General features: G+C 38.8%; 44 protein-coding genes and 1 pseudogene (1 of these 45 running past the window's edge). 15 read left to right on the top strand and 30 right to left on the bottom strand.

The features are described from left to right. Positions 1 to 127: 127 nt before the first annotated feature. The 9 genes and pseudogenes from ACFFIP_RS11090 to ACFFIP_RS11050 form a co-directional block, all read right to left on the bottom strand. Positions 128 to 733, bottom strand: a pseudogene (locus ACFFIP_RS11090) (SDR family oxidoreductase); the annotation flags it as partial. Positions 734 to 743: 10 nt separating this feature from the next. Then, a complete protein-coding gene (locus ACFFIP_RS11085; RefSeq protein ID WP_382387705.1) occupies positions 744 to 1,805 on the bottom strand; it encodes a S41 family peptidase in 1,062 nt (353 codons plus the stop codon). 27 nt (positions 1,806 to 1,832) lie between these two features. Further along, positions 1,833 to 2,660 (bottom strand): hypothetical protein, encoded by an 828-nt coding sequence (locus ACFFIP_RS11080; RefSeq protein ID WP_382387704.1) that lies wholly within the window; start codon positions 2,658 to 2,660, stop codon positions 1,833 to 1,835. 28 nt (positions 2,661 to 2,688) lie between these two features. Then, complete coding sequence (locus ACFFIP_RS11075; protein WP_382387703.1) at positions 2,689 to 4,107, bottom strand: S41 family peptidase; 1,419 nt, start codon at positions 4,105 to 4,107, stop codon at positions 2,689 to 2,691. 112 nt (positions 4,108 to 4,219) lie between these two features. Then, positions 4,220 to 5,005: a LytR/AlgR family response regulator transcription factor gene (locus ACFFIP_RS11070; protein WP_382387702.1), complete on the bottom strand. Its 786-nt coding sequence runs from the start codon at positions 5,003 to 5,005 to the stop codon at positions 4,220 to 4,222. Positions 5,006 to 5,015: 10 nt separating this feature from the next. Beyond that, entirely contained in the window at positions 5,016 to 6,074 is a 1,059-nt protein-coding gene (locus tag ACFFIP_RS11065; protein ID WP_382387701.1) for a sensor histidine kinase, read from the bottom strand. Between the two features lie 128 nt (positions 6,075 to 6,202). Then, positions 6,203 to 6,346, bottom strand: a complete 144-nt coding sequence (locus ACFFIP_RS11060) for a hypothetical protein (RefSeq protein ID WP_382387699.1) — start codon at positions 6,344 to 6,346, stop codon at positions 6,203 to 6,205. A gap of 8 nt (positions 6,347 to 6,354) precedes the next feature. Then, complete coding sequence (locus ACFFIP_RS11055) at positions 6,355 to 7,773, bottom strand: S41 family peptidase (RefSeq protein WP_382387698.1); 1,419 nt, start codon at positions 7,771 to 7,773, stop codon at positions 6,355 to 6,357. Beyond that, on the bottom strand, positions 7,770 to 8,093 hold the full coding sequence (locus ACFFIP_RS11050) for a hypothetical protein (protein ID WP_382387697.1): 324 nt from the start codon (positions 8,091 to 8,093) through the stop codon (positions 7,770 to 7,772). Before ACFFIP_RS11050 ends, ACFFIP_RS11055 begins: the two co-directional genes overlap by 4 nt. An 880-nt stretch (positions 8,094 to 8,973) precedes the next feature. Here ACFFIP_RS11050 and ACFFIP_RS11045 point away from each other — a divergent pair. After that, complete coding sequence (locus ACFFIP_RS11045; RefSeq protein WP_382387696.1) at positions 8,974 to 10,044, top strand: DUF4934 domain-containing protein; 1,071 nt, start codon at positions 8,974 to 8,976, stop codon at positions 10,042 to 10,044. A gap of 79 nt (positions 10,045 to 10,123) precedes the next feature. Here the strand turns inward: ACFFIP_RS11045 and ACFFIP_RS11040 are convergent, their stop codons facing one another. Both ACFFIP_RS11040 and ACFFIP_RS11035 read right to left on the bottom strand, forming a co-directional pair. Continuing rightward, complete coding sequence (locus ACFFIP_RS11040; RefSeq protein WP_382387695.1) at positions 10,124 to 10,987, bottom strand: sulfurtransferase; 864 nt, start codon at positions 10,985 to 10,987, stop codon at positions 10,124 to 10,126. Between the two features lie 239 nt (positions 10,988 to 11,226). Next, positions 11,227 to 13,194 (bottom strand): hypothetical protein, encoded by a 1,968-nt coding sequence (locus ACFFIP_RS11035; RefSeq protein ID WP_382387694.1) that lies wholly within the window; start codon positions 13,192 to 13,194, stop codon positions 11,227 to 11,229. Positions 13,195 to 13,485: 291 nt separating this feature from the next. On the opposite strand from ACFFIP_RS11035, the gene ACFFIP_RS11030 reads away from it, so the two are divergent. The 7 genes from ACFFIP_RS11030 to ACFFIP_RS11000 all read left to right on the top strand — a co-directional run bounded on the left by ACFFIP_RS11030 (position 13,486) and on the right by ACFFIP_RS11000 (position 22,029). Continuing rightward, a complete protein-coding gene (locus ACFFIP_RS11030; protein ID WP_382387693.1) occupies positions 13,486 to 16,485 on the top strand; it encodes a ligand-binding sensor domain-containing protein in 3,000 nt (999 codons plus the stop codon). A gap of 143 nt (positions 16,486 to 16,628) precedes the next feature. Further along, positions 16,629 to 17,261: a response regulator gene (locus ACFFIP_RS11025; RefSeq protein ID WP_382387692.1), complete on the top strand. Its 633-nt coding sequence runs from the start codon at positions 16,629 to 16,631 to the stop codon at positions 17,259 to 17,261. A 67-nt stretch (positions 17,262 to 17,328) separates the two neighbouring features. Beyond that, a complete protein-coding gene (locus ACFFIP_RS11020; RefSeq protein ID WP_382387691.1) occupies positions 17,329 to 17,766 on the top strand; it encodes a GNAT family N-acetyltransferase in 438 nt (145 codons plus the stop codon). Between the two features lie 581 nt (positions 17,767 to 18,347). Beyond that, on the top strand, positions 18,348 to 18,920 hold the full coding sequence (locus ACFFIP_RS11015) for an RNA polymerase sigma factor (protein WP_382387690.1): 573 nt from the start codon (positions 18,348 to 18,350) through the stop codon (positions 18,918 to 18,920). Positions 18,921 to 19,037: 117 nt separating this feature from the next. After that, positions 19,038 to 20,192, top strand: a complete 1,155-nt coding sequence (locus ACFFIP_RS11010; protein ID WP_382387689.1) for a hypothetical protein — start codon at positions 19,038 to 19,040, stop codon at positions 20,190 to 20,192. A gap of 180 nt (positions 20,193 to 20,372) precedes the next feature. After that, positions 20,373 to 21,035, top strand: coding sequence for a protein-L-isoaspartate(D-aspartate) O-methyltransferase (locus tag ACFFIP_RS11005; RefSeq protein ID WP_382387688.1), 663 nt, complete (start codon positions 20,373 to 20,375; stop codon positions 21,033 to 21,035). Between the two features lie 508 nt (positions 21,036 to 21,543). After that, positions 21,544 to 22,029 (top strand): thermonuclease family protein, encoded by a 486-nt coding sequence (locus tag ACFFIP_RS11000; RefSeq protein ID WP_382387687.1) that lies wholly within the window; start codon positions 21,544 to 21,546, stop codon positions 22,027 to 22,029. Between the two features lie 36 nt (positions 22,030 to 22,065). Here ACFFIP_RS11000 and ACFFIP_RS10995 read toward each other — a convergent pair whose 3' ends face one another. From ACFFIP_RS10995 to ACFFIP_RS10975, 5 genes are all read right to left on the bottom strand, one after another. Continuing rightward, entirely contained in the window at positions 22,066 to 23,763 is a 1,698-nt protein-coding gene (locus ACFFIP_RS10995) for a potassium channel family protein (protein ID WP_382387686.1), read from the bottom strand. Between the two features lie 210 nt (positions 23,764 to 23,973). After that, complete coding sequence (locus tag ACFFIP_RS10990; protein WP_382387685.1) at positions 23,974 to 24,687, bottom strand: SDR family oxidoreductase; 714 nt, start codon at positions 24,685 to 24,687, stop codon at positions 23,974 to 23,976. 157 nt (positions 24,688 to 24,844) lie between these two features. Continuing rightward, positions 24,845 to 26,098 (bottom strand): DUF819 family protein, encoded by a 1,254-nt coding sequence (locus ACFFIP_RS10985; RefSeq protein ID WP_382387684.1) that lies wholly within the window; start codon positions 26,096 to 26,098, stop codon positions 24,845 to 24,847. Between the two features lie 43 nt (positions 26,099 to 26,141). Beyond that, the gene (locus tag ACFFIP_RS10980; protein WP_382387683.1) at positions 26,142 to 26,783 is read right to left on the bottom strand and encodes an NUDIX hydrolase; all 642 of its coding nucleotides are present in this window, start codon (positions 26,781 to 26,783) and stop codon (positions 26,142 to 26,144) included. After that, complete coding sequence (locus ACFFIP_RS10975; RefSeq protein WP_382387682.1) at positions 26,783 to 27,451, bottom strand: bifunctional isocitrate dehydrogenase kinase/phosphatase; 669 nt, start codon at positions 27,449 to 27,451, stop codon at positions 26,783 to 26,785. Before ACFFIP_RS10975 ends, ACFFIP_RS10980 begins: the two co-directional genes overlap by 1 nt. 449 nt (positions 27,452 to 27,900) lie before the next feature. On the opposite strand from ACFFIP_RS10975, the gene aceK reads away from it, so the two are divergent. Next, complete coding sequence (aceK, locus tag ACFFIP_RS10970) at positions 27,901 to 29,628, top strand: bifunctional isocitrate dehydrogenase kinase/phosphatase (protein ID WP_382387680.1); 1,728 nt, start codon at positions 27,901 to 27,903, stop codon at positions 29,626 to 29,628. A 41-nt stretch (positions 29,629 to 29,669) separates the two neighbouring features. On the opposite strand, the gene ACFFIP_RS10965 is transcribed toward aceK, so the two are convergent. The 4 genes from ACFFIP_RS10965 to ACFFIP_RS10950 all read right to left on the bottom strand — a co-directional run bounded on the left by ACFFIP_RS10965 (position 29,670) and on the right by ACFFIP_RS10950 (position 33,034). Continuing rightward, entirely contained in the window at positions 29,670 to 31,379 is a 1,710-nt protein-coding gene (locus ACFFIP_RS10965) for a GMC oxidoreductase (protein WP_382387679.1), read from the bottom strand. 3 nt (positions 31,380 to 31,382) lie between these two features. Continuing rightward, positions 31,383 to 31,925 (bottom strand): gluconate 2-dehydrogenase subunit 3 family protein, encoded by a 543-nt coding sequence (locus ACFFIP_RS10960; protein WP_382387678.1) that lies wholly within the window; start codon positions 31,923 to 31,925, stop codon positions 31,383 to 31,385. A 142-nt stretch (positions 31,926 to 32,067) separates the two neighbouring features. Further along, positions 32,068 to 32,625 (bottom strand): fasciclin domain-containing protein, encoded by a 558-nt coding sequence (locus tag ACFFIP_RS10955; protein ID WP_382387677.1) that lies wholly within the window; start codon positions 32,623 to 32,625, stop codon positions 32,068 to 32,070. A 127-nt stretch (positions 32,626 to 32,752) separates the two neighbouring features. Next, positions 32,753 to 33,034 carry a hypothetical protein gene (locus ACFFIP_RS10950; protein ID WP_382387676.1) on the bottom strand — a complete coding sequence of 94 codons (282 nt, stop codon included), beginning with the start codon at positions 33,032 to 33,034 and terminating at the stop codon, positions 32,753 to 32,755. A gap of 231 nt (positions 33,035 to 33,265) precedes the next feature. On the opposite strand from ACFFIP_RS10950, the gene nrfH reads away from it, so the two are divergent. The 4 genes from nrfH to ACFFIP_RS10930 are packed head-to-tail and all read left to right on the top strand — an operon-like array spanning position 33,266 to position 39,956. Continuing rightward, positions 33,266 to 33,892, top strand: coding sequence for a cytochrome c nitrite reductase small subunit (gene nrfH, locus ACFFIP_RS10945; RefSeq protein ID WP_382387675.1), 627 nt, complete (start codon positions 33,266 to 33,268; stop codon positions 33,890 to 33,892). A gap of 29 nt (positions 33,893 to 33,921) precedes the next feature. Beyond that, positions 33,922 to 35,415: an ammonia-forming cytochrome c nitrite reductase gene (nrfA, locus tag ACFFIP_RS10940; RefSeq protein WP_382387674.1), complete on the top strand. Its 1,494-nt coding sequence runs from the start codon at positions 33,922 to 33,924 to the stop codon at positions 35,413 to 35,415. Between the two features lie 20 nt (positions 35,416 to 35,435). Further along, positions 35,436 to 36,776 (top strand): alginate export family protein, encoded by a 1,341-nt coding sequence (locus ACFFIP_RS10935; RefSeq protein WP_382387673.1) that lies wholly within the window; start codon positions 35,436 to 35,438, stop codon positions 36,774 to 36,776. A gap of 3 nt (positions 36,777 to 36,779) precedes the next feature. Further along, the gene (locus ACFFIP_RS10930) at positions 36,780 to 39,956 is read left to right on the top strand and encodes a cytochrome c biogenesis protein (protein WP_382387672.1); all 3,177 of its coding nucleotides are present in this window, start codon (positions 36,780 to 36,782) and stop codon (positions 39,954 to 39,956) included. Here ACFFIP_RS10930 and ACFFIP_RS10925 read toward each other — a convergent pair. Further along, entirely contained in the window at positions 39,953 to 40,390 is a 438-nt protein-coding gene (locus ACFFIP_RS10925; protein ID WP_382387670.1) for an RrF2 family transcriptional regulator, read from the bottom strand. The genes ACFFIP_RS10930 and ACFFIP_RS10925 overlap by 4 nt on opposite strands. Positions 40,391 to 40,681: 291 nt before the next feature. Between ACFFIP_RS10925 and ACFFIP_RS10920 the strand changes: the two genes are divergently transcribed. Then, a complete protein-coding gene (locus ACFFIP_RS10920) occupies positions 40,682 to 41,305 on the top strand; it encodes a class I SAM-dependent methyltransferase (protein ID WP_382387669.1) in 624 nt (207 codons plus the stop codon). A gap of 95 nt (positions 41,306 to 41,400) precedes the next feature. Here ACFFIP_RS10920 and ACFFIP_RS10915 read toward each other — a convergent pair whose 3' ends face one another. The 9 genes from ACFFIP_RS10915 to ACFFIP_RS10875 all read right to left on the bottom strand — a co-directional run bounded on the left by ACFFIP_RS10915 (position 41,401) and on the right by ACFFIP_RS10875 (position 49,519). Continuing rightward, positions 41,401 to 43,332: a TonB-dependent receptor domain-containing protein gene (locus ACFFIP_RS10915; RefSeq protein ID WP_382387667.1), complete on the bottom strand. Its 1,932-nt coding sequence runs from the start codon at positions 43,330 to 43,332 to the stop codon at positions 41,401 to 41,403. Positions 43,333 to 43,392: 60 nt separating this feature from the next. Next, positions 43,393 to 43,671 carry a hypothetical protein gene (locus ACFFIP_RS10910; RefSeq protein WP_382387666.1) on the bottom strand — a complete coding sequence of 93 codons (279 nt, stop codon included), beginning with the start codon at positions 43,669 to 43,671 and terminating at the stop codon, positions 43,393 to 43,395. A 167-nt stretch (positions 43,672 to 43,838) separates the two neighbouring features. Further along, positions 43,839 to 44,213, bottom strand: a complete 375-nt coding sequence (locus ACFFIP_RS10905) for a hypothetical protein (protein ID WP_130276696.1) — start codon at positions 44,211 to 44,213, stop codon at positions 43,839 to 43,841. A 44-nt stretch (positions 44,214 to 44,257) separates the two neighbouring features. Next, positions 44,258 to 45,400 (bottom strand): DUF8744 domain-containing protein, encoded by a 1,143-nt coding sequence (locus ACFFIP_RS10900; RefSeq protein ID WP_382387665.1) that lies wholly within the window; start codon positions 45,398 to 45,400, stop codon positions 44,258 to 44,260. 18 nt (positions 45,401 to 45,418) lie between these two features. Continuing rightward, on the bottom strand, positions 45,419 to 45,619 hold the full coding sequence (locus ACFFIP_RS10895) for a hypothetical protein (RefSeq protein ID WP_130276698.1): 201 nt from the start codon (positions 45,617 to 45,619) through the stop codon (positions 45,419 to 45,421). A gap of 125 nt (positions 45,620 to 45,744) precedes the next feature. Next, entirely contained in the window at positions 45,745 to 46,155 is a 411-nt protein-coding gene (gene queD, locus ACFFIP_RS10890) for a 6-carboxytetrahydropterin synthase QueD (protein ID WP_382387664.1), read from the bottom strand. 13 nt (positions 46,156 to 46,168) lie between these two features. Next, positions 46,169 to 47,965 (bottom strand): hypothetical protein, encoded by a 1,797-nt coding sequence (locus tag ACFFIP_RS10885; RefSeq protein WP_382387663.1) that lies wholly within the window; start codon positions 47,963 to 47,965, stop codon positions 46,169 to 46,171. A 328-nt stretch (positions 47,966 to 48,293) separates the two neighbouring features. Beyond that, positions 48,294 to 48,755, bottom strand: a complete 462-nt coding sequence (locus ACFFIP_RS10880; protein ID WP_382387662.1) for a YehS family protein — start codon at positions 48,753 to 48,755, stop codon at positions 48,294 to 48,296. Positions 48,756 to 48,925: 170 nt separating this feature from the next. Continuing rightward, positions 48,926 to 49,519: a uracil-DNA glycosylase family protein gene (locus tag ACFFIP_RS10875; protein ID WP_382387661.1), complete on the bottom strand. Its 594-nt coding sequence runs from the start codon at positions 49,517 to 49,519 to the stop codon at positions 48,926 to 48,928. 234 nt (positions 49,520 to 49,753) lie between these two features. Here ACFFIP_RS10875 and ACFFIP_RS10870 point away from each other — a divergent pair, with 234 nt between their 5' ends. After that, positions 49,754 to 51,436, top strand: partial view of a ribonucleoside triphosphate reductase gene (locus tag ACFFIP_RS10870; protein WP_382387660.1) — the 5' portion only. The gene runs 438 nt beyond the window's last position; the window shows 1,683 of its 2,121 coding nt (coding positions 1–1,683); it begins with the start codon at positions 49,754 to 49,756; its stop codon lies off the right edge, out of view.

Below are 51,436 nucleotides of genomic sequence, written 5' to 3'. Positions count from 1 at the left end.
GCCAGTCTGATTTTTAAAAACTACCTTAGACATTGTTGTATTTTGTTCAACTCTAAAATAATAATTTTAGAGAAGATCAACAATAAAAAAAGGGTGTCTCGACTTTTCGGACACCCCCTTTTTTAGGTTATTTTTTTGGGGAATCAGAAGATTGCTCAGGTTTTGCTTCAGCTCCTGCCAAAATCCCTCCGTCTACATTCAGTTCGATTCCCGTAATGTACTTTGACTCCTTTGAAGCCAAAAACAATGCTGCGAAGGCTACATCATCTGGTTCTCCAAAATGCCCCAAAGGAATACCTGATTCTACCTGCCTGATTATCTGTTGTCTCACCTCCCCTTCTCCTAACATGGCATCCCACATCGGTGTCATGATTGCTGCAGGATGGATAGCATTACAGCGGATCTTGTAACCTTTTTCAGCACAATATAAGGCAACAGATTTTGTATGATTTCTAATTCCTGCTTTACTTGCTGCATACGCAGCAGCTCCTGGAATGCCTACTATACCACTTCTCGAAGAAATGTTGATGATACTTCCTCCTGACTTTTTTTTCATCCATTCTATGGCATATTTACAGCCCAACATAGTACCATTCAAATTGACTGCCATCACTTCTGACCAAGAGTCAAAATCTACTTGTTCTACATCATGAGGGCCAGGTGTTTCCATAAAACCTGTTATTCCTGCATTATTGACCAATATATCCAGACCTCCGAATTTCTGATTAATTTTTTTGGATAAATTAAAGCAATTTTAATGCCTCTATAGCCATTTCAAGAACTTTATCCTTTCCTGATTGTATTTCCTCTGGACTGTTTTTGACTAATTCATGAGGAGGAATCCCTATCCCTTCAAAGCTTACCCCTGCAGCATCTCTAAAATCCCCAGTGCTGATCGCATAAATCCAGCCATTTGGCAATTCTCTTTTGGGATTGTCCGAAAAGGCCCCATAAGTGGAATCTCCCATTACCAGCACATGTCCCATCGTCTTCATGGCCAACACAAAGGTTTCACCAGCACTGCCTGTATGTCGGTTGGTCAAGAGCTTGATAGGCTTGGTATAAAAAATATCCAGATTGGGAGTAGTTCTCCACTCAATCGCAGGTCCAAAGTCCTGATGTGCCGGACCGTTTTTGAACCTCGAAGTCATATACAATTTTGACTCTTTTGTGAAAAATCCGGCTACTTCCTGGGAAGACCTGTCATAGCCACCTTCAATCCCTCTTGCGTCAAAGATCAATCCTTTGGTATCCTTCATGAAGGGTAAAATGTGCTCCAATGCTTCACGGTAAAAAGCAGGGGTCAATCCCAAATTTTCCAAATAGATATAACCTATCTCTCCATCAAACTTCCCATAAATGACATCAGGATCCTGACTGTCTCCTATCGAAAATTCCGCTTTCAATTTTGATCGGACCAATTCAAGATCAAAATCACCCTCAGGATAAACCGGCCCGGAGTCAAATCTGCGGAATCCGGGATCAGGCTTGATCATCCATACATGACCATCGTTCAATTCTGCCAACATTTCCGAAATCACATCAAACAGCTCATCTCCTGACATGTTATTGTTGACCTTGGGTTTGTAAATGGCATATAGCTGATCCCAGTCAATATTCTTGACCTCAAATAAGGCATACATCCGGTCAAATTCTTTCCATAAAATTTCGAAATTGTCATTAGGAGTATTATTTGGCTCTTCTCCCAACATGAGGTCATTGCATGAGCTGAACATTGAAATAAATAGCATCAGTATCACCAATCTGAGAAAGCGCAATGAATTTTTATCAGTTAAATTTTTCATTTCTTTAGATGTTAAAATGGATAAGGATTACCACTTGGAAAATTGAAATTGATAGACATAAGCCAGGCCGATTTGATGGTCACTCATACGGATAGACCGGGGCTTATCATAGCTTAGCCATTGGTATTGATAATTGAACCTGATAGAATTTCTTTTAGAGATTTGGTACTGATAATTCAGGCCTATCTCAGGGTGAACATATCTCCCTAAAAAGCCCCATTCAGCCCCTGCAAGAAAGGCCCTGCTTTGGGATTTGTCAGGTTGGGATACCACATTGCTGAATGGCATCCTGGCTATAGAAGCAATAATGGGTAAAGAAATATTGCCCTCCACTTGATGCCTTTTCCCAAAATTCCTGACATAAGCATACTTGGCTGCTACCTCCAACAGATTCATGGTCCAAATATTCATGGCCAATCCATCAGCATAAAAGAAGGAATCCTGGATTTTAAAGCCCACATAACTGGACTTTACTGCCTGATCTGATATCTTTCTGAGGAACTGGGCAAACAACTCCCCCTTATACAGTGTCGGAACCAAATAGAATGTTTCATCTCCTTCATCAATTCTGAATTGTCTTTTACCCAATTCCGGAGCAAGCATATCTCCCAAGCCCGCTTCAAATCCAAAGTACCAAAGATTCTTTTTGGTAATCCTTTTATAATCACCTGTCAAACCGTTGTAATTGGTGAAATATTGCATCGGGGAAGCTTGCCAATCGTGGAGTTTGTTGACTCCCCTTACCAGACCTAAGCTAGCCTCAGCCCCATGTCTCAGGGATTCATCACCCTGTGCAAAAGACAAGGAGATTCCTAGGCACAGCATAACTGTGCATAACAAAATCAAATTTTCCATAATATTAATGCGTTTAAAGTGCTGGCAATCAATTACTAAAAGATGATTGCCTAATCAAATTCAAAGTAAAATCCCTGACTGGATCTTTTTGACCGATGATATCTTTGACTGATAACTCAACCGGAAAATCCGGCAGTATTCCTCGGTCTTTAGCCTGAGTGGTTTTCAAATTAGCCATATGGAATCCCAACAATGGAATACCTAGATCAATATTGGAATTAGGAAGATTGACAATGCTGAAAAATCCGCTGGTATTCATGGCATATCCTCCCGCTGTCTCAGAACCAATGATCTTGCCCCTGCTATCCGATTGGAAACGGGAAGCAAATTCTGTAGTCACTGAAAAACTTTGACCACCTAATAAAAGATAGACCTTACCATGATAGGCATTTTTAAAGAGCTTCTGCTTTTTCAGGCCTTTTTGGACCGTAAACTCCCTTCCATATTTTCCATTCTTATTGAACAAACTTGCCAACTTGAACAAAAAAGAGGTTTTGGATTCAAAATCTACTTTCTGACGCTTTTTGACGGAAATGCGTTCATAGTAGCGGAAGGGTTCCTTGGCCAAATACCTATACAGTTCAATGCCCCAGTTTTCATTCCCTCCTTCATTGCCTCTCAGATCGATCACGAGTTCTTTAATACCTTCCGATTGGATCCTGTCAAAGGAGTTTTTCAAAAACTTTTTAAAATTGTCTTCATTGGGATAGGCATAAAATCTATCGATATCCAGCCAACCGATGTTTCCTTCAAGGGTTTCAAAATGGAATGGTCCTCTTTGGGAAGAGTTAGTATCAAGATAATTTTTAATTTGCTCGAAGGATACCCCTGAATAACTCAAATTTCGGACTTCACCATCCAATCTAACCTGTATATTGTAAGCAGATTGAATTCCAAATAAGGTTGAATAAAGACCAGGAAAATACTGGTTGAGCTGATAGTACTTCCCTCCTTCCGAATATCCGTCGCCGAAGGTCAAATGCTCCTTGAAATGGGAAATGATTTCCGCAACCGGTTTACCATTGACCGAGATCACTTCTGCTCCCTTTGGGGCTTCCTCTCCATTGAAATGGGAAAGTATAAAAGCTTTATCTTTATTTACATGCAGCTTTAAGGGAAACAAATCAGTAGTGAAAAAGGGATAATACAAGTCCTTACCGGCTGCAATCCATTTGGTGTGCCCACAGTGCAAGGCGCTTACCAGAGGCATCATCGCCACATAAAACTCCCTTACTGTCATCTCTTTGTGCAATCCAGATTTTACTACTTCAGTAAGATTTTCAAACGCTTCCGGGGAAGTGTACCGATACATTTCCGGATGTTTGGCTTCCAAGGCTTTCTTAAAAAGCGCTACATCAGAAATCATTTGATCGAGTGTAAGTACCTGAGCTGATAGCCCAAATACAAGCCCGAACCAACCTAACATAAAAAACAATTTCATTTTCATAATAATAGTGGTTTAGTACTCCAAAAATGATGTAAATCAAACACTTCCAAAAGAACTCAATTACCCAAGTGACATGAAAGCAAACTGAAGCGTAAATTTTCCAACCCGAGGATTATTCCCCCATCCACTTTTTATATTCAGCAGCCCTCTCCCTACTGACCAAAACCTCCTCCTCAAATACAGGTATCAAACTGATTTTCAATTTATTGTTGAAATAAAAATTGGTTTTATCAATTGACTCAATGGATGCAATCACCTGCCTGTTTAAGCGGAAAAACCTTGTACTTTCCAACATCTGCTGAATGTCATCCATGGTGTAATCCAGCACATAATCCTTTCCATCTTTGGTCCTGATGTGGGAAATTTTATTTCTTGAAAAGAAGTAGGCGATATCCTTTAAATCCACCGATACCAGCCTCTGCCCCATTTTACTGAGAAAACGATCTCTTTTAGGTTGATGGACAGCAATGCTGGATTTTAGGTCCTCCAACAATTTCTCAAAGAAAGCCCCATGGGACTGCAGCTTCCCGCCCAAAGACTTTTTCAAATTTTCAAGCTTTGCCAATGCCTTAGACAGTTCCTCTTCCTTGATAGGTTTGAGCAGGTAATCAATGCTGTTCAATTCAAAGGCTTTGAGCGCATATTCATCGTAAGCCGTGGTAAAAATAATAGGACAATCTACCCTGATTCGCTTGAAAATCTCAAAGGACTGACCATCGGAAAGTTCAATATCCAAAAAAATAAGATCCGGCTCTTGGTGGTTCTTCAGCCAATTAACCGTCTCTTCTATGGTTTCTGTCACATCCAGGACCTCAATATCCCTGCCCACAAGTTGAAGTTTCCTTTTCAATTTGCCGGCATTGTGCTTTTCGTCCTCTACAATCAATACTTTCATCATGATGGTTTTGTTAAACTAGATCCGATAACTTCAACTTGGCCATTTCCTGCGCTGATATCAGTGGCAATTGAACCTGAAATGACTCTGCTGACTGAGAGATAATCACTTCGGGCTGATTAAGCAGTTTATACTTGGAAATGATATTTCTCAAGCCCATTTGCGGGGAGGCCATCCTGCTTACTTTTTTATTCAGGTTATTCTTTACTAACAGGTTACCTGTATCATCAGTGAAAATTTTCATAACCAAAGGGGTCTTATCAGAAACAGTGTTGTGCTTAACTGCATTTTCCACCAATAATTGCAGTGTCAAAGAAGGAATATAAAAATCCTCAAACTGAGAATGAACATCCACTTCTAACCTGATCCCTTCTCCAAATCTAGTTTCCAGTAAATGAAAATATGCCTGGATAAAGCTTAATTCTTCATTCAAAGTTGACAATACCTTATCCTGCGTCTTTAATACATACCTGTATGTGTCCGACAGTTCATCTGTGAATTTTTCTGCCAATATTGGATTCTCGGGAATCAATGAAGAAAGAGTACTCAAACTATTGAATAAAAAATGAGGGTTCAATTGCGACTTCAGGGACAATAATTGACTCTGCAAATGTTCCTTTTTGAGCTTTTCCCCTTCAAAATGGGACCTGTACCAATGCCTGTAGAAATACATGGCCTCATAAATGGCAGCAATGGGAATGATGAAAAAAAACGGAACAATGATATTGATCAAATATGCTCTGGAAGGGATGGGATAACCCCAAAATTGGGTGACATCATAAAAATACGTCAGCAAATACCTTAAAGTGACGGTCAAAAGCGTAAACCAAACGACCTGGGTTACAATCCTTGAAGGTGTGGATTTGATGGAAGGAAATTTCTTTCTCGAAAAAAGGATGCCCAGTCTATTGGTCTCCCAAAGCAACAAGCTCTCCCCTACACTTAAAGTCATGGCTGTCAACCTGCTGACTTCATTGGCTTCATTTTGGGCATCAAAAAATACCAGATTGGCCAGTACTCCGGTTAAAGGAACACCCACAATTCTCAGCCATTTGTCATTTAAGCGATCCATGATTCAATTTCAGGTAAATTTCATCAAAATCAATGGATTAACCACCTGATAAGATACCGAAGAATCAAAACCTTTACCTGAAATGTCAATTTTCCTTTCTGGAACAAAAATGCCTCATATATCATTTTTTACCAATCGGTTTCCAAAAGTTCCATTGCTCTTGCCATCCAATCTTCATTTTGGCTGGCTCTGACCATTGGAGGAATACCCACAAACTCAAACTTTGCCTGTTCCTCGTAGCGGGTGGTACTCATATTCAGGTTATATCCCATAGGGGTCTTTACGGTAAAGACATTTCCATAACCCTTATATCCTCCTGAATTATCTCATAAGTGATTACTTTCTTGCTTTGAATGGCTAATAAAATAAAGTTTTCACAGGTACTCGCACATTCCCTATCCATGAGCACGACAATCTTTTCAGGCTTTGAGGGTAATGACTCTTTTTGAGAGCAATAGGTAAGTCTGTACCGACTGTTCTTACTCATGGTGCTGTTAAAAGTAAAAACCTGAGAACCAAACCCAAGGTTCATTTCATCCACTTGGCCTTCAATTGGATCAAACATATTGATAAACTCCCCTTCTCCAGCATTTTGCATTTTTTTGATCATTTTTTCAAAATGCTCTATTGTTCCCCTTCCATATCGAATAGAATCAGCCTTAATCCCTTCAAGAATATTCCTATACGTATTCAAGTTGTCCTTAGTAGCATAAATCTGAGGCAATTCTGTTTTGATAGTATCTGTGTAAAATAAGGGATAAAAGGGCGCCAACAAAGCATCACTTCCCCCTCCATTTCCTCTTACATCGATAATCAATTTGGGTATATTCAACATATCAGTTTCATGGGCCTCAAGTAAGGAATCGAATTGATTCTTAAAATATCCATCAAAAGTCCTAATGGATAAATATCCAGTTTGCGCATCGATTTTTCTAAACTCGAACAGGTTTTGGTACGGGTTGCTTGAAGGTGCTGAAACAACATTTTCCTGTGTAGTTACCCCTAATTTTTTCCAAGACCCTAAGCGGCTTCCCTCTAAACTTACCGTTTCGGAATTAAGGCTGTAAAACTTGTAATAGAAATAACCTTGAAAGCGGTTTTCATCTAGTTTTTTCAATTCAAATTTCACCTGTCCCGGCTCCCATATTTTGGTTTTGGATTTCAAAATAACCCCATAATAATCCCTAAAATCATTCTGATTCTTGACTACGGCTACCTTGTAAGCACCATCCTGACTTTCATAAATTCCTTCCAAAGCATCAGCCTTTCCGGAATTCAGGTAAGCTTCAATGTCTTCTAAATCGTCGGTTGCCCTTTCCCTTTGTTGAAATCTCGACGAAGAAAAAAATTGCCTCATGGCCTCGTCATCATTTTCATCTACCACTATCCCTCTATCATTAATCTGACTGTGATTGTCTTTGAAATAAGCCAGATAGCTTTTTAAATAGAGGATGCAATGGTCATTGACAGGATCTTTTTGAATTTCCTTGACCAATTGAGCCACAAATTCATGATATTGAGAGATGTTGGATTCATTAACATTATCTCCAAAGGCCGGGTGGTTCTTTTCCACATAGTCTTTGAGGAATTCAATTTCCTCTGAACATGAACAAGGCTCATTTTGCGAAGTCACTGGTGCAGAGAAAGTCATACTATTCAAAATGAGCATCAACTGTAAGATAATCAGATTTGTTTTCATAGTTTATTTTCCCATCCTCTAAGCTTATAATATTTTTCTTTCGGTTCGGCAGTCCATCCGTTAATTCCCTTCTTTGGTAACCAAACGGCGTGAATGTAAATAACAGGTAGCAAGAGCAAGCCCAAAAAAGAAAGTCCAGCTTCCCTACCAAAATGATAAGACAGCACACAAACCGCTACGGTAAAAAAGATAAACTTCATTATCCTTTTCCATTTGGGGGTATTTACTTCAAAATGTCCAAATAAAATATTGCCAAAAGTGAAAATAATGCCCACAAGAGCAATCTCAAACCATAAATTATTGGTGACATTCAAATCCATATATCAAGTTTAAGAAATACCAAAGTCATCTTTATTTACAAGATGACAGAAAAGTTTAAAAGGTTGCTCCACAAAAAAATATTTTAGCTATATTCACTTACCAGATGACAAGGCAATGAAAAGTTGACTACGATTCAGAAAATCATTGCCTTAAATCCTTAAGCCCAAGGATTATTCAAGCAAATCTTTTCAAATTCAGTTTTACAGTAGCGAAAACTGATCAATAGGTAGTCCTTCCACTATCTTTTGAAGGTATAATGCACTTGCACCAAACCGCTTTCAAAATTCCGGCAACTTAAAAGTTTAAGGTTTTTTTCGGGAATTCAGGCGATATACAAAATTACTTTTCTCATCTCACTATTCTTGCTGAATTTTAAAAGTAGTTAACATTTTCATGGGAAGTATTATGGCTAGGATCAGCCATTACAAAATATACCTGGATCTAGAATAGATGCTGGAAAGAAGGACATACAGCACCCCAACTGATAATTTTCAAATGAGTTTGATCTATCTGGCTGATTAACCATTTTTGATTTTTATTGGTTATATCATTTTTTTTTTCAGATTTAAAAACCTTAAATAATAGTTATATTTTCAACTTAGACAATTTTATTTATGAAAAAGTTTCAGTGCACTTTTCTCGCACTTTTTATTTTATGTGCGACATTTCTATCTGCATTACCTGCGGTTGCAGCTTGTAATCCAGGTCATGAGTCTACAGGAAATCAAAGTTTTGGAGGCCCTAACGGTCGATGGGAGCTTGTTTGTGATCGCGTTAATGAATCTATCTGCTGCATATCCCATCCTGGTCCAGTAGACAGTTAATAATTTCCGGGCTCAGAGAATTCTGAGCCTTCCTATAATTTTAAATTAGATAAATATGTTGAAAAGTGTTATAAAGTTTACTTTTTTTACTCTGTTGTTGTCCTGTCAGAATGGTGAAAGAGGACAGTCAAACTTTGAAGTCATAAATATGGAAGAAAAGATCGATTTGCAAAATAAGATTTTTTCAGATACCAGTTATATTTCTTTGGAATTTTGTGATGATTGTATAATTGGTGATATATCCAAAATCGTACACTATAATTCATCCTTTATTATCTCCGATAAATTAATAACAAAGACCATTCAAAAATTTAAAGCAAATGGTGAATTTGAATTCAAAATTGGTGAATCCGGTGATGGGCCAGGTAAATACATCCTTCCATTCGATTTTTCAATTATTCCAGAAGAAAATATTCTTTGTGTATTAGACAACAATCAATCAAAGTTACTTTATTTCGATTTAAATACCGGTCAATTTTTAAAAGAAGAAAGAATTGATTTTAAAGCGAAATCCATAAAATTTCTGGACTCTGAGAATTTAGCCGTCCATTTAGACGGGAATTTTTTTGGAAATGAAATGGACTATCATGGTTTGATCTTTCATCTACCTACAGGACAAAAATCAAAGTTTGTTTATGATTTTTCAAAAACTGATCAAATGCAGACTAGTGGCGATTTTTTCACCTCAAGTTCGGGAGTTCTGTTTTCGAAATCAATGAATGATACTGTCTATTCCATTACTTCGGAAGGTTTTAAACCCAAGTATTATATTGATTTTGGAAAAAAAGCTATTTCCAATGAGACAAAGGCTAAGCCTTTACAGGATATGTTTGATCAAATGAGAAAAGATATGCCTCACTATCATAATGGGAATTTTATAGAAAATTCTAAGTATCTTTTTTTTGTTTCTTGGGATGAAGGTGAGCTGGAAAACTCTATTATTTATGATAAAATAAGTAAAACTGTCTATAATCCAAGCGATGATAGAGTCCCTTTCAAAAGACCATTTTATGTAAATGAGAGTGAGATTTATTGTTACCTAACAAATGAAGATTATTCCTTCTACGGGATTGAACCCAATTTTGGAAAATCAGAAAATCCAGTAATTGTCAAGTTCTCATTTTAGAATTATTAGACTGAATGTAAGCTTTCATTTATTAATCTGCATAAGTATAGTAAAAGAAACAATTTGAGGAGAGGCTTCATCATGTGGTTATTTCCTTCACGATTTCCCTCCCGTTTCTGGACCATTCACTCCAGGATCCCACATACAAAGTCGGGATTTCCAGACCGGCCACAGCCATGGCCAAAATGGTATGACAGGCTGTTACTCCTGAGCCACAGTGAACAATAACTTTGGAAGGATCAAGACCTTTCAACCTATTTTGATATTTTTCACGAAGCTGTTCTGGTGAAAGATAACAGCCATTTTCCTGCAAATTGGATTTAAAAGGAATATTGATAGATGAAGGAATATGGCCTGCCACCAAATCAATGGGTTCGAATTCTCCCAAATACCTTCCTTCTTCCCTTACATCAATGATCACATAATTTTTTTCATGAATGATTTGATCCATTTGCTGCAAACTTACCGTAGGTAATAACCATTGATCTGCTTTGTAATCTCCTTTTTTCTTGGCCACTTCTTCTCCTGAGGAAGTTGGAAATCCGGCATCCAAGGCCGCTTGAATTCCCCCATCCAATACCTGAACTTTTTCATGCCCTAAGGCGCGCATCATCCACCAAAACCTGGCTGCTGCATTCCCGCCTCTCGCATCATCATAGACCACCACATGACTATCGGGTGAAATCCCCAAATCTCCCAGCAAACTTGCGAAAGTCTCAGGGCTAGGTAAAGGATGCCTTCCTCCATCAGCATAATCCTCCTTGATATTGGAAAGCTGCGCATTTAGGTCAACGAATAAAGCACTCCTCAAATGATTTTCAAGATACTTTTGTCCTGAAAGGTTACCACTGCTATTGCAAGCGTCTATTAAAACAATCTTATGTTGTTCTAATAATGCTAGACAATCTTCAACCTTGATCAATGGAAATATTTGTGAGGCCATGTATTTGTTTTCTGTTTGGATATCTTGAAGATAAAACCAAGATATCGAATTCAAAACTTTTCCATGAAAGTATCCAGTAATTATTCCTGCTTGGTAAAAATAAGAGTTTATCAAACATTCATTTCTCATTGAAAAATACCAATGAAGCTGACTTAGAAAACGGACTTGACAATCGGGATGCTGCAATTACAAATAGAAATGCAAAGGGCTGCTCAGGAGAGCTGCCCTTTGCATTTACTTTACAATTTGAAGTATGAAAAAGTTGAATTATCAGGATTGATGAATTTAAGTTCCCAATAAGCAATCCCGGATACCGGATGGATTATTTTTTGGATTTCATATCGAAGGTCAATTACTCCTGTTTCTATAGTCCCGTCATAATTGGAGTCTTGGTCGCAACTCAGATAAAATTTACTTCTCCAATATTCCTGATTGAGGTGAACAGTATTTGTATCAAATCCATAAGTTCCGGTGATGAATTCAGCTGAATAAGAAGGACAGAATGGATCATAAAGGGTCCTATCAACAATCATCCAAGAAAATTTTCCGTTTTCTGAAAAACTGATTCCAAAACCTCCGTTTGGTTTGGGGGCCCAGGGATATTCCGCCCCACCAAACCATTGACCAGTTTCTCTATTGTAGAAATTCTCATCCAGATGATACAATTTCTGGTTAAAACTCCACTGATCAACCCATATCCCTGAAAGGGATGGTGGTGAAGGATTGGCTAAAACTTCCGGAAATACAACTCCAGCAGGAGTGGAAGCAAAAATATTCGAACTGGCTATATCACTGTTTACATTTTCCACATTGGTGGCATACACCCCATACCCCCCCGAATAACTGATATTGGACATCTTGACGATGAGTCTTCCACTAACTGCAATATTTGTTTTTTGGTCAATGCCATCAAAGGTCCCACTACCTGCATAAGATATATTGACGTTATTCAACACATTTTCAATGCTTTGACTTTTAAAGTGGATACCCTTCCAATTTTGATTACCACTTTTTATCAGGGCCGTAAAATCTATTTTGCTAGCTTCTGAACCAATAGCTTTTAAATAACCTGCACCCGAAATTTCAATCATCTTATTTGCCTTAACCTCAAATCCAGCTCCGGGCATAATTACCAGACCGGATTGTACCAGAAAATCCTCAGCCACAAGATATTTCCCTTTGTCATTGAATCCCGGCCAAGTCACAGGGTTTGGTAAGTTTAAGACACCTCCTATTTCTACTCCATCATAGCCGTTGTTGTCCTTGAAACTGGAATGGAAATTCAACATATGCACCTGATGAGCAGGAACATGGGCAGCCGCTCCTTCATTGTATGAGAAGCTGTTGTTTTCAAATTGATTAAACTTTGAATTAGGTCCCAAATAAATCCCATAACTTTTACTGCTCTGCATGCTGGAATTCAATAATCTCAATCGGGTGGGCTGTGTAGAATTAGCCATTATCAGGTTAGCTTTCACTCCTGGGAATTCAGAAAATTCCGTACCACCACCAAAGGAAATCAGGACATTTTCCAAATTATTCTCATTCGAATTACTATTGATAAGAATCCCTTTCCAATATCCTCTAACAGCCTCTTTTCCTGTAAAAACTACCCTGTTCTGAGATTCTCCCTTTGCATCAATTACCCCATTTACTTTTAATCCTGCTGCTTCCTCAAAATGCACAACCACCCCGGGCCGCACAGTTAATCTTGCGTTAACGGCTATTTCTTTGGTCACCACATAATCAGGTATGGCAGGATCTTCGAATCTATCCTCCCAAGTGGTATCCTCGTTGATATCTTCCTTAATGAAGAATTCCGACCCCCCAGGACTGCTACCATCATCCAATTTAACCAAAATTGTCACCTCATCCTCTGCTTCTAATAATTCCTTGGTAACTCTTAGATTAAGCACGTAAATCCCTGGAAGATCAGGTATAAAATTAGCCGCTAAGTTGGCATAATTGAGTAGAGTGGCTTCACTTCCTTCCGGTTTTGTCTTAAAAGTCCAAAGGTAATGAAGGTTCCCACCTTTCCCTTCAGCTTCACCATTGAGCAGCACTTCTGTATGAACAATTACCTCCTGATCTTCACCAGCTTTGACAATAAGTGTTTCTGGAATACTCGGTTCAACATCTTCCTTGCAGGAAGCCAAAAAGACCAAAATAATGATCTGTAAATAGTTCAATAATTGGATTCGTTTCATTTTTGTAATAGTTGGTTATGTATAATTTCTGAAATGGCCTGATATACCCAAAATCAAAGACTTGATTGCAAAAGACCGAAGGAAGTTGCACCTCCTAACTTACCATATGGCATTCTTTTGGTTGACCATGGTCAAAGAATGCCGTTAAAAAGTGCCAAAACCTTAAATTTTCAATTCAAATAAGGATTTTGGAGGCAGATTGAGATAGAAAATCGAGTACCACATAAACATGTTAATTATGCTTGTATTTCATTAAATTACCCTAAGAGATATGTATTTTAGTCATTCAATATGAAGAGATTACTGATCATCATTTTCACCACTTACATTGGATTGGGGGCTTTGGCCAATCCGGAAAGATTTTTTAACCGTATCAGTACCAGTGACGGTCTTGCTTCTAATAATGTCTATGCGGTATGGCAGGATAAAAAGGGCTACATGTGGATTGGTACTTCAAATGGACTTCAGCGTTTTGATGGAAAGTACTTTCTGTATTTTTCTATCAACAAACCCACTCCGCTTCCTGCCCAGCCAGTCCAACAAATCCTTGAAGACCGTGAAGGAAATATGTGGATCAGGTATGGAGATGCCTATGGCATATTTAACCCTGCTGACCATATCTTCAAAGAAGTCCCTATTGAAAACCCTGAAATACGCTTCCATGGTGAAAAATTATGGATAGACAGTAAAGGCAATGTCTTTTTGATTCTGAAAAGAAATAAGATCCTTTTTTATGATAAAACTCAAGGAGTTTTCACAGAAAAAAATAATCCTTTGCGCTATCCTGAAAATTATAAACCTATCAGCATTTTCGAGGACCTAAAGACCGGCTTTTATTGGGTAGGCTCTATGCAAGGACTTTCTGTTTTTGATCCTCTGAAAAATGAAATATATCATAAATCCTACAATCCTCTCAATCTTCCCAACTTATCCAATGAAGAAATTAAAGTGGTATTTGATTACACCATTGATCAACATAGAAACCATTGGGTAGTTTTTTGGAATCCAACCCAGAGATTTCTTGCTTATTCTGAAAATCTTAAGTCCGATATCCCGAATGCAATGTCATTGGTCAACAATAGTATTGAATACAAGGAAATGAAGACTGCCCTTAATACCAAAAATGGGGAGCTATGGTATTATGGCGTAAATAGCCTTTATATATATGATCATTTGACCGGTTCTTTTTCATTTCCAAGAAATGAGTTTTTCAGGTTTTCTGAAATTTATCAGGTTTTTGAAGATAAGGAAGGTGGAATTTGGGTAGGCTCTGATGAGGGCTTATATTATTATATCAATGATTTTCCAGCAATTAAATTCAAATATTTTAGGGATGCCTCCCCAAGTCATTTATTTATCACCGCTTTAGAAGTTCAAGCGAACAAGAATAAAGAAGTTTGGATAAGCAGCTGGGGACGTGGCATTGTTCTACTTGATGAAAAAATGGAAGAAATCCCCAATCATAAACTTTATACTAAAGTTCCCGATGACAATGCTGCATATCAACCATGGGTGCTGATCCAAAACAAAAATTCAGGAAAGGTATGGATTGGAAATCAAGCAGGATGGCTTCACATTATTGATCCCCTTACTAAAGATGGTGATTTTTATAATTTCCCGGTTTTCAAGCAATCCACCATTCGAAGTATTTCCCAAGATAAAGCAGGTAATATATGGTTCACTACTCAGAGAGGTGACCTGATCAAATACCATGCAGACAAACCTTTAGTCAATGAATCCTTTGAGTTGGTCCATGCTTTCAATAGTTTTTCATTAGCACATGTGATTGATCAGAAAAACAGGCTTTGGGTTGGTACCTCCAACGATGGGGTCTACTGCCTTGATGGAGACAGCGGAGAGATCATTAAACATCTCGACAATAAAATCCTATCCACCAATAAAATTGAAAAAATTACGCAATTAAATGACAGTATTTTCTTTTTTGGCTATGACCTACTGAATGCCTACAATAACAAATCAGGAGAAAACAGGATTCTTTCCTATTCAGAAGGCATGATCAGCAATGACATCCTGCATATGTTGAGTGACCAAGATGGATTTCTTTGGATTTATACCCCCAATGGATTATGCAAATACAATTATTTTCAAAATTCATTCACACACTATGGGCCCAAAGATGGTTTTGGTCTCTTGGAACTGGATGGTAATGGGGGGATTTTGAAATCTGATGGCAAAGTAATCTTTACAGGCTATCACTCCCTTGTTGAATTTAATCCAAGAGAATTTAACCGCTCTTTGGATCCTGACAGACCAACATTAACTAGTATAAAGTTATTTGACAATTACCTCTACGTGGACTCTTTAAATACTGAAGAGAAACGGACCTTTAAACATGATCAAAATGCCTTTACTTTTTATTTCAGTACGCTGGATTTTATACATCAGGACAAACTAAAGTACTTTCATAAATTATCTGGTATAGACGAAGATTGGAGAAGCAGTGGCAGTTCAAGCATGGCCGTCTACTCTCTAATTCCTCCTGGTAATTATATATTGGAATTTAGAAGTGAGAATGAAGAGGGAATGTCCTCCCCCGTTGGCTCTTTTTATTTCAGCATCACCCCTCCTTATTATGAAACATGGTGGTTTAAATCCATCATTATTCTTTTGGTAATGACCGTGATTATAATCATCTATCGCTTGAATATTAACAGGATACTCGATGTAGTAAAAGTCAGAAACCGAGTAGCTAGAGATTTACATGATGACATGGGATCAACGCTCAGTACTATTAATATTTTGAGCACGATGGCGAAAACCAAGCTTCATACAGATCCTGTCAAAACCAGTGAGTATATCTCTAAGATTTCAGATAATTCACAAAGGATGTTGGAAGCCATGGATGACATCGTTTGGAGCATCAAGCCCCAAAACGACAGCATGGAAAAGGTAATTGCCAGAATGAGGGAATTTGCCAATAATGCGATGGAAACCAAAGAAATAGACTTCAGGTTTGAGGTAGAGGAAAATGTATATGGGCTCAAATTACCAATGGATACCAGAAGAGACCTTTTCCTGATCTTTAAAGAAGCAGTGAACAATCTTGCCAAATACTCGAAATGCAGCAGGGCTTTTATCCATTTTTCAATCAAGAAAAATCAGCTCCACATGAGGGTAAGAGATTATGGAGAGGGTTTTGACCTGCAGGAAGCGGATTCCGGAAATGGACTTAATAACATGTATAAAAGGGCAGAGAATATTGGTGCCAAACTTGTCATACATTCTGAAAAAAATGAAGGAACAGAAGTTATTCTTGATGTCAACTTATAAATCTGTTTAATAACGGTAAGTACTTAAGCTTGAAATAGCCAAATAATCAACTTAATAAGTGATATTAAACTACTCAAAGTTCACCCTATTATGTGATAGACAGAAAATCATTTAACCTGTACATTTGTTAAAAAGCTGAAAACATGATTAAAATTTTGATTTATGAAGATAACCCACAACTGAGAGAAGGTTTGACCATGCTGATAGACGGTACTGAGGGTTTTCAAGTACTAGGCGCATTTAAAAATTGCTCTAATATTGCGTTTGAAGTCAGTTCTTACAAACCGGATGTTATCCTGATGGATATCGACATGCCCGGAGTAAATGGCATCCAGGGATTAAAAATCGTAAGACAACAAAACCCCACTGTAAGTATCCTCATGTTGACTGTTTTTGATGATAACAAGAATATCTTTGAAGCACTTCAGAATGGCGCTAATGGGTATATCCTAAAAAAAACACCTCCTGTAAAGCTTCTGGAATACATACAGGAAGCAGCTACCGGAGGTGCCCCGATGACAGCTTCAGTTGCTGCACAGGTATTAAAAATGTTTTCCCAGATCAGCTTACCAGCAGACAATGATTACAACCTTTCAGAAAGGGAAAAGCAGGTACTTCAGTTATTGGTCAAAGGTTATTCTTATAAAATGATCGCGGCAGAAATGTTTATAGCCATGGACACTGTCAGAAGTCACATCAAAAAAATCTATGAAAAACTCCATGTCAATTCCAAATCTGAAGCAGTCGCAAAAGCTTTTAGGGACAGAATAGTTTGAATTGGCACATAGTTTTTTATTTTTACCATTGGCTTAACCAAATCAAGGTAAATCCCTAGATCCAATCATGATACAACATTCCAATAATCCCAATGACTATCCTACTTTATTGGCGATTTGGGAGGCTTCTGTTCGGGCCACCCATGATTTTTTGACTGAGGAAAAAATTAACGAAATCAAGCAGATTATGCAGGAAGGTAAAATTTTTTCAACTGTCGATATTTACTTTTTTCAGGTAGATGAATCTACGAAAGTGGGTTTTATCGGACTTTCAAAAGATAAGATCGAAATGCTTTTTATCCTACCAAGCTTCAGAGGAAAGGGTGTGGGTGCTGCACTAACAAAATTCGCTGTATCACAAAAAGACATTAGAAAGGTGGATGTCAATGAGCAGAACAAACAGGCAGTTGGTTTTTATAAGAAAATGGGATTTAATGTAGTCAAAAGAAATCCATTGGACAGTCAGGGTAATCCATTCCCCATATTGGAAATGGAGATCATTTAATTTTAAAATTCAAGTAGACCACCTCTTTTTTCAAAATAGTATTTACTTTTATGTCTTGTCCATTTCAAGGTCAAAGAAGCTTTTTTAGTCTCAACCAATTTGAACTAGGCCTTGACAAGTGGTATAAAAATCCAGGCACAGAATCGATTTTCCAGGTGCACTTTTTATAAAGTCAATTCTTTCCAAAGACAATTCCCCCAAATATGTGATTTCAAATCCTTACCAATGAGCCTACCTTTGTGAAGGTGATTCTTACAACTCTTTAATACTATGAAAAAGCTTTTTTCTATTGCTATGTTTTTTTGGGCCTGCACTTTTACACAGCAGGCCCAATTGAAAAATCCAAGAATGCTTTCAGATCATTCTCCGCTTGACAAAGGCAAGCAGATTAGCAATCTAACCTTAACTGATTCTCCCCGAGTCTTAGAGCTGGTAAATGGTAGAAGCACTCGTATTTAAAAATCCCATTCCATTCATTTTCACATATTTATGTGATTCTATCAGTAACATAATATCAGGAAATTTGTAAAGTCCTTTTATGAAAACGGGTCTATAATTTTTAACCAACTAGTATCACAATTATGAAAAAGCAAAGTTCACATTTAGAAAAAGATTTGCTGAAAGGGTGTTTAGAAAGAAACCCCACTATTCAGGAAGCTGTGTACAACAGGTTTTCAGGTCAAATGTATGCCTTATGCCTTCGCTATGTCAAAGAGTCTGCTGCGGCAGAAGATATCTTGATTATAGGCTTTATGAAAGTCTTTGACAGGATACACCAATTCAAAGGCTCCGGGAGTTTTGGAGGTTGGATAAGACGTATTATGATCAATGAATGCCTGATGTATTTGGATAAGGAGAAATGCCTATACAAGGAAATCGGATTAGAAGGCGCTTTACCAGACCCAGTGTATAGCCTTCCATCAGATTCCCTTGCCGTAGAGGACCTTATGAAATTGATCAATAGCCTTCCGATTGGATACCGTACCGTATTTAATCTTTACGCTATTGAAGGTTTTTCCCATCAAGAAATAGCCAAAAAGTTGAAAATCAGCGAAAATACTTCCAAATCTCAATTATCAAGGGCAAGAACCTATCTTCAAAAAATGATCAATATCCGACCTTACTCTAACAGTAAAAAATTATTGGTTGCATGAATTTGAAACTTTAGACCCAGACGGGAACCGGCTTGAAGTCACCTGTAAAATTTAAAAGTATTGTAGCGATTTGAATTAAACTAATTTATTATTAGTTTTGACTAAACAATTATTTTTATGAAAAACCTCTTATTCATTGCAGTCATTGTCTTGATAGCATCCTGCTCAAATCCCAAAAATGAAAGTAATGTTGAAGCCTCTACTTATGAACTTATCAAAGTGGATTCTTTCGCTGTAGAGAATTTTACCAAAGTACATATCACTGATTATAGTAAGGATGAAAATATATTTTTAGGCTTTTCTGAGGTTGAAAATGAGATCTTGGAAATATCTCCTAAGGGAGAAATTTTGAAAAGAGTCAGTAGAAAAGGTGATGGCCCCAATAATTACGGAACATGGAATCCCCTCGGAATGAGTTTTGGACCAGAAGGAAAAAGAGTGTTTCAATTTCCATTTCAACTCATCACCTATAGTGCTGATTATGATATTTTGGAAAATTTCAGAACTCCTTCTCCCCTGCCTATTCGTGCATATACCCCGTTAGGAAAGACTGCTTACTATATGGAAGGTGAGCATGTACGTTATTTGGTGGGACCAAGCACTTTCCTTTCGGCACACCATCTGATTTTCACAGAGGAAGGCAGAGATACCTTGCAGAATTTTATTTTATTGAAAACAGAATCCGGAGCTACCCAGTCAGTTTTGCCCTATGAACAGGATTCCTATTACAAAAAAACTGATCAGGTTTATTATAATCTAATGGCCAAAAATTATTTCATCGAGGGAAATTATCTTTATTTGGTTCATAGTTTGGATGATTTTATCCATGTCTATGATCTCAATGATGATTTTAAGCTCATAAATAAATTTCCAATTGAGCATCACACACTCGAAAAAGCAAGCCCACTCCCTATCGGAATCACACCTGATGACCCTAGGGTGAAAGACCTGATAAATTTACCTGGAAGAAACAGGCAGCTGCTGAATTTGGGGGAAAACACTTGGATATTGACCTACTATCAAGGCGTCAGCAAAGCTGTTTTTGAGGCGAGAAATACAGAAGAAAAGCCATTTTCCATTTTGGATCAACATGATAAGATGAAGATGTTGATTTTTGAAAATGGCCAAAGAATTGGTCCAGAGCTTGATCTTCCAGAAGGAAACATTCTATTTGCCCTGCCAGGCAAAAGGATACTCGTAAAGGACAAACCCAATGAAGAGGTGGAAGAGGAAGTTACTAGATACAGTATTTTTGAACTTCGAAAGAGATAAAACCTCTCTGAAATATCATGGTCTTTTGAATTGAATATTTGCTACAAATTTCCCAAAAAATCAAAAAGTGATAAGGAGTAAAATTGGCAGATTTTAAATCGAAATCTCATTTTTAAAATAGCTTAAAAAACCGTATATTTTATTGTCATTCAATGAAGTACGATGAGGATTTTCTGGCTTATGTTACTACTTGCTGTTTTTCAAACCGACCATTACAAATCCCAAAGGGAATTAATGGTGGAAAACCAAATTGCGCAAAGGGGAATCACCAATGAATTGGTCTTGAAAGCCATGAGGATAGTCCCAAGACACCTTTTAGTTCCTGAAAAAATCAGGAGTTACGCCTATGAAGACCGACCACTTCCTATTGGAGAAGGTCAAACCATCTCACAGCCCTACATAGTGGCTTACATGACGGAGTTAATAGAACCTAGTCCTGAAATGAAGGTATTGGAAATTGGTACCGGCTCAGGCTATCAGGCAGCAGTTTTGGCTGAAATCGTAAAAGAAGTTTATACCATTGAAATTATGGAAGGCTTAGGCAAAAGAGCGGAAAGAGACCTCAAATCCATGGGCTATAAGAATATATACGTCAGAATTGGAGATGGTTACAAAGGATGGCCCGAAAAAGCACCTTTTGATGCCATCATAGTTACCGCTGCGCCAGAAGAAATACCACAACCACTGATGGACCAGTTAGCAGAAGGCGGAATAATGGTCATACCAGTAGGCCAGGAAGGAAAAGTCCAAAAAATGGTCCTGGCAAGAAAAGTCAAAGGTAAAATCAAAACCAGCTACCTCAGCAATGTCATGTTTGTGCCATTTCTAAGGGATACCATATAATCAGAATTGCAGAAATCATCTTGAGAATGTTCTTCCACGAACAGGAAGTTGTTCAATAATGAAACAGCCCAAAAACAACAAGTACCCCTAAAAGAGCCTATTCCCAAATTTAATAGCTTGGCATTCGAATTGATTTCAAATAATTAAACTATTCTAACATGCTGAGCTTTCTCCTTTGGTGTCTACTCTTGGTATTATGTTGGCCAATTGCCATACTGGCTATATTTTTATACCCCCTCATATGGTTGATCCTACTACCCTTCAGGTTGTTAGGGTTCACCATTGATTTATCCTTAACATTTATCAGAAATCTCTTTCTATTACCTTTTCGATTGGTATCCAATAAATATTGATCTTCTTTAAAAGACTAAATATCAGTTTTCAATACCTGCTCCAACTGTTTATGAGAAACACTTTCAGGGAAAAATAAGTCAATTCAAGTCGAAAATAACCTGCTTACTTGTATTTGGCTTTAAGTACACGCATCTTGGAAAAATTTCCTTTCTTCATGATGCATAAAGTATTAATTTCATTTTACCTTTTATTCTTCATAACCCTTTTTTCTTCTTGGGCACAAGATCAGCAAGTTTCCTCAAAATGGCTTGAAATATCCAAATTTGTTGATGGTGATACTTTCTGGGTGATGGATCATAAAGGAAATTCTGAAAAAATCCGACTCATTGGTATTGATGCACCTGAAGCACGGCGGACTGGAAGAAAAGATATTGGTCATTACGGAAAAGAGGCTTCTGCCTATATAGAAAGATTACTCCTTGGAAAAAAAATCAGACTTGAATTTGATGTCAGCAAATATGACCGGTATAAAAGAACTCTTGCTTATGTTTACCTAGAAGATGGCACTTTTTTAAATGCTCACCTTGTAGCCCAAGGATATGCAACTGTTATGACCGTACCTCCAAATGTCAAACATGCGGAATTATTTATAAGGCTTCAAAGGGAAGCAAGAGAAAAAAAAAGAGGACTTTGGAAATGACCATACGAAGTTGAACATGATTGGATAGCCTCTTTTTCAGGCAATCCCTTCTCCATAAATTCTAAAGAATTCATTTTCGGATTCAACAGTACCAATAAGGATCATCTCAGCGCCTTCTGGGATTTCCATCTCAGGTTCAGGGTTGATCTGCGTTTTGCCATTACAGTTAATGGCAATGACGGTACAACCTGTTTGCTTTCTAATGGCAGATTCCGCTATCGTTTTCCCAATCAAATATCCAGGCACTTTTACCCTGATTAGATCCAAGCCTTCCGCTACCATCAACACATCGTTTTTCCTTAATATATTGAGCATGGCATTTGCACCCATTGATGCATAAGACATGACAAAATCTGCTCCGGCCCTATGGATTGCTGCCAGATTTCTTTCCAAAGTTGTCCTGGTGATAATCTGAATATCAGGCCTTAGTGATCGGCAATAAATGGTCAAGTAGACATTTACATCATCATCATGGGTAGTGATGATGACACAGGGTGATTCATTAATACCTGCTTCTGATAAAACATCCAGGTCTGCTGCATCTCCAAGTACGGTCCGCTCTGCATTCTTTATCCTGCTTGGGTCTTTCTCTACAATCCTATAATCAATGCCCCTTGCCTCTAAAGCCCTTCCAGTAGCCCTTCCAACTCTTCCACCTCCCAAAATGACAATGGGCGCTTTATTATCATTTTTGATTTCATACTTTTTGTTGTATGCTTCAATTTGTCTCGGAGAACCTGCCAAAACAAGCACTGAGCTTTCAGTAATCATGGTATCAGGCTGGGCTGTTTTGAACTTTCCCCGTTCCCAGACTCCCACTACACTGACTCCTATTTTCTGTCTCAGTTCTGTTTCCTTGAGGGTTTTGCCTACCAATGAACATCCTGTCACCATTGCTTCCGCAATGATCAACTCTCCAAATCTTCCGATAAGATGCGCATTGGCATCCCCCCCATTTGCCCTTCGGGATAAATAAAGTCCCATATTCTCACCCAACTGAAGCACATGATTACTTCCTGCCAACTTTAGAATATCCACTGATGCCTCTGAATTGCAAGTGGAAATAATGGGTATGTTTTTGTTGACACCCCTTACGGTAAAAGCTACGTTGGTATTTAAAACATCAGATTCAGTGGTAGCTACCAGCACTGCAGATGCTACCCTGGCATTGACATAAGTCTGTGGATCTCCCAAATCCCCTAATAAAACATTAACCCCATCTTGCTGAAGTTCAAGACCTTCGGATAAAGTTTTTACAATGACTACATAGGGATATTTATACCTTTTCAACTTTTTGATCAATGACTCAGTCACAGGTCCAAATCTGGTTAAAATCACATGTCCTGTGGTATCTGACGGCAATTCTCTTGGCACTTTGGCCTGCTCCTGCGCTTTCATCCAAGGGGAATAAAAAAAGTTGATAAAGGTGAAAGGAAAAAGAATAAGAAGAAACAACATACCAGTAACCAATACGACAACTGAAAAAAATCTTCCCAAATCACTATCAAAGGTAATATCTCCAAAGCCAAGTGTAGACATGACCGTCAAAGTCCAATAAAAACCTGTCACAGGAGAAAAATATCTACCTTCCCTTTCCATCAAAAAATGAAAGAGTAAAGAAAAAACAACAACCAATAAAAGTAGAATCAATAAAAACCTAAGTAAGGTCACGAAGTTTCTTCTGTCTGGCTTGTTTTTAAGAAATAACATTACCTGGGTAGTCAGGAGCTTCATAGGTTAAAAATACTTAAAATTCTTATTGATGATTAACTTTCAATTGTTTCAAATTACTACAAAAATTTGATATTCATATAGGTATCTGAAAAGTGAGTTGATTAAAAAATGATAGATTTACTGATGAGAGTTTTTTTCAAGAATACCACAAAAAAAACTGAACCGCCAATTCAAGAATTGACAGTTCAGTTATTCACCACATCTATCTGATTAAGCTGGCATTGTCGGTCTCACTTCAATTTTGCTTGGCAAAGTCCTCGGATGCATCTGCATGAGATCCACTACCATTTGGCCCAAGTCTTCAATCTGGATTTTCCAGCCATCCTTATCGTTTGGAACGTGGTTATTGAAATAGGTAGACACAGAACCAGGCATAATGGTGGTACACCTGATACCGTACTTTCTCAAATCCAACATCGCAGCTTGAGTGAAGCCTGTCACACCAAACTTACTTGCATTGTAAGCGGATCCATTGGCAAAAAAGTTCGTTCCTGCCAAACTGGAGATGCTGATAAAATATCCTTTTGATTCCTTAAGTGCCTCAAATCCTGCTTTGACACTATAAAATACCCCTGTAAGGTTAGTATCAATGGTTTCATGCCACTGGGCTAAACTCAACTCCTCAACTGGCGCAAAATGACCAATTCCGGCATTCGCCACTAATAAATCCAACCTTCCCCATTTCTCCATCACTTGTTTGATAGCATTTTCCTGCGATGTATAATCACGCACATCTGCTTCAATAGCTAAGGCTTTTCCTTTACCTGATTTATTGAGTTCAGCTGCTGCTTCCTGAGCTGATTCAAGAGATCTGCTGGTAATCGCTACGTTCATACCCTCTGCCATCAATGCGGCCGCAATACCAAAACCAATTCCTTTTGATCCCCCGGTAATGAGGGCAACTTTATTTTCAAGTCTTTGCATATGATTATTTAAAATTTGAATGTATGTATGATAACCTCTTCATCGAGCCTTCAGTTCAGCTTTTTATGTTGAATTATCTTAATCTCCTAATTTTCTGTAAAAAAGAAAAGGTTCCCCTACTGAAGAACCTTCAAATATTGAATATATGGCTTTTTGGTCACATCCCGTGAACCATCTGAAGGAGCAATCCGCAAATATAAGCACCATAGGTTCCAACTGCATATCCCAAAACCGCCATCAGAACCCCTACAGGTGCCAATGACGGATTAAAAGCAGAAGCCACAATAGGTGCTGAAGCTGCTCCTCCCACATTGGCCTGAGAACCCACTGCCACAAAAAAGAATGGGGCTTTGATCAAAAAAGCCACTAACAACATGATCAGCACATGGAAAATCATCCAAAAAATACCAATCAGGAAAAACACGGGATTATCAAAGACAGCCATCAAATCCATTTGCATCCCAATAGTGGCCACAAGTACATACAAGAGTACCGAACCCAAACGGGAAGCACCCGCCCCTTCAAGCTCTCTGGCTTTGGTAAAGGATAATAGCAAACCTCCTGTGGTGGCTATCACCACAATCCAGAAAAAAGTAGAATCAAGGGAATATTGGCTTAAATTTGGATAATTTTCACCAATAAAAGGTGCAATAGTATCTGCTACTAAATGGGAAAAACCAGTAAGGGCAAAACCAATTCCGAAAATCTTCATTGTATCCGACATACTGGGCACCCTCAAAATACTCTCACGGTATTTCTCAACCTTATCCTGCAGTTCAAAGATAGCAGAACTATCTGCTTTGAATAACTTGTCAATTTTCCCGGGTTTGGCAGCCCAATATAATAGCACAGCCATCCAAACATTGGCAACCAATACATCAACAGCTATCATTTGGGAAAATAAGGTAGAACTAGCTCCAAAAACTTCCAACATCGCTGTCTGATTGGCCCCTCCGCCAATCCAACTTCCGGCAATGGTAGCCAAACCTCTCCAAATTTCATCTGGCCCAACTCCGCCCAATACTTCCGGAAAAATTGCCGAAACCGTAAATAAGGCCAAAGGTCCTCCTAAAATAATCCCCACAGAACCTGCTAAAAACATGATCAATGCTTTTGGACCAAGTTTTAAGATTCCCTTAAAATCAATACTCAAGGTTAGCAATACCAATGAAGTGGGCAGTAGATATCTTGAAGCAACTTTATAAAGACTGGAAGTCTCTCCTGATATCAAACCAAATGAATTCAATACTGCAGGAATGAAGTAGCACAACAAGATTGAAGGAACTATTCTGTAAAACTTTCTCCAAAAACTGTTGGTACTTGATGAAGTGGCAAATACCAATGCAAGTACAGTCATCAGTATACCAAAAACTACTGCATCATTGGTGATCAAAGGGCTATTTTCCTGCATGAAATTGATGTTTTTCACAACAATAGCACAATTGATCCTAAAATCAAAAATCTAACTTGTCCCAGAGATAAGTGAATTCACCCAGCATCATGGCTGTGGCGCCCCATACCATTTCAGATTTTATATCAAAATAAGGGGCATCCAGACGATATCCCCCACTCCCATGAACAATGCCTTTTTTTCTGGATTGTTTGTCCAGAATCCTACTCAATTCACAATTAATGATCCTTGCAACTTCCTCAGGTTGGGCCTGAAATTGGGGTTTTTCAAGTGTGAAGCCAACATAAGGTGAAACCATAAAATTACTTGGAGGAATGTACAAATCACTCAATTTTCCAAGCAACTCAACTTTTGATGCATCAACACCTATTTCTTCTTCTGTCTCCCTAAGGGCAGTCATCGACAAATCCCTGTCTGTTTCTTCCATTTTTCCACCGGGAAATGCAATCTGTCCGCTATGTACACCGGGATAGGTGGGTCTTTTGATAAAAGGAACAAATGTCTGATTTTTTAGATCAGGATAAAAAAGCATCAAAACAGCACCTTTTCTATGGTCTGTCCTGATATTTTCAACAAAACGGGATTCATCCACGGGCACAGGTGCCATGGTAATCTGGCCTGATCTTCCGGGCAATGGTTCTTTCAATGCTTTTTCAAGCTTTCTGATTACTTTTTCAAACTCCATCAAAAATCGATATTGCTTAGCTTCTTCCTTAAATACCCGTCTTTTGCATAATTTGTTGTGTAAAGCGGGTGTTTAAATACTGAATACTGCTTCAGCTCCGTATCAATCAACCAAATTTTAGGTGTGGTGCCTCGTTCTTCTTCAAAAAACCCGGCCACCAACAAATGATCAGGGCTTACCCAAATGGCATCCTCAAATCCTCCGGAAGGCCCTATAAACAAGAGGCGTTCCCTCAATCCATTTTCTTTAAAATAGATTACTTCAGAATCCGGATTGAATCCAGGCTTGCCTTCTGCAGGAATAAAAACCTTGTAGCTATAAATATCCACAGTCCCTTCTCCTTCAGGTTGTGGTAAGAGGTAAGAAAATAAAGGGCTATTTGGTCCAATGGGATTCTCTTCAGGCCACTCCAATACTTCGAAATCTTCCACCCTTTCTAAAGTAAATAAAGAAGGATTAAATGTAGATGCGTTACTCTTCCAAAATTGAACCCAATCTGCGAGTTGCTGTACTCCCGTTTCTACTAAAACCAATTCCTCATCAGACACGCTTTCTACTGTTTCAGAAACTGATTCAGCAGACTTTTTTTCAGATGAGCAAGAGCTTGTGTTCACCGAGATGAGTGCCACAATAGGAATTGAAAACAAAAGGGAATTGAAACGCTTCATTTTGTCTGGAAAAAGAATACGAATGAAACACAAAATATGCAAAAATCAAAAAAGGCCGGAACATTGTTCCAGCCTTTTCCATCTCTCAAACCTATTAAACCTATTGTAGATATTCAATGATTGAATAACATGTGGGAAAGGTAAAAAATGTTTTGATATTGTCCAAACAATCGATTGCGAAAATTTTATTTTGTCAAAAATCCGTAAGACTAAACGAATAATTCCTACTCCAAAACCCACTAAACTATAAAATTCATAACTCTTTGATTTGCAATATCAAATTCAACTTCAGTTCATTCATGAAATCTATAAAATCCCCCCATCTTTAAAATAAAAGTTCAAAGAATAAAAAGGATAATTCCTTTTGGGCAAAAAATAACTTTTATGAATTAATGGGTTGATTTATTGATCTTATCCCATATCTTAATCGCTAGAAGAAATTCCTTTTCATGAATAAAGAGTTGATCAATAAAACAGCTGAAGAAATTCAAATAGGATATGAAAAATATATCCAGAATTTCAAAAAATTGACAAAGGTATCTCCGTTACATTTCAGAAGTAGGGATTGGAGTGGAATGCAGGAAACTCACCTCAAAAGATTACGTCTTTACAAGGATCAGGTAAATGCCACTAAAAACATGGTTCTTGCCTTGGTAAAAGATTGTTACAGCGACTACAATTTTTGGAAAACCACAAAAGAACATTATTCAAAAAATATCACAGAAAGAAAAGATAGGGAACTTGCGGAAACTTTTTTCAACTCCATCATCCGTAAATCCTATCCTGGCCTCGCTATAAATGAAGAATTGATGTTTGTTCATGAAGGTTATAATACCTGTGATATCTATTCCAATGAAGACCTCTACCATACCTATCCTTCATCTTTGGGTTTACAGAAAATCATCCAAAAAATCATAGATGATTTTGATTTCGAAACCCAATATTTAAATAAAGAAGCTGACATACAGTTTTTGGTCCATTCAGTACGTGAAGTGATTTTATCACGGTACACCATTTCAGAAGATACCATTACTCAGGTTTTAAAAAGTGTTTTTTACAGAAATAAAGCCGCCTATCTGATCGGAAGAACATTTGTTGGAGGCAAATGGATGCCATTCATCATTCCTTTTCTCAATGGCCGAAAAGGTGTATTTGTAGACACTTTGATTTTTGATCCCAAAATCATGGCCCACCTATTCAGCTTTACAAGATCTTATTTTATGGTCGAAGTGGACATCCCTTCCCAGATGATTGCCTTTTTGCATGCCGTTATCCCCCATAAGCAGATCCATGAACTTTATAATGCCATAGGATTCAACAAACATGGAAAAACTGAATTTTACAGGGATTTTCTGATGCACCTGCAGCAGAGTGAAGATAAGTTTGTCATTGCTGAAGGGGTAAAAGGAATGGTGATGACCGTATTCACACTTCCTTCTTACAATATCGTTTTCAAAATGATCAAAGATTATTTTGATCCTCCAAAAACCATGACAAGGCAGGAAGTCCGCGAAAAGTATAAAATGGTCGGTCTCCATGACCGAGTCGGCAGAATGGCTGACACCCATGAATTCGAGGAATTCCATCTCCCCTTGGATCGAATACACCCTGAACTGATCCGTGAACTCAAAAACACGGTAAATTCATATTTGGAATTCAGAAACAATGAACTGATTATCAAACATGTATATACTGAAAGGAGAATGATTCCTTTAAATATATATTTGGAAATCTGTACCCTTGAAGAAGCCAAACAGGCAGTTGAAGAATATGGACACGCCATCCTCCAGCTGGCCAAAGCCAATATCTTTCCCGGAGACATGATGACCAAAAATTTTGGAGTGACCAGACAAAAGCGTGTGGTATTTTATGACTATGATGAAATAGAATTTTTGACCGATATGAATTTCAGGTGGAAGCCAAAACCTGAGACTTTTGAGCAGATATATGCTTCAGAACCATGGTATGATATAAAAGCCAACGATATATTTCCGGAAGATTTTAAAAGATTCATGATCGGAAGACAGGATGTCCGGGAACATTTTTTCGAATACCACCAAAATCTGTTTAATCCTGATTATTGGATCAGCATCCAAGAACGTATTCTATCGGGAGAATGGATCCATGCTCTGCCCTATCCCAATGAAATCAGATTCCGACCTGAAGAGGAAGTGTAACTTTAGGCTTCATTTCCTTATTTTTCATCCAATCCGAAGCCTTATAGATTTCCTTTTTTAAGTTCTTCTATGGCATAGTTAGCAGCCCTGGCAGTAATGGCCATATAGGTCAAAGAAGGATTTTGGGTTGCTGTAGAGGTCATGCAGGCACCATCTGTTACAAATACATTTTTGCATTCATGCAACTGATTCCATTTATTGAGCAGGGAGGTTTTCGGATCGTGGCCCATTCTTACTCCTCCCATTTCGTGGATATCTGAACCTGGGGCTGCCCCTGAATCGCGGGCATTGATTTGGGTAAAACCTGCCTTTTCGAACATGTCAGACATCTGTTCCATATAATCCTTCACCATCTTATCGTCATTTTCTGTCCAATCGCAAGACAAAACCAACTGTGGTATCCCATATTTATCTTTCAATTCACCATGTAACCTGACATGGTTACTTTCAATCGGAATAACCTCACCCTGCATCCAGGCAGAGACCCACCAAGGGCCAAGGGAACGGTTGAAGAGATTGTTTTTGAGTGTTTCGCCTAACCCATCCCTACTGAATTGAACTGCCCTTGAAGAAGACCCAAAGCCAACGGCATATCCTCTGAGAAAGTCCGTTTCCTGTTGGTAAAGGTTTCTAAATCTTGGAATATAACTATGACTTGGATTTTTGCCTGTACTCATCATGTCCTGAAAGTCTTCACTCCTGGCAGAAATCTGCCCTCGGTAATTATGCCAGGATATGTATTTTCCCAATAAACCATTGTCATTCCCAAGACCATTGGGGAACCTTGAAGATGTAGAATTGAGCAGAATCAAATTGGAATTCAATGCTGAGGCATTGACAAAGATAATTTTTGCAAAATATTCATAAAGCTGCATATCATTAGCATCTATTATCCTAACACCTGTGGCTTTCCCCTTATGTTCATCATAAATAATGGAATGCACGACCGCATGAGGCCGTAAAGTCATATTGCCCGTCTTTTCAGCCCAGGGTAAAGTGGAAGCATTGGCACTAAAGTACCCACCAAGTGGACATCCTCTATTGCACAGGTTTCTATTCATACACTTTACCCTACCCTGTTCCTGATGGATAGGTTCAGGTGTGGTGATATGCGCACATCTTCCATGAATCAGATGACGGTTTTGGTAATTATCTGCAATTACTTTTTGAAAGTGCTTTTCCACGCAACTTAAATCAAAAGGCTTCAAAAATTCCCCATCCGGCAATTGGGGCAAACCGTCTCTATTCCCTGCTATACCGGAGAATTTTTCCACATGGCTGTACCATGGTGCCAGGTCTTTGTACCGGATAGGCCAGTCCACAGCATACCCATCTCTAAGTGGACCCTCAAAATCCAAATCAGACCAACGTTGCGTCTGCCTTGCCCAAAGAAGGGATTTTCCTCCAACCTGGTATCCCCTTGTCCATTGGAATGGCTTCTCTTCGACAATATCCTGCTCACCTTCCTTCATCCAAAAATGTGCTGTAGATTCATGAATTCGCGCTCCCCTTCGGACAAACTCTTCTTGTTTTTCCAGAGGTAGCTTTCCCCCAAACTCAAATTCCCAGGGATGTTTGTCAGCTGTAGGATAATCTTTGATATGCTTGACATCCCTGCCTCTTTCAAGCACGAGCGTTTTCAAGCCCTTTTCACATAGTTCTTTCGCAGCCCATCCCCCACTGATTCCCGAACCGATTACTATGGCGTCAAAAGTTCTTTGTTTTTCTGCATCAATATTAAAATTTGGCATTGTTTATATTTTAAAAGGTTCTTCCGGAACGGTTACACAGCCATCGTATCCGCCCGGAACCATATCGTAGTTGGTGAAATTCGTAAGAAAATATTCAGAGGTGGTATAGGCATTGACTACCTGTTCTTTAACAAAATCATAAAAATTCTTTTCCAGTTCATCATCTTCATTGTCCAACTCCATCAAAATACTTTCCCTCTGCATTTGATCAACATCAAAAAAGGATTCTCCAAACGCTTTCATTGCTTTATCTTCCAAAATTCCCATTCCTGACATAAATAACTCTTGAGTCTCTACCGGATAACAATTTGCTATCAATTTGTCCAAAAAATGATGAATCTGTAGGTCTGCAGCTCCAAGTGTTTCTGTCTTGGGCAAAAAAGTATCCACTAGCTTTTCCAGATTCTTTTTTTGTTGAGCAGTAAGGGGAAGGCTCCTGACAAGGCCTACTGATTGCTCCTTATTCAAATCCATATCACATCCCGGCAACAAAACCATTCCCCAAACTGTGATCGCCAACGACCTCAATACTGTTCTTCTATCCATGATTAAAATCAAAAAATAATTACTGATTAAATCCAGTGTTTTTGGATAGAAGGCTATAATAAGATATAAATGAAAAAAAGCAGAAGGCATCGCCTTTTGCTTTTTCAATTAGAAACCAACAACCATGTATATGAAATAACCTTTAATTCGGTACCAATACCTTGTCTATTACATGTATAATCCCATTGGATGCTTCCACGGTACCTAAAATTTTTCCACCATTGATTAGAATCGAGCCATCAGCATCAATAGTAACTTCAACAGAACGACCGTCTGCTGTCCCCATTTTGCGGCCATTGACAAAATCGCCAGGCTTATACACTCCTAACAGCACATGATATTCCAAGATGTCCCTCAATTGTCTTTGATTCTCCTTTTTGGTCAGGGTTTCAAGAGTTCCTGCTGGAAGGGCATCAAAAGCCTGATTAGTAGGTGCAAAAACAGTAAATGGACCCACATTGGTCAATGCATCTACATATTCAGCCGCCTTAAGTGCAGCCACTAAAGTAGTATGGTCTTTTGACCCTACTGCAACTTGTACCACATTTGGGTTTGAAACATCATCTTTAACCCCTGATTGACCCACAGAAGGTGTGGAAGATTCACTGGAGACTGCCTGACTCTGATTTTCGGATGTGCCACACCCGGTCAGATATACCATAGCAATAAGCACGGCAAATGTTTTTAAAATAGATTTCATATTGATTTGGGTTTGAATTTTGACGCAAGATAATAAAGGATATTTTTATCCTTTATGACCAAAGTCATACTTTTCAAAAAAAATGATGAAAAAAATCAGCTTAAAAAGTTTAGAAAATGAAAAATTATCAAATAAATTCTATCTGAATTTTAGCTTTTACAGAAAGTTCTTGCCCCTCTTTAGCTGCTTTCTCAAGCAATTCCTGAATTTCGATATTAGCTTCCTGAAGAGATTTAATCCTTTCCAGGGATTTGACCGATTTTACACCATAACGAACTTCAGAGTTAAAATTTTTAACTAAATGAAAATTGACTTTATGGCTGATGAGATTTTGTAAAATTTCCAATGCTTCTTTTGGTTCGAATTGACCTTCAATTAAACTGACTTCAAGTTTTTCTTTCACTTCCATGATCATATAAATAGTTAAGAATGAACGATTATGCAAAAATGGCAATCACCATTCATTAATTTTTATTTATACTTTTAATGCCTTGCATAATCTTTTATTATGAATCAGAGATTATTTGACAATTCAATGTTATTTCCAAAAATTAAATCTTAAATTGAATGGAGATGATTTATGTCATGATTTATTTCTATAAAACATCATAATTTTGATTTATCAATCTCATAAACCACTATGGGCAAACGCCAAAAAATAAAAAGAGGGTTATTCAAATATAACCTCATCCCTCCCCATAAATGGCGACCGGCAGCGACTATATTAGTAGCTGCGATTTTTGGATTGGGCCTATACCTCATTAGATTAAGTAATGCAGCTTCTTACCTTTCTGATGATCCGCAGGCATGTGTCAACTGTCATATCATGACACCACAATATATCACGTGGACCCATAGTTCTCATAGGGAAGTTGCCCATTGCAATGATTGCCATGTTCCTCACGACAACATTGCCAATAAATATTTCTTCAAGGCAAAAGACGGCCTGTACCATGCCTCTATTTTTACTTTAAGGGCAGAGCCACAAGTTATAAGAGCCCTCGAACCTTCCATCAAAGTAATCCAAAATAATTGTATCAGGTGTCATGAAAATCAGGTAACCGATGCCAAACTACTTGGTTTTGTGGAAAATCATCAGGGGCATAGAACTGACAGGATTTGTTGGGAATGTCATAGAGAGGTTCCACATGGCAAAGTCAAAAGTCTATCTGCTGTTGGGCATCAGATAGAGCCCATCAAGGCCCATGCTCCTGAGGATTTGGATATCATTCCTAAATGGCTCAAAGAATCAATGAATAACAGATAAAAAAGCATTCCCTATAAACCACCTTTACTATGAAAAATTGGATCCTTTTCACGTTGACAGCAGTCATAGTTTTTTTATTGGCCATGCTGGCATATTCTATCATGGACAGAAAAACAGAAGCCAGGTTCGCTTATCAGCCCAAGGTACAAATAGAAGGTATTGAACCAAGAGACTCTGTTTGGGGACTAAATTACCCAAGGCAGTACCAATCTTACATGAAAACCCAAGATACCACCTTCAAAAGCATGTATAATACCAGTGGATTCAAAGATGTATTGGCCGACCAGCCAGAATTGGTCATCCTATGGGCAGGCTATGCCTTTAGTAAAGACTATAACCATCCTAGGGGACATGCTTATGCCGTGACAGACGTCCAAAACACCATCAGAATAGGCAGCCCAATGGCTCCCGGAGAAGGTCCACAGCCTTCTACCTGCTGGACATGTAAAAGCCCGGACGTTCCAAGGTTGATGAGTGAGATGGGGGTGACCGAATATTACAGTCAAAAATTATCTGATTTAGGCACTGAGGTGATCAATCCAATTGGATGTGCTGATTGTCACAATCCACAAACCATGAATTTGACCATTACGAGGCCCGCTTTGGTAGAAGCGTTTGAAGCTATGGGTAAAGATGTCAGTAAAGCTTCTCATCAGGAAATGCGGTCTTTGGTCTGTGCCCAATGTCATGTGGAGTATTATTTTGATAAGAACAAACCAGGAAAAGAAAATGCTGCCTATCTGACATTTCCCTGGAAAGATGGCATGACAGTAGAAAATATGGAGGCCTATTATGACAATATCGATTTTTCAGATTGGACACACCCTATCAGCAAGGCCAGAATGCTCAAAGCCCAACATCCGGATTATGAATTGTTTGAAATGAGTGTACATGCCAAAAGGGGCGTTTCCTGTGCTGATTGCCATATGCCTTATAAAAATGAGGGGGGCCAGAAGTTTACTGACCACCATATCGGCTCGCCTTTGAGCAATGTAGAGAACTCATGTTTTGTTTGTCACCGGGAGAAACAGTCAGACCTGATCACTGATGTGTATGACCGACAGCGAAAAGTAAAAGAAGGATCTTCGAAACTTCAAAAACTCATTGCTATGGCCCATATTGAGGCGGGTAAAGCATGGGAACTTGGAGCCACAGAGGAACAGATGAAGGATATTCTGACAGGCTTACGGCATGCACAATGGAGATGGGATTATGTCGTTGCCTCCCATGGAGGTGCATTCCATGCTCCTTTAGAATCCAGTAGAATTGTTACATCTGGTACGGAAATCATACAGGACACAAGGATTAAATTAGCTAGATTATTGGCATCCATGGGGCACAACAAACCTGTTGAAATGCCGGATTTTTCAAGTAAAGCTGCACTTCAGGCTTATATTGGACTTGACATGGACAAAGAACGGGCAGACAAAGTGAATTTTCTGGACCAGGTAGTACCACAATGGCTAAAAGAAGGAAAAGCAAGGGAAGCCAAAAAAGAGGTTAAAACCCTTTCTAGCAGGTAAGGCCTTTAAATGAAAAATTGATGAAAAAGCTCCATCTCCTGGTTTTGGGAATCATTTTAGCCCAAATCCACCAGCCTCTTCTTGCCCAATTCAAAGTGGACGGTCAGATCATTCAGAGAACTGAATTCAGAAATGGATTCAGTAGGTTAATTCCCGCTGATGCCGATCCTGCAGCTTTTATTGCGCACAGGGCAAGACTTCAGGCCATGTACGAAATGGAAAATTTCACATTTTATATGAGTGTACAGGATGTAAGAGTCTGGGGAAGCACACCACAAATCAAAGCCTCTGACAATTTTCTTTCTGTACATGAAGCATGGGCACAGGCCAAACTAGGTAAAAACTGGCAAATCAAACTCGGAAGACAGGAACTCAATTATGATAATTTTAGGTTTTTGGGCAATCTTGACTGGGCCTTACAGGCCAGAGCACATGACTTTGCACTGGTCAAGCATGAAAAAGGCGATATGAAATTTCATTTTGGGGGAGCCTACAATCAGGCGGCTCAAACGCTTACCGATCAACCTTTTACCGTACCTAATCAGTATAAGATCGCCCAAATGGCCAGATATGAAAACAAATGGGACAAATTCTCCTTCTCAGCACTCTTTTGGAACGACGGAAGAGAATGGCAGACTTTTGATACCAATGGGGCTCTGACAGATAAAGGAGTCCGATACCGCTCTACTTTAGGCTTGCCTACCTTAAGGTATAATTCTGGAAATTCACAGTTCAATGCCTTTTATTACCACCAGTTTGGAAAAGATGTTCAAGGACATCGGCTAAATGCCTTTAATTTCAGCTTAGCATATAACCACAGCATCGCAATTCAGCCCGAAGAAGGTAAAATCTGGACCTTATCACTGGGAACAGAATATATCAGTGGTACCTCAATGCTCGGGGGAACCGAAAATAGATCCTACAGTCCACTTTATGGAACCAACCATTTATTCAATGGGTACATGGACTTGTTTTACGTAGGCGGCACCCATGAAAACAATGTAGGTTTGAAAGATTATTTTCTAAAATCCAGGTATGCTTTCAATAAAAAGCTGTTCTTCCAAGGGGATTTTCACTTGTTCTATGCTCAAAATGACGTTTATAGAGTGAGTGGTCCAACCGGTTCAGATTTTTTTGCTGAAAAACTCAACAGTTATTTAGGAAGTGAACTTGACCTTAGTATGGGAATTATTGTGAGTGATGCTTTCTCCATTCAAGGGGGGTACAGTCAGTTTTTTAGCACAGATACATTTCAATATCTCCAAAATGTAAACAATCCCAAAAACACCCAAAACTGGGCTTACCTGATGTTGATCTACAGGCCAACGATGAAAAATAAATTTATTGGAATTCTTTTATAAGTTATGAAGTACCTGAAGTTTTTGCTCTCCACTAAAATCACCTTGGTTTTGTTAATTGCATATGCTGCTGCAATGGCAGTCGCGACATTCATTGAGAATGATCATGGTACTGCTGTTGCCCGGGGCTTGGTTTACGATGTTTGGTGGTTTGAAATTATCATGATTTGGATGGCCATTAATTTTATAGCTCATATTGGACAGTATCGTCTATTTCATCAAAACAGATGGCCTATTGGGCTTTTCCATATCGCCTTCGTCATTATCATTCTCGGTGCAGGTATTACCCGTTATTTCAGTGAAGAAGGCATCATGCATATCCGTCAGGGACAAGAATCGAATACTTTTTATACCACAGCGAAATACCTTCAGGTGCAGCAGTTATCTGAAAATGAAAACAGAAAATTTGAAAAACCCCTATCCCTGCTCCCCAAAGATTTCAAGCCAAAAACGGTGAATGTAGAGATCGGTCAAGAACCTTTCAAAGTTATTGTGGAAGAATATATAAAAGGGGCTGTTGAGTTTTTTGAAGCGGGAACAGAAACTTTTGTAGACCTAGCTGTTGCCCAAAATGCCGGAAGGGAAGATTACCTGATTGATCAGGGCAAATATATACAAATGGGTAGCATCACTTTGAGCACCAAAAATGACCCCTCACACCCTATCCGTATATACAAAGAACAGGATTATTGGGTAATTGAATCGGATGTTCATCTTCAAATGATGGAAATGAGCAGTCAGCAAATGGGCACGATGCATGCGGGCGAAAAACAAGCCATTCAATTAAGAACACTCTATCAATGGGATGAAGGCGCCTTTTTGATTAAAGGCATTCATGAAAACTCCAAAGTGGTATATCGGGCAGAAGAAGATGAAAATATTGCCAAGAACCTGTTCGATGTGATCAGGTTCAAAGTATTAGACCAAAATGATCAGCTCATCACTGAAAGTTATGTCAAATTAGTGAGTTTTGAACCCAGTTGGAGCAATTTTTCTTACAAAGGGAAAGATTACCGAGTGACATTTGGTCCAAAGCCAATCCAAATCCCCTATTCACTCTACCTCAATGCCTTTGAACTTGAACGGTATCCCGGAAGTCAGAGCCCCTCTAGCTATGCCAGTGAAGTAATGGTCATGGATGCAGGGGAAGAATTCCCTTATCGGATATTCATGAATAATGTCTTGGACCACAAAGGCTTCAGGTTCTATCAATCTTCTTATGACACCGATGAAAGAGGAACTATTCTTTCTGTCAATCAGGATAGACCAGGCACCTACCTTACCTATTTGGGATATACCCTTCTGACTTTGGGAATGTTTTTGACCCTATTTGCCAAAGGAAGCCGTTTCAGAATTCTGAACACCAAACTAAATAAATCGAACAAGGGAAATCCTGTAAAGAATCCATCAAAGAATTATGTAAATAAAAGCATCGTAGCAGGGATCATTGCTTTAGGATTAGTCGCCATCTATGGAATGAAGAACCCTTCCAATGAAAATCAGATAAATAACAGCATTGTTCCGAAAGAACATGCGGATGCTTATGGCCGCTTAATTGTCCAGGATCTGGACGGAAGGATGAAGCCGCTCAATACTTTGGCCAATGAAATTGTCAGAAAACTGACAGGTAAAAGTTACATCAGCCTCCCTGGTCCGGAGGGAGAATTACGACTCAACCCTGAACAGTTTTTACTCGCAGTCCAAATCGACCCGGTAACCTTTAGTGAATTACCGATTATTAAAATTGATCAGAAAAAATCATTTGAAGTTTTTCAAAAGCTCAATATAGAATCTACTGATAGGGTAAGCTTTAAAAACTTTTTGGATGAAGAAGGTAATTACCTTATTCAGGCAATGGTTGAAAAGGCCAACCAATTGAAACCCTCTGAAAGAAATGAAGCCCATAATGAACTACTTAAGACAGATGAAAGGTTTAATATCTTTTATGGCTTGCTCACAGGAGATTTCCTTAGGTTATTTCCAAACAGGCTGGACGACAACAATACTTGGTACACCGGTCAACAGTTTATGCAAGGTTTTGAGGAGGAGGATGCCGTTTTTGTCAAAAACATCACACCACTTTATCTCAATGCTGTCAATAAAGGCCTAGAAGAGGGCGATTGGACCGAAGCAGATGAAACCTTATCCTATATCTCCCTCTATCAACAAAAAGCAGGGTCAGAGGTTTATCCAAAAGACATGGAGATCAAAGCTGAATTATGGTTCAATAAGCTAAATCTGGGAACGAAGCTTTTTGGTCCATTTTGGATTATTGGAGCATTGATGTTGGTCCTGGCTATTTGGATGCTTTTCCAAAGCAGCAGATTTTTAGAGAATGCCTGGTCAGCTGGTAAAATCTTGAGTTGGTTGGGTTTCTTGATTTTCACCTTCCATTTAAGTCTACGTTGGTATATTGCAAAGCACCCACCCTGGAGTGATGGTTTTGAAATGCTGATTTTTGTAGCATGGGGTGTCTTGATGTTTGGCTTAATTTTCTCCAATAAATCCAAATTTACCCTTCCTTTGGGCTTGTTGTTTTCGGGAACATTGCTTTTTGTAGGTTTCCTGGATTGGCTGAACCCTGAAATCACCAACCTTATGCCGGTCCTGCATTCTTATTGGCTTAAAATCCATGTGGCTGTTATTGTCAGCGGATATGCGCCATTAGCCTTGTCTGCCATCCTTGCCCTTCTAAGTCTTTTACTGGTCATATTTAGGCCTAAAAACAGCAAGCCAAATTGGTGGAACAGTTTAAGGGAACTTCAAATGGTCAATGAAATGTCCATTACTGTAGGGCTATTTTTATTGACTATAGGGACGTTCTTAGGTGGTGTTTGGGCAAATGAGAGTTGGGGTCGCTATTGGGCATGGGACCCAAAAGAAACCTGGGCATTGATTTCGGTGATTGTTTATGCTGTTGTATTGCACTTACGACTGGTACCGGGTTTGAAAAATAACCTCATATACAATTTAGCCAGTTTGTGGGCATTTGGAGCCATCATCATGACTTCCTTCGGGGTGAATTATTACCTATCTGGCCTACATTCCTATGCCAAAGGTGATCCTGTTCCGGTACCAATTTGGGTTTATTGGCTTGTTATCACCCTCTTGCTGATATCAGCCCTGGCTATTTTCCGGTTCAATAAAATCAAAGATGATGAAAAAAGGGCACTGCTGATTTAAGCAAATCTGGCCAGAACAGTCTCCCCGTTTTCCACTTCCTCTGCTAACTGCTTGAGGCTCTTTTTGGTCAACATAGTAATTACATGAGTTCTAACCTTAACCACTTCTTTGTGTAACGGACAGGGATTAGTCTCTGAGCATTGGTTCAGACCTAAGCTACAGCCATTGAATAATTGATCTCCATCAATGGCCACCACAAGATCTTTCAATGTATATTTTTCATGCTCTTTATCTACATAAAACCCCCCTGTAGGTCCTTTCATAGAGCCAACTATTTTCTTGCGCACAAGATCCTGTAAGATCTTTGCAGTAAAAGGTTCAGGAGCATCAACATGTTCGGCTATTTCTTTTGCTCCAACTTTGTTGCCATGGAGACTTTGCTTCCATATATAGATCACAGATCTGATACCGTATTGACAGGCTTTTGAAAACATGTTATTATTTAATTAATACTTTACTTGTAGATGATTCGAGTAGGAAATCACTGATACTTTAATCCAATTAAATTAATGGATTTTTGTTGAAACCAGAGAAATGCTCAAGAATCCCAATTTTCAGGTTATTAGAATGATTGATAGACATGTATTCTATCGGTCATAAGTGGCTGCGCAAGTTAATTTTGATCATCTTCAAAAAAAAGATATTTTCATCTATTTATCCGTGATCTTTCACACAAAGGATTAACGGTTTAAAAACGTTATTTGTTGGTAGCAATTAAAAAAATCATGGATAATCTGTCATTTAAACAACACTGGGAAAAAATTTATGAAACCAAAAACCACCAAGAAGTGGGCTGGTACCAACAAAAACCAATGGTATCACTTTCATTTTTTGAGGAATTGAATGTTCCATTAGATACTAATATTATTGATATAGGTGGCGGTGAAAGTTACTTGGTGGACAATTTGGCCCAAATGGGATACAAACATATTTCAGTTTTGGATATCGCTACCAAAGCCATTGAGAAAGCGAAAGCACGATTTAAAGAATCTGGTCAAAATATTCATTGGATTGTTTCAGATGTCCTAGAATTCAGTGTGTCCAACAAATATAATGTTTGGCATGATAGGGCAGCCTTTCACTTTTTGTTGGAAGAAAAAGATATCCAAAAGTACGTTGAGCATGCCAAAAATGCTTTGAAAGAAAACGGGCTTCTGTTCGTCGGAACATTTTCTGAAAATGGGCCCGGAAAATGTAGTGGTCTGCCAGTCCGAAAGTACGCTATCGATGAGTTGAAACAGGTATTCAGTCCATATTTTGAACCGATCAAATGTTTCAATATTGATCATTTCACACCTTCTGATAACGTACAGAATTATACTTTCTGCACTTTCCGTAAAAAACACTGATTCCTATAACTCTATAGCGAAGACTTAAAATGCCCCTGCAGTAAGCTTATAGTTTCCTGCAAGGGCTAATTTATTATCTCAACAAATGGTATCGCTTAAGGGAACTTTACACTGAGCATCACGAAGAAGTTCCTGCCCGGAGCATACATTGGTCTTCTGTCTGCCCCAAACGGTCTGTTCAAGTGCTCATAATATGCCTGATCCAAAAGGTTTTGGGCACCAACTTTAACAGCAATTGAGTTTGTCAAAGAATAGCTGGCATCAATATCCAGTATTGTGAAACTTGGGGTTTCCCTTTCACCAAAGCTTTTTGAAATCATTTTCTGAGCGACCACATGTCTCAACCTGATGGCTGTATGTAGGCGGTTATTAAGGTGATTGCCCAAAAGGAAATACCTCAAATCCATCGGTGCAATTTCGGGTAATGCCTCACCTGCGGATAAATTTTGACCACGGGTATAAGCCAACATCAATTGCTGGCTAATACCATATCCAATTAAATGATTGACTGCAAGTTCAAAGCCTGTTTTCATGGCCTCATCAATATTCACATATTGTCTTACGCCAGGACTAGTTGGTAGTCGGGGTGTCAAATCAACTTTTTCAGCTGTGATATAATTAGTCAAATAAGCCGCAAAGAAATTTACTTCTGCTGATATTTTGGATGCCTGATAACCCAATACCAAATCCAATTGGTTATTAGTTTCGGGATTCAATTCAGGGTTTCCGACCATTTCATAAGGATCTACTCCAACTGGGAAATAATTGATAAACCTTTCAGTAATGCTTCCACTGCGTTGAACCCTTGCCAACCAAAGACCTATATTGAACTTATCGCCCAAATCTCTTTTTAAACCACTGGAAATTCCAGGATTTAGTTGAATGACAGAAGTCTCAGGATTTACCTGCACAAACTCCACTGCATTGTCATTGGCCTGAGCCTGGTTCACATCCAAGCGACCCGCCAAACTAAACACATATTCGCCTACAGGTAAATGGTATGATCCAAACAACCCTGTTTTGTTAATTCTGGAGTCTTGCCAGGCATTGTCATAAAATATTTTTCCCGCATTAGGCCCCATCAAAAATTCTCTTTCCCTTATTCCTTCCGCTGCCTCAGTCCTGAAGTCAGCGCCGGTAAATAGTTTGGCTTTACCCAATTGCCAGGTCCCTTCTGTCCTTGCACCAATATGCTCGGTCTTGGCAGGAGTAGTGGCATTCATCATTCTTGGACTCAGCTCTCTCAACCTATTGTCCATCAGGTGATCTACCAAAGAAGCATAAGCAGAGGTGGTCCATTTCTGAAGATGGGGACCGGAATGGGTTTTGGTATGTCTGATACTGGCCATCCAGGTATCATCAGACCTAAGGTCCATGTTCAAAGTTGGAAAATCCACATCTCTGGCAAAATTTCTGTTTACCGTGACCTGTATTAAATCCCTGGACCCTATTCTGAAATCACCGTACATCCCCACTGTTCCTCTCATAAAACTCGAAGGAACTGCATTGCCATCCCCATCCACATAATCTGTTCCTTTGGACCAAGAACCCATTACTCCGATATCATGATTTTGACCATGGAAACCCACTCTTCCTTCATTTCTAAACACATTCCCATTGGATTCATACATGGAAGAAAACCTGCCATATACCCCTTTATCCATTGAAAAATGAGGATCTTCCTGGATAAAATTAATCGTTCCTCCCAATCCAATGCCATACCTTAGGGCGTGTGGTCCTTTCAAAATTTCAACCTGCTTAATCCTGTTCAGGGCTATTTGTGAAGTAGGTGGATCCATTCGGTTTGGGCAAGCTGCGGCTGCAGACTGAAGACCATCTATGACGATGTTCAACTGATCGTATTTAAATCCCCGCATCACCGGATCAAAAGCAAAAGCACCGCTTTTGCGGATACCATTGACTACCGGATTCAGGTTCAGGATGGCTCCGGCATCATGATGAAGCCTTTCCTGGTCTGAGATGACAATTTTTTTATCTTTTTCATCAGCCATTTTCAGTGAAATCACTGAAATAGGTTGTAAGTTGAAGAGTTGCTCTTGTCGGTAAAGCTTACCACTTAACAAAAGCTATTGTACTTGTTCTTCATTCAAGCTCCACTTACCATAATTGACATGACTTAGATGAAGTATTTCTCCTGGAACAAAAGTCAGTTTGATAAAACCATTATCATCCGAGACCCCTTTTTGGTCCGCATAATGATAGATTAGACCAATAATGGGTTCATGGGTGTTGTGATCGAGAACTTGAAATGAAGATGATTGCCGGGCCTCTGTTGTACTTACCATTAAGGCAAAGAATGCCAAAGCCACAAATATATTTTTGAGGGAATAATGATATGTTTTCATAACTGAAAATTCTTAATGAATGAATGGTTTATTGGGTAAGCATACCCCATCTTTTTTCTTGTACTTGAAATAAGAAACAGGTTTTTATCATTTTAGCGCAGTGTCTCACTAAACCCTAGGGCTGACACATCAAGCAAAATGACCTAAAAATCCATTATAGATTAAGATTAGCTCCGTGGCGGGTGAAAAAAATCCTTGTCGTTTAGAAAATCAATTTCAAATACATCCAAAACCCCAAAAATCGGATGAAATTCTTTCCAATATGTTTCAATGTGGTATCCTTTTGCCGGTAAAGTATACATCAGCAATACTTCTTCCTGTACAAAAGTTTTTCTATTTTCCTCATGTTCCTGGGCCTCTCCTAACCTTCTGTCCAGTTCACATTTACCATCACAGGCCAGTTCAGGTTTATCCTGATTGATACAAAACAATTCTGAAATAGTCTCCCTATTGAGCACAAAATCTGCCTGAATCAAAGAGTACCCCATACCATTCAACAGGATGACGATTGATAGCAGGATATGGGAGATACTTTTGTACATTTTAAACTTACAAAGTTAGTGTTCATTTGACATGAATCTGTGATTTATATCACGCTGTCCATTTCATGTTTCGTAGTTTTGAGATGATGATTGTTTTCTATTGGTCGGTTGGAAACTACTTTTAGTTTTTTTTCTGTGACTTTACTATAGAATACAATTCCGGCCATTAAGGCAAATTGAGCCAATATTGAATAGCCATTGATCACTCCGAAGAGTGTCCGCCATTCATATATTCCAAAGACACTGCTCAAAATTCTGCCTAACAAACTCAGTTGGAAAATGCTCCATCCAATCCAAAGAATGGGGTGGTATAAGTTTATCTTAATATTAAGAATCATGGGTAAAATGATCGGAGCATGTGCCCAAATCATGGAAAAAGTAAATCCAAGGAAAAAAGTATGGATATATAAATCATAGTGGAAACTATGAGCGGTCATGAATGTCAGGATGATACCATGTAGGGTAAGCCAAAAATAACCCACCCTGAGACCTATTCCTATATATTTAAATTGCTTGCTTTTCTGAGCAGCCACTTTGGCCATATCAAAATGCAGTAACCAAAATGACATAAAAATGATTGCAGCTCCCATCAACCAATTACCATAATCATGAAACGGTAACCAAAGACCAATAAAGAAGGCCGCCAATAGCCAAACCAATGCTTTTTTGGCGATGACAGGCGTAGGTAAAAATTTACTCAATTCTAAACGCTCTCCTACAATGGTGAACAGCACAAATCCAATCCACCAAGGCACAGCACCTGGGACAAAACCTGTATACAGCAACGAAAAATTACCCAACATCCAGGACAATGCCCCAACACTCATTACATATTGATATAAAGCAGGATGACGCAAACTCTGCAAGTACATAATACCCATCAGTCCTAAACTTGCAGACAACATCATAGCTATTCCGAAAGTGGGCCATCCCAGCAACAACAAAACCGGGATGGATAATCCACTTATCAACGGAACAACTAACCAAACCTTATGCCTCATCACCATGGCTCTCTCTAAAGAAATCAAGGTGCCTAAAAATCCTCCGACCATTAAGATACCATGATTGGCAGCTGATCCTGATATTGCAATTTCAGTATAGCCAATGCGGATCCACCCTCCAACCATTCCTGTGACTAAAGCTATCAGGACAAATGGAAACAAATAGATTGGTTTTAGAGCCTTCATGGTTATATTTTTTTGATTCTATCTATAAGAATATTTATAAAGCTCTTCCACTATTTGGTCCAATACCTCTTCCGGGTGAATGAGGTAGTTCGTGCATATTTCCTTCACTGTTTTTTCCTTTTCCAACATGGTATTGACTCCAATAGAACGAAATACACTTTCTGCTCTTGAATCTGCCTGCATTATTTCCCGTAAGGAGAATTCTTCGAAACTTTTCATAAACATGAAGTATATTAAAGGATAATTTTATCCTTTATATGTTTTTTGAAAAGGGAGCCATTTGACTCCCTTGTGTAACAATTCAAAGATACGAATACTTTATTATCGGACAAATATATCTTTTATTATTTTTCCCATTCTGCAAAAGAATTTTCAGTTTCAAATAACCTCAGTCTTTTTAAATGGATTTGGTTGGGCAATTTTTGTTGGAGTTGATTCGCCATCCATTCCAACATTCTCTCAGCTGTTGGTTCCGAAGCCATCCAGAATATTTTTTCCTCCATTTTTCCAAAATCCCGTTCATTCACCTCATTCCTTTTGAGCATGATGGCATGGTCTATGGGATCTACGATGACATCTTTGACTATTTGCTTGAGAATTTTGAAATCCAATAACATGTCATCTTCTCCAACTTCCTCTCCTGTGATGGTAACGTGCAATTTATAACTGTGCCCATGAATATGCTGGCAGGCCCCTAGATAGGAACTGATTCTATGGGCAGTTTCAAAGGTGAAAATTTTGGTAATGCTCAACATTGATTTTAGAACATTAGGTGAGTTGTGGAACCAGGCCTTGAATTTCCTCTTTTATACCTTCCAGCTGAACTTTCATCTTGTCCAAAATCTCCTCTGTATCCAAAGAAATCTGCTCTGACAACTCTTGGTAATATTGAATCCCATCCTGCAGATTCTTTTTGAATTTTTCAATGTAAGATTCGTATTTGGCAGTCTTTTCAGGAATGGTTTTTTCTATTTCTACTTTTAAGTGCTGAACATAAAGTTGAAGTTCTTTAATGAATACATGGGGTCTTTCAGGGTCAAGATTAAGGTTGATTTTTCCATAAATATGGTCTACCATCTCTTTAAGACTGAATATACCTTTGAAATAAGCAAGGTTAGGTCCTGGACAAATGGTTACCGCATTCAAATTCCGCTTAGGTGTTCCTCCCGCATTCAATATAGCAGGAGCGCTCAATCCTTCACAAAGACAGTCTTTTGCCAGCACTTCATCGAGTTCCCGTTTGGTCGTTTCTCCGGCTTCGAATTTTTTGATTTTCAGGTTTTGGTATTCCCTGGAAGCCGTGCAGATGGCCTTATCTGAAAATTCAGTACTAAATGTCAGGAATTTTTTATAACAAGGGCTTCCCGGTCTGTTTTTTGCAATCCTGGCCTTTCTTTGATCCTCTCCACTACTGTTTCGGAGATTATTAAACGGAATACCTAGCGGAGAAGCATGACTCAGATAAAAATCTGATTTCCTGGCATTGATTAATCTCTGCAAAGTATCTTCGTCCACACTTGTAGCTTCTGGAACAAGTAAAAATGGGCTGCCCCAACCAGTGCCATCCAACTCATAATATTCCATCAGAAACTGGTTTTCACGGGCATTGCCTATACCGCCTTGGTAAGTTATTTTTGGTTTTAAACCAGCTGGCATTTCAGGCATTCCCTTTTCCTGTAAAACCTGCTGACAACTGGTCCAAAGTGTTTGGGTGAGAGTATCTCTATTCGTTTTAAACTCTTCCAAAATGGGGCCAATCAACAAGCCATCAGTAGCAAAAGCATGACCTCCACAATTGAGTCCTGATTCAATCCTGAATTCTGACACCCAAAGACCTTTTTTGGCCAAGAATCTACCTTGTATCAATGCTGACCTATAATCAGAGACTTTCAGGATGATTCCTTTTTTGATCTTTCCGTTTGCATCTGGAAAAAAATCCGCAAACTGCTCCGCATAACTGAAAAGAGCCGGATTCATCCCAGCTGAAAACACCACTGATCCATTAACCTTACTATTGGCAAATCCCCTTAAGGCAGACAAAGCATCAGAATATTCCCTTGGCAACTCATTACCTTCATTGTCAAAATTAATCTTATCTACCTTGGTCATGATATTGACATCAATGTTCCCCGGAAGAACAGATCGCTTTAAAAGAGCCTGCAGTTCCCGTTTTTCATTTCCCTGTGATTGTAGCATTTGATGATACATTTTTTTGGATGGATGGGAATTGGGCAGTAGCTCAAAATATTGCTCGATATCCTTTCCAGTCTCAAAATCCTGAGACTTGATGGCTTCTATTTGCCTGATTACTTCATCATGCAGCAAATTCAGGTACGCAGTAATTCTTTTTGCCCTATAGTCCTCCATTTTATCATCAATTGGGATATAGGGAACAGCGAGTTTTCTGCTATATAATCTACGCATTTCCTCCAATAAGTGATCATCCATAATGGACACGACAGAAGAAATGCCAAATTTCGCGACTTTTAATGGTGAATCAACAGTAAAACCCAATCCCATAACAGGAATATGGAAACTATGAACAGAAGTAAATGATTCGGGCATATTTTGATTAATTGTAATTTCAGCTCCTGATAAGAAATCAGATATAAGATGGCAAAGCTATTAGCATTATTTCCTGTAAAAACAGGCATTCATCATATCCCTAAGTGATATTTGTCATGAAAAAATGCTCTAAACAATTAATTAAACTAATTATATAAAAAGAAAATTGAAAGAAAAAATCCATCAAAAACCCTATATATCAGGCACTTAACATAATAAATCTGTCTATGAGCACAAAAAATTAAATCACTGCCCAACCCTACTAAAAGATTTATATAAAACGATTCAATTACAAAGATGTAAATAACATTCTTTGTAATTGAAACCTCTAATCTTCCCTGTATTTCTTTTGTAGGCCACGGAGAAAATACCTTAGGATTTGATCTTTGAGCAAACGGAATTGCTTTTGGGTCGGCTTTCGGAAAAATGCACTCAATTCATGTTTACTGATATTGACATTCATCGATGCCAAAACTTCCAGAATATCCTCATCCTTCATATCCAAGGCTATCTTCAGCTTGCGCAGGACCAAATTGTTGGAAAGTGTCTTTTCAGCAACAGGTTCCACTCCTTCCTTTTTACCCCTTCTGTCCATGATCAAGCCATTGAGGAAATAAGCAAGATCCTTATCATAAATACCTTTGTATTCCGGATCCTCTTCTCTTTTCAACCAATCACTAACCTCAGCTCTAGTAACCTGCTTTCCTCCAAGTGCAAAGAGAGCGATCATCTTATCATCATTAAAATCAAAAGTATAACGCAGGCTGCGTATAATATCATTATTGGTCATGGTCTTTAAAATTGCAATGATTAGTCAGTAAAGATGCCCCAAAGTGGAAAGTTTTCCAAATTGGAAAACTCAGCACAAACTTCATCGTTTCTTGTTTCTAGCATCTCGTCTCTAGCTTCTCGACTCTTTTTCCCTTTTAAAAATCCGCCTTCCCAAATCCGAAATTTCTTCTAACTTTCCTCCAGCACCTCCCTTACTTTTGCCCTTAAAACCGGCAATAACCTTTCTTCAAACCAAGGATTCCTTTTATGCCAGGCTTTATTCCTTGGTGAAGGATGAACCAATGGGAAATACTTGGGAAGATATTCCTCAAAATTCATGACCGTTTCAGTCAGTGTTTTTCTCCTTTTCTGACCTAGATAATATCCCTGTGCATATTGACCAATAAGTAAAGTCAACTCAATTTGTGGCATATGTTCCAATAGCGCATCATGCCATTTAGGAGCACATTCAGGCCTTGGAGGCAAGTCCCCTCCTGTTCCTCTTCCCGGATAACAGAATCCCATGGGGATGATTCCAAAAAATTCCGTATTGTAGAAAGTCTCTGTATCCACTCCCAACCATCTCCTAAGCTCTTTGCCGCTTTGATCATTCCAAGGTATTCCTGTCTCATGAACTTTCGTGCCAGGTGCCTGACCCACAATCAAAATCCTGCTTTTTTCATCCGCAGAAAATACCGGCTTAGGACCTAATGGCAAGTAATCTGCACAGATCCGGCATGATTTCACCTCTTGGACTAGATTTTCAAATTGTCTTAGCATCATAGAAAAATTTATTAATACCTAAATATACATAATCATATACTAAGAAGAACTTCGGTATAACCATAAAAAGAAGACAAATTTATCTTTTATTATGCAAAAACAAGAATTTAAAGTCAATTATTTTCCATGATTTAAGTCAAGCCCAAACATGACAAATACCCTTAGCCATAGTGACACTAATCTTTACCTTGAAAAAGTTTTTGTTACAATTCCACCAATAAAACCTGAAATCCTATGGATCAATTTGTCATCAAACGGAATGGAGAGTATGCGCCATTTGAACCCTACAAAATAGAAGATGCACTACAAAAAGCATTTCAAAGTGTCCATCAACCCTACCAACCGGAAGTTTTTGAATCTGTTATCCACAAACTGAAAGATAAAACCACTTGGGCAGTTGAGGAAATACAGGATATCATTGAAAAAGAACTTTATGCTGCGTCTTTGTTTGATGTCATGCGCTCCTTTATGCTTTACAGGCATACCCGCAAAATGCAAAGGGAGCATGTTGCCGGACTGAACGAGGACACCACCTATGTAGACAGCACACAGACCATAGAAGAATACATACAACAAACAGACTGGCGCATCAATGCCAATGCCAATACTTCCTATTCCAATGCCGGGCTCGTCAATAATGTGGCGGGTAAAATCATTGCCAATTACTGGTTGGACAGTGTGTATTCAAAAGAAGAGGGATATGCCCATAGAAACGGAGACATACACATACATGACCTTGATTGCCTGACTGGCTATTGTGCAGGTTGGAGTTTAAGGGTTCTCCTCAATGAGGGCTTCAATGGTATAAGAGGCAGAGTAGAAAGCAGACCTCCCTCCCATTTCCGGGAAGCATTAGGTCAAATGGCAAATTTTCTGGGAATTCTCCAGAGTGAATGGGCCGGAGCACAGGCATTCAGCTCATTTGACACTTACTTGGCTCCTTACGTTTTCAAAGATAATCTGAGTCAAAAAGACGTAGAAAAAGCCATCCGCTCTTTTATCTATAACCTAAATGTACCTGCTAGATGGGGACAATCCCCTTTTACCAATATTACTTTGGATTGGGTGACACCTGATGATTTGAAAGATCAGATTCCAACAAAAAATGATATCCATCTCTTTAGGGATATTAAAGACCCTGAACTTTTGTACAGGGCCTTGAAGAGAGGTATAAGCAATCCAGAGGACATGACTTACAAGCATTTCCAAAAGGAAATGAACATGATCAATAAGGCCTATTATACAGTTATGACCGAAGGTGATGCCAATGGCCAGCCCTTTACTTTCCCAATCCCAACAGTCAACATTACAGAGGATTTTGACTGGTATGGAGAAAACACAGACCTGTTGTTTGAAAATACCGCTAAAATCGGTTCTTCTTACTTCCAGAATTTTATAGGTAGCCAATACACTTATGATGAGGAAGGAAACAAAATCGAAAACCCTGAAGCCTATAAACCCAATGCAGTCCGAAGCATGTGCTGCAGGCTTCAGTTGGATTTAAGGGAATTACTCAAAAGAGGAAATGGCCTATTTGGTTCAGCCGAAATGACCGGAAGCATTGGAGTAGTCACCATCAACATGGCCAGGTTGGGATATATCTACAAAGGAAATAAAGAAGGCCTTTTCCAAAGATTGGACCACCTGATGGAAATTGCCAAATCTACCCTGGAGAAAAAACGAGTATTTATCCAGGAGATGTATGATCGGGGCCTTTACCCTTATACTAAAAGATACCTCCCCCATTTCAGAAACCACTTCTCCACAATCGGTGTCAATGGCATGAATGAAATGATCCTCAATTTCACAGATTCCCAAGAAGACATTACCAGCCTCTCAGGACAGAAGTTTGCATCCGAAATCCTGGAATATATCCGTACTCGTATGAAAGCATATCAGGAAGCTACAGGGAACCTT

This window comes from Fontibacter flavus, from assembly GCF_042432905.1.
Taxonomy (GTDB): domain Bacteria; phylum Bacteroidota; class Bacteroidia; order Cytophagales; family Cyclobacteriaceae; genus Fontibacter; species Fontibacter flavus.
The sequence above is the reverse complement of the archived record's forward strand: the minus strand, read 5'-3'. Positions and strand labels throughout refer to the sequence as shown.

Bases quoted from the DNA above. Each gene is read 5' to 3' on its own strand.
- ACFFIP_RS11030 (WP_382387693.1), top strand. From the start codon at position 13,486: ATGAAGAGATTACTGATCATCATTTTCACCACTTACATTGGATTGGGG.
- ACFFIP_RS11025 (WP_382387692.1), top strand. From the start codon at position 16,629: ATGATTAAAATTTTGATTTATGAAGATAACCCACAACTGAGAGAAGGT.
- ACFFIP_RS11000 (WP_382387687.1), top strand. From the start codon at position 21,544: ATGATGCATAAAGTATTAATTTCATTTTACCTTTTATTCTTCATAACC.
- ACFFIP_RS10960 (WP_382387678.1), bottom strand. From the start codon at position 31,925: ATGGATAGAAGAACAGTATTGAGGTCGTTGGCGATCACAGTTTGGGGA.
- ACFFIP_RS10990 (WP_382387685.1), bottom strand. From the start codon at position 24,687: ATGCAAAGACTTGAAAATAAAGTTGCCCTCATTACCGGGGGATCAAAA.
- ACFFIP_RS10935 (WP_382387673.1), top strand. From the start codon at position 35,436: ATGAAAAAGCTCCATCTCCTGGTTTTGGGAATCATTTTAGCCCAAATC.
- ACFFIP_RS11040 (WP_382387695.1), bottom strand. From the start codon at position 10,987: ATGGCCTCACAAATATTTCCATTGATCAAGGTTGAAGATTGTCTAGCA.
- ACFFIP_RS11050 (WP_382387697.1), bottom strand. From the start codon at position 8,093: ATGGATTTGAATGTCACCAATAATTTATGGTTTGAGATTGCTCTTGTG.
- ACFFIP_RS10880 (WP_382387662.1), bottom strand. From the start codon at position 48,755: ATGACCAATAATGATATTATACGCAGCCTGCGTTATACTTTTGATTTT.
- ACFFIP_RS11085 (WP_382387705.1), bottom strand. From the start codon at position 1,805: ATGAAAAATTTAACTGATAAAAATTCATTGCGCTTTCTCAGATTGGTG.
- ACFFIP_RS10875 (WP_382387661.1), bottom strand. From the start codon at position 49,519: ATGATGCTAAGACAATTTGAAAATCTAGTCCAAGAGGTGAAATCATGC.
- ACFFIP_RS11060 (WP_382387699.1), bottom strand. From the start codon at position 6,346: ATGGGATATAACCTGAATATGAGTACCACCCGCTACGAGGAACAGGCA.
- ACFFIP_RS11080 (WP_382387704.1), bottom strand. From the start codon at position 2,660: ATGGAAAATTTGATTTTGTTATGCACAGTTATGCTGTGCCTAGGAATC.
- ACFFIP_RS10910 (WP_382387666.1), bottom strand. From the start codon at position 43,671: ATGAAAACATATCATTATTCCCTCAAAAATATATTTGTGGCTTTGGCA.
- ACFFIP_RS11010 (WP_382387689.1), top strand. From the start codon at position 19,038: ATGAAAAACCTCTTATTCATTGCAGTCATTGTCTTGATAGCATCCTGC.
- ACFFIP_RS11070 (WP_382387702.1), bottom strand. From the start codon at position 5,005: ATGATGAAAGTATTGATTGTAGAGGACGAAAAGCACAATGCCGGCAAA.
- ACFFIP_RS10905 (WP_130276696.1), bottom strand. From the start codon at position 44,213: ATGTACAAAAGTATCTCCCATATCCTGCTATCAATCGTCATCCTGTTG.
- ACFFIP_RS11005 (WP_382387688.1), top strand. From the start codon at position 20,373: ATGTTACTACTTGCTGTTTTTCAAACCGACCATTACAAATCCCAAAGG.
- ACFFIP_RS10975 (WP_382387682.1), bottom strand. From the start codon at position 27,451: ATGAAGCGTTTCAATTCCCTTTTGTTTTCAATTCCTATTGTGGCACTC.
- ACFFIP_RS10985 (WP_382387684.1), bottom strand. From the start codon at position 26,098: ATGCAGGAAAATAGCCCTTTGATCACCAATGATGCAGTAGTTTTTGGT.
- ACFFIP_RS11075 (WP_382387703.1), bottom strand. From the start codon at position 4,107: ATGAAAATGAAATTGTTTTTTATGTTAGGTTGGTTCGGGCTTGTATTT.
- ACFFIP_RS10930 (WP_382387672.1), top strand. From the start codon at position 36,780: ATGAAGTACCTGAAGTTTTTGCTCTCCACTAAAATCACCTTGGTTTTG.
- ACFFIP_RS10965 (WP_382387679.1), bottom strand. From the start codon at position 31,379: ATGCCAAATTTTAATATTGATGCAGAAAAACAAAGAACTTTTGACGCC.
- queD (WP_382387664.1), bottom strand. From the start codon at position 46,155: ATGTTGAGCATTACCAAAATTTTCACCTTTGAAACTGCCCATAGAATC.
- ACFFIP_RS10955 (WP_382387677.1), bottom strand. From the start codon at position 32,625: ATGAAATCTATTTTAAAAACATTTGCCGTGCTTATTGCTATGGTATAT.
- ACFFIP_RS11020 (WP_382387691.1), top strand. From the start codon at position 17,329: ATGATACAACATTCCAATAATCCCAATGACTATCCTACTTTATTGGCG.
- ACFFIP_RS10995 (WP_382387686.1), bottom strand. From the start codon at position 23,763: ATGAAGCTCCTGACTACCCAGGTAATGTTATTTCTTAAAAACAAGCCA.
- nrfA (WP_382387674.1), top strand. From the start codon at position 33,922: ATGAAAAATTGGATCCTTTTCACGTTGACAGCAGTCATAGTTTTTTTA.
- ACFFIP_RS10920 (WP_382387669.1), top strand. From the start codon at position 40,682: ATGGATAATCTGTCATTTAAACAACACTGGGAAAAAATTTATGAAACC.
- ACFFIP_RS11045 (WP_382387696.1), top strand. From the start codon at position 8,974: ATGTTGAAAAGTGTTATAAAGTTTACTTTTTTTACTCTGTTGTTGTCC.
- ACFFIP_RS10925 (WP_382387670.1), bottom strand. From the start codon at position 40,390: ATGTTTTCAAAAGCCTGTCAATACGGTATCAGATCTGTGATCTATATA.
- aceK (WP_382387680.1), top strand. From the start codon at position 27,901: ATGAATAAAGAGTTGATCAATAAAACAGCTGAAGAAATTCAAATAGGA.
- ACFFIP_RS10900 (WP_382387665.1), bottom strand. From the start codon at position 45,400: ATGAAGGCTCTAAAACCAATCTATTTGTTTCCATTTGTCCTGATAGCT.
- ACFFIP_RS10950 (WP_382387676.1), bottom strand. From the start codon at position 33,034: ATGGAAGTGAAAGAAAAACTTGAAGTCAGTTTAATTGAAGGTCAATTC.
- ACFFIP_RS11065 (WP_382387701.1), bottom strand. From the start codon at position 6,074: ATGGATCGCTTAAATGACAAATGGCTGAGAATTGTGGGTGTTCCTTTA.
- ACFFIP_RS11015 (WP_382387690.1), top strand. From the start codon at position 18,348: ATGAAAAAGCAAAGTTCACATTTAGAAAAAGATTTGCTGAAAGGGTGT.
- ACFFIP_RS10895 (WP_130276698.1), bottom strand. From the start codon at position 45,619: ATGAAAAGTTTCGAAGAATTCTCCTTACGGGAAATAATGCAGGCAGAT.
- ACFFIP_RS10885 (WP_382387663.1), bottom strand. From the start codon at position 47,965: ATGCCCGAATCATTTACTTCTGTTCATAGTTTCCATATTCCTGTTATG.
- nrfH (WP_382387675.1), top strand. From the start codon at position 33,266: ATGGGCAAACGCCAAAAAATAAAAAGAGGGTTATTCAAATATAACCTC.
- ACFFIP_RS11035 (WP_382387694.1), bottom strand. From the start codon at position 13,194: ATGAAACGAATCCAATTATTGAACTATTTACAGATCATTATTTTGGTC.
- ACFFIP_RS10980 (WP_382387683.1), bottom strand. From the start codon at position 26,783: ATGGAGTTTGAAAAAGTAATCAGAAAGCTTGAAAAAGCATTGAAAGAA.
- ACFFIP_RS11055 (WP_382387698.1), bottom strand. From the start codon at position 7,773: ATGAAAACAAATCTGATTATCTTACAGTTGATGCTCATTTTGAATAGT.